Source organism: Thermus composti (assembly GCF_014647535.1).
GTDB classification, from domain to species: domain Bacteria; phylum Deinococcota; class Deinococci; order Deinococcales; family Thermaceae; genus Thermus; species Thermus composti.
In genome coordinates this window covers 1-53,562 of sequence record NZ_BMPJ01000009.1, presented here as the reverse complement: position 1 = coordinate 53,562, position 53,562 = coordinate 1, and the positions used below count along the sequence as shown (strand labels likewise).

Below are 53,562 nucleotides of genomic sequence, written 5' to 3'. Positions count from 1 at the left end.
AAAAGGACGTGGTCCCCTTCCTGGAGCCGCCCCGTGTCCACCGCCTCCTTGAGGGCCAAGGGGATGGAGGCGGTGGAGGTGTTGCCGTACCGGTCCACGTTCACCGCCACCCGTTCCCAGGGAAGGCCAAGGCGCTCCCGGGCGGCGTCAATGATCCTGAGGTTGGCCTGGTGGGGGATGAAGAGGCGGATGTCCTCGGGGGTGAGGCCCGCTTTCTCTATGGCCTCGAGGGTGGCGGTGTTCATCACCCGCACGGCGAACTTGAAGACCTCCCGCCCGTTCATGTAGAGGCGGTTTTTCATGGAGGTGCCGTCGGGAAGCCTGGGGGCCACGCAGGCGTGGTAGAGCTCCTTGGCCCCCGTGCCGTCCGCCCCTAAGACGAAGGAGCGGAAGCCGAAGCCCGGGCGCACCTTCCCCACCACCGCCGCCCCGCCTCCGTCCCCGAAGAGGACGGCGGTGGCCCGGTCGTTCCAGTCCAGGATCTTGGAGAGGGCCTCGGCCCCCACCACCAGGACCTTCTGTGCCAGGCCCGCCTCCACCAGGGCGTGGGCCTGGGCCAGGGCGTAGATCCAGCCCGGGCAGCCCGCCAGGAGATCGTAGGCGAAGGCGTTTAGGCCGAAGCGGGCCTGCACCAAGGCGGCGGTGTCGGGGAAGAGGGCGTCGGGGGTGTTGGTGGCCACGATCACCCCGTCCACGCCCTCGAGGGCCCCAGGGTGGCGGGCGAGGAGGTCCTCCACCGCCTTGAAGGCCAGGTCCGAGGTGTACTCGTCCTCGGCGGCGATGCGCCGTTCTCGGATCCCGGTGCGGGTCACGATCCACTCGTCGGAGGTGTCCAGGTAGGCCTCAAAGTCCTTGTTGGTCATGACCCTTTGGGGCACGTAGGCCCCCAGGGCCAGGATGCCGCTCATGCCCGACCTCCCGTCATGGGGACTACTATATCCTTTTCGGGATAAAAAAGTTTAGGCCCCAGGGACCTGGGGCTAGGGGGAAGGCAAGGGGCTACACCTCCAGGACCTTGCGCCCGTTGTAGTAGCCGCACTCGGGGCAGACGGTGTGGGGCGGCCTCATCGCCTTGCACTCGGGGCAGGGGACCAGGGTCGGGGGGGTCAGGGCGTGGTGGCTCCGGCGGGCGTCGCGCCGGGCCTTGGAGGTTTTCTTCTTGGGTACAGGGTGCTTCGCCATTTCTTCCTCCCTCGGGGGCTTCGCCCCCAAAACCCTTGCCAGTATAGCAGACGGGCTAGAGCTCGGGAAGGAGGTCCTTGAGGGAGGCGAAGGGGTGGCGCACCGCCACCTCGTGTCCGCAGTCCACCAGGTTGCGGTCTGCCCCGCACACCGGGCAAAGCCCCTTGCACCCCTCTTCGCACAAGACGGTGTAGGGCATCTCCGTCACGAAGGCCTCGGTGAGGAAGGGGAGGAGGTCTAGGTCGGGCAGGCCGAAGGCGTAGTACTCGTCCTCCGCTTCCTCGTGGAAGGTGACGGCCTCGAGGCCGGGCTCGTAGCGCAGGAGGTGCTGGAAGTGGGCGCGCACCGGGGTGGGGGTGGGCTTGAGGCAGCGGCGGCACTCCATGAGGGCCACCCCCTCCACCTCCCCCGAAAGCCAGTACTCCTCCCCCCCCACGGCGGTGACGACCACCTTCCAGGTGGCCTCCCCCACCAGGGGAAAGCGCTCCGCCCCCACGGAGAAGGCCTCCCGCACCACGCCGGCGGCGCGGGCCGTGCCCCCTTCCTTGAGAAGGCGGGACAGGTTAATGTTGGTCACCTCGGAGCACTCCATCTTTTCAAGTATAGCGCGGAAGGGGCCCTTTTCCTAGGGCATAAACTTCCCGGGCAACGCATAGGGCTTTCTGTTACCATGCCCCCCATGGAACGGGTGGCGGTGATCGGCGTGCCCATGGACCTGGGGGCGGGAAGGCGCGGCGTGGACATGGGGCCTTCCGCCCTCCGCTACGCCCGGCTTTTGGAGGAGCTGGAAGCCTTGGGGTTTTCGGTGGAGGACCTGGGCGACCTGAGGGTGCCCCTGGCCGAGACCTTGAGAAAGCGGAAAGGGTCCTACCTGGAGGAGATCCGCCAGGTGGCCTTGGAGCTTCAGGAAAGGCTTAGGGCCTTGCCCGAGGGGGTCTTCCCCATCGTGCTGGGGGGGGACCATTCCCTTTCCATGGGCTCGGTCTCGGGCGTGGCCCGGGGGCGGATCGGGGTCATCTGGGTGGACGCCCACGCCGACTTCAACACCCCGGAGACGAGCCCCTCCGGCAACATCCACGGCATGCCCCTGGCGGTGCTGGCAGGCCTAGGGGACGAGCGGCTCACCCAGGCCTTCCAGGCGGTGGACCCCAAGGACGTGGTCCTGGTGGGGGTGCGGAGCCTGGACCCCGGGGAGAAGCGGCTTTTAAAGGAGATGGGGGTCCTGGTCTACACCATGCACGAGGTGGACCGCTTAGGCATCGCCCGCATCGCCGAGGAGGCCTTGGAGCGCCTCGAGGGGCTTCCCCTTCACGTTTCCCTAGACGCCGACGTCCTGGACCCCACCCTGGCCCCCGGGGTGGGGACCCCGGTGCCCGGGGGGCTCACCTACCGGGAGGCCCACCTTCTCATGGAGATCCTGGCCCAGTCGGGAAGGGTTCAAAGCCTGGACCTGGTGGAGGTGAACCCTATCCTGGACGAGAAAAACCGCACCGCCGAGATGATGGTGGGCCTGGCGCTAAGCCTTCTCGGAAAGCGGATCCTCTAGGGTTGCCGCGCCCTCAAGGCCTGGCCCAGGCGGCTGCCCTCGGCGAAGGCCTGGCGGAGCCTGGGGTAGGGGGGCTTTCGCTTGCGGTAGAGGAGGGGTTCTAGGGCCTTCCGGGCCCACTCGCTCACCAGGAGGGGGAAGTCTAGCCCCGTTTCCAGGAAGTAAGCTTCCGATTCCCGCCAGGCCCCCTCGAGGCGGCGGAAGAAGGCGGAAAGGTCCATTGGGGGTGGGGCCTCGGGCCAGAGGAAGCCGCTCGCCACCCCCAAAAGCCAGGCCCCCCGCACCCCTAGAGGGAGGGCTTCCGCTTTTCGGCGGACGTAGCCCAGGGGGTCTTTCTGCCAAGGCTCCGGGTGGGCCCAGGGGTCCTCCACGCTTGGCTCCACTTTAGGGGAAGGGCCTTTGGGGAGGCAAGGGGGCCTAAAAAGGGTCATAGGCCAAAACCAGGAGTCGTCAGTGGGGCTTAGTAAAAGGCCTTGGGAGGGCGCTAAAGCGCCCTCCCCGAAGGCTTAGGGTCCCTTAGCTTCCGGCCGCCAGGGCGGGGAGGAGGCTTCCCGGGAAGAGGCCGAGGAGGAGGAGGAGAAGGGCCACGAGAAGGGCCACGTTCCTGGCCCAAGGCCGGGGAAGGGCCTCTGCCTCGCCCTTCTGGAAGACCGCAAGGCCTAGGCCCAGGTAGTAGTAGGCGCTCACGGCGCTGGTGAGGAGGGCGAGGACTAGAAGCCCCCACTGCCCTGCCTTGGCCGCCTCGAGGAAGACCAGGTACTTCCCCCAAAAGCCCGCCAAGGGGGGAAGGCCGAGAAGGGAGAGGGAGGCCAGGAAGAGGGCGAGGCCCAAAAGGGGGTCCTTGCGGAAGAGGCCCCTTAGGCTTTCCAGGGGCACCCGGTCCGGCGAGACCTCGGACAAAACGGCGAAGGCGAGCCCCGTGGCCAGCACGTAGGTGAGGAGGTAGAAGCCCAGGGCCTGGGCGTTTCCGGTGTAGAGGGCGAGGGCCATGTACCCGGCGTGGGCGATGGAAGAGTAGGCGAGAAGCCGCTTGGCCTCCTTCTGGCCCAAAGCGGCCAGGTTCCCCAGGAGGACGGAGAGGACGATGAGGAGGGAGAGGGCGTCGGGCACCCCGGGGGAGGCCACCCGGAGGAGGGCGGCGAAGGCGGCGGCCTTCACCGAGGTGGCCATGAAGAGGACCACCGGGGTGGGGCTACCCTGGTAGACGTCGGGGGTCCAGAAGTGGAAGGGGGCCAGGGCCACCTTGAAGCCGAGGCCCACCAGGAGGAGGCCCAAGGCCAGGGCGTAGAGGGGGCCTTGGCCGGGGGTTCCCACCAGGAAGCTTCCCGTGGCCCCGTAGAAGAGGGCGGTGCCGTAGAGGAAGAAGGCAGCGGCCAAGGCCCCCAGGAGGAAGTACTTGAGGGCCGCCTCGAGGCCCTGCCCCCGGCGCCAGGTGGCGAGGGCGTAGAGGGGGAGGGAGAGGGCCTCGAGGGCCACGAGCATCAGGAGAAGGTGCCGGGTGGAGGCGAGGAGGTGCATGCCCAAGGCGGCGTAGAGGACGAGGAGGTAGAACTCAAACCGCCTCGAGCGCACGAGGCCCACGGTCCACAAGGCTCCCAGGAGGGCGAGAAGGGTGAAGACCTGGGAGACGCCGTCCACCGTGTAGGGCCCGAAGGCGAAGGGCTTCCCCCAGGTGAGGAGGAGGCTTAGGAGGGCCAAGGCCAGGCCCAGGAGCGTGGCCCGTTTCACGCCCTGGGGCGGGAGGACGAAGCCGAGCAGGGTCAAGGCCACGGAGAAGACCGCGAGGATCGCCAAGGTCATGCGCCACCTCCAAGAAGCTTGACGAAGGCCTCCGCCAGGGGATGGAGCCCCCGGGCGAAGTAGCCGGGAAAGACCCCCATGAGGAGGAGGGCGAGGACGCTAAGCAGGGCGAAGCCCCACTCCGCCCCCGCGAGGTCCTTCACCCCAGACCCCCCCTCCTCCCAGAAGGTCTTCTGGAAGGCGGTGAGGGCGTAGGCCGCGGAGGCGATGACGGAGAGGAAGGCCAAGGCGGCAAGCCAGGGGCTTGCCTTGTAGGCCCCAAGGAGGGTGAGGAGCTCCCCGGGGAAGCCGGAAAGCCCGGGAAGGCCCACCATGGCGAGGAAGAGGATGAGGGCCAGGGCGGCGAGGCCCGGGGCGCTCTGCGCCAGGCCCCGGTAGCGCCCGATCTCCAGGGTGCCCGTCCGCTCGTAAAGCCTCCCCGCGAGGAGGAAAAGCCCCCCGGTGTAGACCCCGCTCGCCGCCAGGAGGTAAAGCCCCCCCATGGCCCCCTCCGTCATCCCCGAGAAGACCCCCAAGGCCGCCACCCCCATGTGGGAAACCCCGGCGTAGGCGAGAAGGGTCTTGAAGTCCTTGGCGGCGAAGGCCACCCAGGCCCCGTAGAGGGCGGAAAGGGTGGCGAGGAAGAGGAGAATGCCCTGAACCTGGGCGAAGCCCTCGGGGGCTAAGGGGATGGCGTAGCGGAAGAAGGCGAAGACCCCCACCTTGTAGAGGGTGCCGAGGGCGTCGGCGAGGCCCGAAGGGTGGTTCTCCTGGTGGAAGGGGGGAAGCCAGGCGTGGAGGGGGAAGAGGGGCGTTTTGATGGCGAAGGCCAGGGCGAAGCCCAGGAAGACCCAGAGGGCGGCCTCCCCCCGCACGGGGTGCTGGAGGAGGTCCTGGAGGAGGAAGGTGGGGCTACCCCCTAAGGCCTTCACCGCCAGGATGGCCGCCAGCATGGGCAAGGAGCCCGCCAGGGTGAAGAGGAGAAGGGTGTAAAGGGCCCGCACCCGCCCCTCCCCCCCGTAGAAGAGGAGCATGAGGAGGGCGGGGATGAGGGCCGCTTCAAAGAAGAGGTAAAAGACGAGGAGGTCCTGGGCGGCGAAAAGCCCCAAAAGAAGCCCCTCCATGAGGAGGGCGAGGCCCAGGAAGCGCCCCTCCACCCGGGCCACCAGGGCCCCCAAGAGCACGGTGAGGCCCACCGTGAGGAAGAAGAGGGCGGAAAGCCCGTCTAGGGCGAAGGCCCAGTAGACCCCCGCCTGGGGCAACAGGGGGGCCTGGAAGGCGAAGGCCTCCCCGCCCCTTTGGGCCAGGAAAAGCCCCAGGTTCAGGAGGAAGGAGGCCAAGGCCCCAAAGACCCCCAGGCTTCTTGGGGCGCCCAAAAGCAAAAGGGCGCCAAAGAGAACGGGTAGGAGGATGGCCAGGACTACCACCGCATCACCCCCAGGAGGACCAGCACGCCCAGCACGAAGAGGAGGGCGTAGACCCTAAGGTAGCCGGTCTGCAAGCGGGCGAGGCCCTGCCCCAGGCCCCGCACGCTCCCGCCAAGCCCAAAGTACCCCCTAAGAAGCCCGAAGTCCCCTTGCAGCAGGGCTTCGGCCAGGGCCTTTAGGGGGTTGACGATCAGGGCGTTGTAGATCCGGTCCACATAGAAGCTTTCCCGGCTCGCCGCCTCAAAGGCCAGGTACCAGCCGGGGAAGGCCTTCCGTTGGAAGAAGGTGTACCCCGCCCAAAGCCCCAGGAGGGCCACCAGGGCGGAAAGCCCGATAAGTCCCCACTCGGCCCCCAAGGAGAGGTGGTGGGCCTCCACCTCGGCCAAAGCGGGCTTGAGGAAGGGTTCCAGGAGGTTGGGCAAGGGATGGGGCAGGGCCAGGTATCCCGCGAGGACCGAGCCCAAGGCCAGGAGGTGGTTGGGCCAGAGCATCACGGGCGGGGCCTCGTGGGGGTGGTGGTGCCCCCTTTCCTCCCCCAGGAAGACCAGGACGAACCAGCGCATGGCGTACATGGCGGTGAGGACCGCCACCAAAAGCGCCCCCACGTAGAAGCCCACCCCCCCGAAGGGGTAGGTGAGGGTGGCGGTGAGGATGGCGTCCTTGGACCAGAAGCCGGAAAGCAGGGGAAGCCCGCCCAGGGCTAAGGCCCCGATGAGGCCGTGCCAGCGGGTGTAGGGCAGGTGCCGCCATAGCCCCCCCATCTTGCGCACGTCCTGCTCGCCCCCCAGGGCGTGGATCACGCTCCCCGAGGCCAGGAAGAGGAGGGCCTTGAAGAAGGCGTGGGTGAGGACGTGGAAGAGGGCCACCCAGTAGGCCCCCACCCCCGCCGCCAGGAACATGTACCCCAGCTGGCTGATGGTGGAGTAGGCGACGATTTTCTTGATATCCGTCTGGCCGAAGGCGGAAAGGGCCCCGTAGGCGGCGGTGAGGAGGCCGATGACGGCGATGGTGTAGGAGACCTCGGGCAGGGCGCTATAGAGGAAGGAGCTCCGGGCGATGAGGTAGACTCCGGCCGTCACCATGGTGGCGGCGTGGATCAGGGCCGAGACCGGGGTGGGGCCCGCCATGGCGTCGGGGAGCCAGACCATGAGGGGGATCTGGGCGCTTTTGCCCACGGCCCCCAGGAAGAGGAGAAGCCCCGCCAGGGCCAGAAGGGAGGGGTTTTTCAGGGGGCCTTCCAGGGCCTCCTTGAGCTCGGAGATGGAAAGCGTCCCGTAAAGGGCCCAGAGGATGGCCATCCCCAGGAGGAAGCCCAAATCGCCGATGCGGTTCACGATGAAGGCCTTGCGGGCGCTGTCGGCGTACTGGGCGTTTTGGTACCAGAAGCCGATGAGGAGGAAGCTGGCCAGGCCCACTCCCTCCCAGCCGATGAACATCACCGGGTAGCTGTCGGCGAGGACCAGGGTGAGCATCATGGCGATGAAGAGGTTGAAGTAGGCGAAGAAGCGGCTGTAGCCGGGGTCCTTCGCCATGTAGCCGATGGCGTAGACGTGGATGAGGAAGCCCACCCCGGTGACGATCATGAGCATGAGGCCAGAGAGGTTATCCAGAAGGAGGCTAAAGGGGATGCCAGGAAGCCACTCCGTTTCAAAGCGGGCCCCGCCCGAGAGGAGAAGCCCCACCCCCAGGAGGAAGGAGGCGAGGACGAGCCCCGAGGCGATGACCCCGGGGAGGGGTTCTTGCATCCGCTTGCCGAAGAGACCGAGGAGGGCGAAGCCAAAGAGGGGCAGGAGAATCGTCAAAAGGAGCGCCATAGCTACCCCCGAAGCTCGGAAAGATCGTCCACCGCGGTGCTTTCCCGGTGGCGGAAGATGGCCACGATGAGCCCCAAGCCCACCGCCACCTCGGCGGCGGCGATAGCGATGACCATGAGGGCCGCCACCTGGCCGTCAAGCCCGTGGGCCCGGGCGAAGCCCACCAGGGAGAGGTTGGCGGCGTTCAGCATGAGTTCAATGGAGAGGAAGACCAAAATGGCGGTCCTCCGGGTGAGGACCCCGTAGACCCCGAGGGCGAAGAGGAGGGCGGAGGCGAGGAGGTAGCTCACCGCACCACCTCCTTTTCCTTTTCCTCCCGGGGGAGGGCGTCCAGGGGCCTACTGGGCTGGACCAGGGCCACCGCCACCACCGTGGCCGCCATGAGGAGGAAGCCCACCGCCAAGAGGACAAAAAGCCAGTCCCCGTAGAGGAGGGGCCCCAGGGCCTGGGGAAGCCCGCCCTTCAGGTCCTGGCCCAAGGCGGGCTTAAGCCCCCAGAGCCCCGAAAAGAGCGCCCCCGCCACCCCCAAGGCGAGGAGGGCGGCCAAGGGCTTGGCCCGCACCAGGGGGTCAAAGCCCATCTCCCCCTGGGCGGCGAAGAGGAGCATGATCACGAAGAGGAAGAGGACCACGATGGCCCCGGCGTAGACGATGATCTGGATAAAGCCCAAGAACCTGGCGTCCAGGGCCACGTAAACCCCCGCCAAGACCAGGAAGTTGGCGATGAGGGCCAAGGCGGCGTGGATGGCGTTCCTTAGGGTCACCACCAAAACCCCGGTGACGAGGAGGAGGAGGAGGGCCAAGGCTTCCCAGGGGCTCACCGCTTCCCTCCTTCCGTGGGGGCCTTAAAGCCCTCCAGCTCCGGGCGCACGTAGGGGACCACGTAGCCCACCTTCACCGGCTTGCCGGTCATCTTGGCCTCCCGGCGCTGGGGCTTGGTGCCCACCACGTCCACCAGCATGTCCTCCTTGCCGTAGATGAGGTCGGAGTACTGGTAGTCCGCCATCTCAAAGTCGTACCCCAAGACGATGGCCCCCGTGGGGCAGGCCTCCTCGCAGAGGCCGCAGAAGATGCACCGGAGCATGTTGATCTCGTAGACCTTGGCGTAGCGCTCCCCCGCCGAGACCGGGTTTTCCGGATCGTTCTCCGCCGGCTCCACGTAGATGGCGTAGGCGGGGCAGGCGGCGGCGCACAGGGAGCAGCCGATGCACTTCTCCAGGCCGTTGGGGTGCCGGGTGAGGACGTGCCGCCCGTGGAAGCGGGGCTTCAGGGCCACGGGGGCGTCGGGGTAGGGGACGGTGACCGGCTTGGAGAAGAGGTACTTCAGGGTGATGCCGAGGCTTTGGGCCAGGGCCTTCAGGGTCATGCGCCACCTCCTTTGCGCACGGGCTTGGGGCTATAGAAGAGCCCGCCCAAGAGGGCGAGGAAGCTTAGGGCGGAGAGGTAGAGGAGGTAGGTCCTGGGAAGGTCCAGGGCCACCACGAGGGCGGTGACGAGGAACCAGAGGAGGGCCACCGGGAAGAGGAAGCCCCAGCCGAAGCGCATGATCTGGTCGTAGCGCAGGCGGAACCAGGTGGCCCGGATCCAGATGAAGAAGAAGAGGAAGAAGGCGATCTTCAGGAACATCCAGAGGTAGGGGACCTCGAGGACGGGCATGGTCCAGCCGCCCAGGAAGAGGGTGGGGATGAGGGCGCTGGCGGTGATGAAGTGGATGTACTCCGCCATCTGGAAGAGGGCCCACTTGATGGAGCTGTACTCCGTGTGGTACCCGCCCACCAGCTCCTGCTCCGCCTCGGGGAGGTCAAAGGGGGTGCGGGCGGCCTCGGCCATGCTGGCGATGAGGTAGACCAAAAAGGCGGGGAAGGCGTAGAGGAAGAGCCAGCCGTTTTCCTTCTGCCAGTTGACGATATCGTTCAGGTTGAGGCTGCCCACGAGGAGCACGGGGGCGAGGAGGGCGATGCCCAAGCCGAGCTCGTAGGAGATGAGGCTCGCCGAGGAGCGAAGGGAGCCAAGGAGGCTGTACTTGCTCCCCGAGGCCCACCCGGAGAGGAAGATCCCGTAGACGGCGAGCTCGCTCACGGCGAAGAGGTAGAGGACCCCCAGGTCCAGGTTGATCACCCAAGGCTGGTAGCCGAAGAAGCTCCCCGGCGGACCGAAGGGGATGAGCCCGAAGGCGAGGAGGGCGAAGACCACGGAGATGAGGGGGGCGAGGACGAAGAGGAGCCGGTCCGCCTGGGCCACCACGATGTCTTCCTTGAAGATGCTCTTGATGGCGTCGGCCAGGGGCTGGAGGAGGCCCAAAGGCCCCACCCGGTTGGGCCCCATGCGCACCTGGAAGCGGGCGAGGAGCCTCCTTTCAATGAGGGTCATGAAGGCGAAGGCGGTGAGGAGGCCCACCACCACCAAGAGGGCCTTCAGGGCCACCATCCAGTAGGGGTCTACGGGGTAGGACCAGTTCACGCTTCACCTCCCGCAGGCACCAGGACGCGCCCCTCCACCCGAAGGCCCGCCGCGGGCCCTAGGGCCGAGAGGTAAAGGTGGCCTTTGGGCACGTCCTCCCGGTGGACCACCCGGGCCTCCACCCGGCCGAAGGGGGTTTCCACGGCCACCTGGGCCCCCTCGGGCAGGGCCTCGGCCTGGGCCGTCTCCGGATGGGCCCAAAGCTCCGCCCGGGCCGCCTCTTGGGCCTTGCCCACCGCCTGGTGGGCCTTCCACATGGTGGGCCGGAGGTAGAAGGCGCCCGCCCGCTCCTTGGGCCTCAGCTCCTTGAGGCGGAAGGCGAAGCGGCCCATGGCCTCCGGGACCTTCCTGGCCTTCAGGGCCTTCTGCGCCTCGAGGTGGAGCCGGAAGGGGGGCTTGACCCCTAGGGCCTCGGCGAGGAGGGCCAGGACCTGGAGGGCCCCTTCGGCCTCCCCGTTTTCTATGGGGGCGGGGTTGAGGGGGAGGACCCGGCCTTCCAGGTTCACGAGGTGCCCCCGCTTCTCGTAGAAGGTGGGGGCGGGGAGGACCACGTGGGCGTAGCGCTCCGCCAAGGGGTGGAGGTGGCTTAGGTGCATGACCACGAAGCGCTTGCCCTTAAGGGCCTCCTCCGGGGGCACGAAGCCGTAGTAGGCGTAAAGGGCCCCGGGCTCGTCCCAGGCGGCTCCCTTCGCCCCGGGCAGGACCCCCATGGCCTCGAGGCCCCGGGCGTTGGCCGCCGGGGTCATGGCCAGGACCTTGGCCCCTTTGCCCTCGGCGAGGAGGCGGGCCCTTTCCGCCGCCACGGTGTCCTGGAGGACGCCGGCCCCGAGGATGAGGACCGGGTTCTTGGCTTTCTCCCAGGCCTCCTTGGCCCTTCGCACCGCCTCGCTTCCTTCCTTGTCTCCAAGGAGGGCGAGGAGGATCTCCCGCTCCTCCCCCGGCTTGTGCACCTCGTGGATGGCGGCCCACTTCATGAGGGGGGCGCGGTAGGGGGCGAAAAGGGCCATCTTGTCGGTGCGGCGGGGCATCCTCTCCTTGATCTGCAGGTCGGCGAAGGGGGTGCCGTGGGCGAAGCGCGGGGGGGGCTTGAGGTCCCGCACGAACTCGCTTAGGCGGAGGTGGAGGATGGGGGCCTCCTCCGTGGGGTCGCCGAGGACGAGGGCGAAGTCCGCCTGGAGGAGGTCCTCCAGGGAGGCGGCGGGGAAGAGGCTTGCGGGGGCGGCGGTGCGGCCCTGGAAGTCCAGGTGGGGGGTCTTCAGGGCCTGGGCGAGCTCCGAGGCCAAAAGGCCCTCCTCGAGGGTGGCGTCGTGGGCCAGGTAAAGCCCCACCTCCTCGCCCCTCGCCTCCTTAAGCCCCTCCTTAAGGGCCAGGAAGGCCTCCTCCCAGGTGGCCTTCACGAGCCTTCCCTCTTTCCGCACCAGGGGGGTCTTGAGGCGGTCCTGGTCCGCCCACTCGTGCCCGAAGCGACCCGCGTCGCAGATCCAGATCTCGTTGACCTCGGGCACCTCCCGGGCCCGGATCCTGAGGAGCTCGCCGCTACGGGTATCGGCGGTGATCCCGCACCCCACGGGGCAGAGGGCGCAGGCGGTGGGGGTCTCCTCCATCTCCCAGTTCCGGGCCCGGAAGCGGGCGGTGAGGTCCAGGAGGGCCCCCACGGGGCAGATGTCCGTGATGTTCCCGGAGAAGCCCGAGGGGAGGCCGAAGTCCAGGGTGCCGATGAAGGTGTGCACCCCCCGCTCAATGAAGTCCAAAACCTCGTCCCCGGGGACCTCCTCAAAGTAGCGCACGCACCGCTTGCAGTGGATGCACCGCTCCCGGTCCAGGATCACGAAGGGGGAGAGGGGGTGGTGCTTGTCCACGTGGCGGCGGGTGAACTCAAAGCGGGTGTAGACGGGAAGCTCCAGGGGATCTTTCTGGTAGTACTTCTCGTAAAGCCCGTACTCCACGGTGCGGTCCTGGAGCTCGCAGGCCCCACCCTTGTCGCAGGTGGGGCAGTCTAAGGGGTGGTTGAGGAGGGTGAACTCCACCATCCCCGCCTGGGCTTCCCGCACCACGTCGGAGAGGGTGTCCACCACCATCCCGTCCGCCACCGCCGTCACGCAGCTTGCCGCAAGCTTGGGCTGCCACTGGATCTCGGGCTCCCCTTTCTCGTTCAAGACCGGCTTCCCGTCGGGGCCCTTCTTGGGGAGGCCCACCCGCACCAGGCACATGCGGCAGGCCCCGATGGGGGAGAGGTGCTTTTCCGAGCAGAAAAGGGGCACGTCGTACCCCGCGTGGAAGACGGCGTCCATGACGCTCGTCCCCGGGGGCACCTCCACGATGCGGTCGTTCACCTTAACCCGGACCATCTCACCTCCAGAGGCTAGGCCTGGGCACGGGCCGCTTCTCCCGCGCCAGGACCAGGTACTGGTCCTTGAAGTGCTTCAAGGAACCCTTCACCGGCCACACCGCCGCGTCCGCCAGGGGGCAGAAGCTCCGCCCTTCAATGAGGGGAAGGAGGGCCTCGAGGTTTTCCACGTCCTTTTCCTCCCCCTGGCCGGTGCCGATCTTGGCGAAGAGGTTCACCATGAACCCCGCCACCCCCTCCCGGCAGGGGGTGCACTTGCCGCAGGACTCGTGGGCGTAGAAGCGGGTGAGGTTCCACATGGCGTCCACCATGCTCACCCGCTCGGGGATGAGGATCACCCCCCCCGTCCCCAGCATGGAGCCCTTGGCCTGGAGGTGCTCGTAGCTCATGGGGGTGTCCAGGACTTCCTCGGTGAAGGGCAAGGGCGGGGTGGAGGACCCCCCGGGGATGAGGGCCTGGATGGGCTCCAAGGGCCCTCCCGCCCACTCGTAGATGAGCTCGCGGAAGGTGGTGCCCATGGGAAGCTCGTAGACCCCGGGGCGCTTCACGGGCCCGGAGATCTGGTAGAGCTTCATCCCCTTGGACTGCTCCGTGCCCATCTGGGCGAACCAGTCGGCCCCCCGCTCCATGATGGGCACCACGGAGGCCAGGGTCTCCACGTTGTTGATGGTGGTGGGCTTGCCCCATAGCCCCGCCTGGGCGGGGAAGGGGGGCTTGAGGCGGGGGTTGGCCCTAAGGCCCTCCAGGGAGTTCATGAGGGCGGTCTCCTCCCCGCAGATGTAGGCCCCGGCCCCCCGGTGGACGTGGAGGTCAAAGGAGAAGTCCGTGCCGAAGAGGTTCTTCCCCAAATAGCCCCGGGCCCGGGCCTCCTTGATGGCCTGCTCCAGCCGGTCCGCCGCCCTGCGGTACTCCCCCCGGACGTAGATGTAGCCCACCGTGGCCCGGATGGCGTACCCGGCGAGAATCATCCCCTCAATGAGGAGGTGGGGGACGTCCTCGAGGATGTAGCGGTCCTTGAAGCTCCCGGGCTCGGACTCGTCGGCGTTGCAGATGAGGTAGTGCTGCTTCCCGTCGTCCTTGGGCATGAAGCTCCACTTAAGCCCCGTGGGGAAGCCCGCCCCGCCCCGGCCCCTTAGCCCGGAGCGCTTCACCTCCTCTATGACCTCGTCCGGGGTCTTCTCCTTGAGGACCCGCTTGGCGGTCTCGTACCCCCCGTGCCGGAGGTAGTAGTCCAGGGTCCAGGAACCCTCCTTCCCCACGTGGGCGTAGAGGGTCCTTTCAAACCTGGGGTCCAGTCCGGAGACGATGGAGCCCGTCATACCTCCACCTCGTGCACGTGGTGGCCGCACTTGCCGGGAAGCTCAATCTCCTCAAGCCGCTTCCCCGCCCTAAGGCCCGCAAGAAGGGCCTCAAGCCTCGCCCGGGTCACGCACTCCACGTAGGGCTCGTCGTTCACCTGGACCACGGGGGCGGTGTGGCAGGAGCCCAAGCACTCCACCTTCTGCACGCTAAAGAGCCCGTCCGGGGTCACCTCCCCGGGGCCGATGCCCAGGGTTTCCGTGAGGTAGTCCCAAAGCTCCTCGGCCCCGGCGAGCTTGCAGGAGAGGGTGGCGCAGACCTGGAGGTGGTACTTCCCCGTGGGCACGAACTGGTAGTAGGAGTAAAAGCTCGCCACCCCCATGACCTCCGTGGGGGTGGTGCCCACCAGGCGGGCGATCTCCTCTATCCGCTCGGGCCGGATCCAGCCCTCCTCCTGCTGCACCCGCCTGAGGAGGGGCATGATGGCGGCGCGGCGCCCTTCCGGCGGGTACTTGGCGAAGGTCTCTTCCAGAAAGTCCTGCTTGTCGTCAAAGAACCCCATCTTCCCTCCCTTAGCGGTCCACGTCCCCCATCACGGGGTCCAGGCTGGCGATGATGGCCACCATGTCGGGCACCTGCTCCCCCTTGCAGGCGTAGGGGAGGCTTTGCAGGTTGACGAAGCTCGGGGCCCGCACCTTGACCCTGTAGGGCATGCTCCCCCCGTCGGAGACGATGTAGTAGCCGAGCTCCCCCCGGGCCGACTCCGTGGGCACGTAAACCTCCCCCTTGGGGGGGTGGAAGCCCTCGGTGTAGTGCTTGAAGTGGTAGATGACCGCCTCCATGGAGGTCTCCAGGAGGGGCCTTGGGGGCGGGGTGATCTGGGGGTTGGGGTCGCAGATGGGGCCCGGTTCCAGGCGCTCCAAGGCCTGCTTGATGATCTTCACCGACTCCCGCATCTCCCGGATGCGGATGAGCATCCGGTCAAACACGTCCCCGTGCTCCCCTAGGGGCACGTCAAAGGTGTAGGTCTCGTAGCCCGAGTAGGGGTAGGCCTTGCGCACGTCGTAGTTGACCCCGCTCGCCCTCAAGGACCCTCCGGTGAGGCCGAGGTTGATGGCCACCTCGGGCGGGATCACCCCCACCCCCCTCGCCCTCTCGTAGAAGATGGGGCTTTCGGCGAAGAGGGCCTCGTACTCGTCAATGCGGTGGGGCATGACCTCCAGGAACTTCTTAAGCTCGGGGACGAACTCCTCGGGCAGGTCCTCCTTCACCCCGCCGATGCGGATGTAGTTGTGGTGGAAGCGCTGGCCCGTGACCCACTCAAAGAGGTCCAGGATGGTCTCCCGCTCGCGGAAGGCGTAGAAGAAGGGGGTTAAGGCCCCGAGGTCCAGAAGCCCCGTCCCCAGGAAGACCAGGTGGCTCGCCAGGCGGGAGAGCTCGTTGAGGATGACCCTAATGGTCTCCGCCCGGGGCGGCACCACGGCCCCCACCAGCTTTTCCACCGCCAGGGCGTAGGCCAGGTCGTGGGCGAAGGAGTGGAGGTAGTCCATCCGGGGGGTGTAGGTGATGTTCTGGAGGTAGGTGCGGTGCTCCATGGTCTTCTCAAAGCCCGTGTGGAGGTAGCCGATGTGGGGCACCACCTCCAGGACCTCCTCCCCGGAGAGGGTCACCATGAGGCGGAGCACCCCGTGGGTGGAGGGGTGCTGGGGGCCCACGTTTAGGGTCATCACCTCGGTGCGGAGCTCCTTGGCCTCCTCCGGGGGGGCGTCTAGGGGGATCTCCTCCAGGAATTCTTCCCTCATCCTTTAACCTCCCGGGCCTTTTTCAGGTCGGCCCAAAGGGACCTGTAGCCCTTGCGGCTCCCGCCCTTGTAGGGGGTGAGGCCGGGGTCCTTGCCGGTGAGGGCGGCGCGGAACTCCGCCGGGATGATGTACCGCCCCTCGCGGAAGAGGGTGGGGGTCTCGCCCAAGGGGTAGTCCTTGCGCAAGGGGTGGCCCTCGAGGTCCTCGGGGGTGAGGATCTTCCGCAGGTCGGGGTGGCCTTCAAAGACGATGCCGAAGAGGTCGTAGACCTCCCTTTCCAGGAAGTTGGCGCTTCCCCAAAGGTCGGTCACCGTGGGGAGCCTGGGGTCCTTCTCGGGCACATAGACCCTTACGAAGAAGCGGCTCCCGTCCCCGTCCTTCCACCCCGGGAGGGAGACCAGCTCGTAGACCACGGCGAAGCGCTCGGGCTTCTTCTCCGGGTAGGTCAGGTAGTCCAGGCCCACGATGTCCGCCAGGTAGTTGAAGCCCATGGCCTTGTAGTGGGCCATCTCCTCCTTGAAACGCTCCCTAGGGAGGACCACCCAGAGGTTGCCGAGGCCGTTGTCCTCTATGGGGTAGCCCTTGGTCCGGGCCTCTTCCAGGACGCGCTCAAGCCGCATGCCTCACCCCCTCGTCCGTTGCCAGGCGGCCACGGGGGGAAGCTTCCGCCCCTTTTCGTCGTAGGCCTGGCCCCGGATCTTTTTCTGGAGCTGCATCACCGCGTAGATGAGGGCCTCGGGGCGGGGAGGGCAGCCGGGGACGTAGACGTCCACGGGCACCACCGAGTCCACGTTCTGCACGATGGCGTAGTTGTTGAACATCCCCCCGGAGCTGGCGCAGGCCCCCATGGAGATCACCCACTTGGGGTCGGGCATCTGCTCCCAGACCCGGCGCATCACCGGGGCCATCTTCTTGGAGAGCCTGCCCGCCACGATCATCACGTCCGCCTGGCGGGGGCTTGCCCGGAAGACCTCGCTCCCGAAGCGGGCCAGGTCGTTCCTGGCGTCCGTGGAGGCCATCATCTCTATGGCGCAGCAGGCGAGGCCGAAGGTGGCGGGCCACAGGGAGTTGCTCCGCCCCCAGGCCACCAGCTTTTCCAGGGTGGTGAAGAGGATCCCCTCCCTTTCCAGCTCCTGCACGTCCCGCTCAAACAGGTCCTTCAGTGCCACCGCATCACCCCCTTCCACCACTCGTAGAGGAAGCCCACGAAGAGGAGGAGGGTGAAGGCCAGAACCCCGAGGAAGCCATAGAGGCCAAGCCCGCCCGCGCTCACGGCGTAGGGCCAGAGGAAGGCCACCTCCACGTCAAAGAGGATGAAGAGCATGGCCACTACGTAGAAGTGGACGGGAAAGCGCTTCACCTCCCCGGCGGGGTCGTTCCCCGACTCGTAGGGCATGAGCTTGGCCCGCCCCGGCTTCTTGGGGCCGAGGAGGGCCCCCGCCACAAGGGCCGCCACCCCGATGAAGAGGGCCACCCCCAGGTAGATCAGGACGTTCACGTACTCCGCAACCGGCGCCAAGGTCCCCTCCTTTCGTGCATCTCTTCACGAGGACAGGACCCTAACCCCCAAGGCCCTGCCTCTTTTCCCGCCCATCTTACCACCCCCTTCTCGGGGCAAGGGGAGTGGGCTACACCAAGGGAGGGCCAAACGGTGTAGCGCTCCTTCTTGGGGGCAAGGTTTGGCTACTCAGGTGTGTAAAGAAGCTCCTTGAGCCGGCGGAACTGGGCCAGGGGGAGGGCCTCTCCCCGGACACTTTCCGGGAGGCCCAGGGCGGCCAAGGCCTCCTCCACCTTTTCCCGGGGATACCCGGCGGCCACCAGGGCGTTTTTCAGGGTCTTCCGCCGCTTTCCGAAGGCGGCTTCCACCAGGCGGAAGAGGCCGGGGTCGTCGGGGGCGCCCGTGGGGGTGAGGCGCACCAGGCTGCTCCAGACCTTGGGCGGGGGGAAGAAGGCCCCTGGGGGGAGGTCAAAGAGCCTTTCCGCCCGGGCGTGGTGGGCCACCCTCAAGGAGAGGACCCCGTAGGCGGGGGTGCCGGGCCTTGCGGTCATGCGCTCCGCCACCTCCTTCTGCACCAGGAAGACGAGGCGGGCGAAGCGCCCGGTCTTGAGGAGGCGGGTAATGAGGGGAGTGGCGATGTGGTAGGGGAGGTTGGCCACCAGGAGGCTTCCCTCCGGCACCTCCTCCCAAGGATAGAGGAGGGCGTCTTGGAAGACCAGTTTCAGGGGAAAGCCCGAAAGGGTTTCCTCCAGAACGGGTTTTAGGCGGAGGTCCTTCTCTATGGCCGTCACTTCGGCCCCGGCCTCGAGGAGGGCCCGGGTCAGGACCCCAAGCCCAGGCCCCACCTCAAAGACGGGCCCGGTGAAGGGCCTCGCCGCTTCCACGATGCGCCTCAGGTGGGCCTCGGAGACCAGAAAGTTTTGTCCGAAGCGCTTGTCGGCGAAAAGCCCGTGCCGCTCTAAGAGGGCGCGGACCCCTTGGGGCGAGGTGAGCTTATCCATGGAGGCGCCGCACCTCGGGCCTTGGGGGGTCGGCCTCGAGGTCTAGGACCAAATACTCCCCCAGGTCCAGGGCGTCAATGAGGGCGAAGCGCTCCTTGAGGAGGATCCCCTCCTTCATGGGGGTGTGGCCGTAGACCCCGTAGCGGTAGCCCATCCGCTCCACGTAGTCCGGCGTGCGGAACCACCAGGTCTTGGGCTCCGTCTGGGCGTAGAAGAGGGCGTCGTACTCCTGGAGCCAGGGGACGGGTCCCACGTGGGCGAAATGGACCCCCTGGAGAAGAAGCTCCCGGGGAAAGCCCCGGATCCAGGCCTTCAAGGTCTCAGGAAGAGGCCTTCCCCCCGCCTCGAGGTGGAACTCCAGGTGCTTGAGGTGGCGGGTTCCCAGGATGGGCTCCCCTTTTAGGGCCGCCTCGTCGTGGTTGCCCAGGAGGATGGCGAAGCCCCCCCCCACCTCTTCCTGGAGGGCCTTCAGGCGGAAGAGCTCCCGGATCTCCACCCCCGCCGCCACCCGGAGGTGGGTGGGGTCTTGGGGGTCAAAGGGGCTAAGCCCGGTGAGCCGCTCGTAGTCCCGGAGGGTCTTGGGGTGGACCAGGTCCCCCAGGAGGACCACCCGCACCTCTCCCCTCAGGAGGGGGAGGCTTGGGCGGAAAGCCTCGTCCAAAAGGCCTTCCCGGCGCAAAACCCGCCAGAAGGCGGGGAAGTTGGCGTGAAGGTCTCCGATGGCGACGACCCTCATCCCTTGAGGAGGGCCCGAAGCTCCCCGTAGAGGCGCCGGGTCTCCTCAGGGGTCTTGCCGTAGCCCCCGTATTTGGTGATGATCCGGGCCGCCTCCTTGCCCAGGCCCTTTTCCTTCAGGCGCTCCAGGAGCTGGTCTATGAGGCGGTAGGCCTCGGGCTTTTCCTCCTCTTCCGCCTCGTCCTCGGGCTCGGGGAGCTTGGGCGGGGTGAAGCGCCCCTTCTCCGGGTCGTAGTCCACCCACTGCTTCTCCAGGCGGTAGAGGTACCGCCCCACCCCGAACTTCACCGCCGCCCGCTTGAGGGCGTCGGAGAAGGCGGCCTTTAAGGTGTCCCCCTCGCCCACGTCCTCCTTGGTGACCCCGAGGACCGTGAGGCGGCACTTCACCTCGCAAAGCCTTTCCTTCCGCTCCCCCCGCTCGTCCCTTAAGGTGCGCTCCTGGTCGGAGAGGACCTCGTAGGCGTCGTGCCAACCTTCGGGCCCCACCACCTTGTCCAAGCGGTCCAAGACGGTGCGGGCGTCCACGTAAGGGACCACCAAGGCCCGCTTCTTGTCCCGGGAAAGGGCTTCCACCCGCCACTGGACCTCTCCCGGAGGAAAGGGCTCGGCCAGTTTCCGCCAGACTTCGTCCACCCTTTAAGTCTACTTGAGGAGGCTTTCACCTAAAAGGGGTTGTCTTGGGATACCCTTGGGGCATGCGGCGCTTGATTCTTGCCCTTCCCTTTTTGGCCCTGGCCTGGGCCTTGGAGGTCCGGGTGACGGCGGAGCTTTCCTTGGGTCTTTTCCCCCAGGCGGTGGTGGTGGAGCGGGTGGCGGAGCCCCAGGGGATCCTGGTGGTCTATGGCGCCTCCCGGGCGGAGGCGGTCTTCCGCTACCACGACGAGGACCTGCGCCGCCGGGGTTGGGTGCGCACCAAGTACCAGGTGAAGAAGAAGGAGTGGAAAGCGGAGTACCGCAAGGGCAAGGCCAAGGCCACCCTCTCCGTGAAGGACAAGAAGGGCCGGGTGGAGGTGCGGCTTAAGGAGGGGGGCTAGACAAAGCCCCTCCCCCTCGCGTACCCTAAAGGGCGCGTGGGGCCGTGGCGCAGCTGGGAGCGCGCCTGAATCGCACTCAGGAGGTCACGGGTTCGAGTCCCGTCGGCTCCACCAGAAAGCCCCCCGGGTCCTCCCGGGGGGCAGCCTGTTCCTCACTCCCCAAGCAGCCAGTTCACGAAGGCGTTGACCACGTCGTTTTCGCCCAGGAGGGCGGGGTCTTCCAGGACCGCCTGGAAGAAGGCCCGGACCGCCTCCTCTGGGGGCGCTTGCAGGATCTCCCGGACGCTTTTCCCGGCGTAGGGTCCCTTTTCCAGGGGCTTTCCCAGGCTTCCCGCGGTGGCCAGCGGGGCCGCTTCCTGGAGGGCATGCCGGGTCCTTTGCAAAAGGAGGGTCTCTCCGTTTTCCCCCAGGGCCTCCTTGGGGGTGAGGAGGGGGCGGCCCGAGAGGTCCTTGGCCTCGAGGCCCAAGGCGTAGAGCTTCCGGGCCAGGCTCGGCGGGCCTACCTCCAGCTCCACCCGCAAGGCGGTCTCCCCGTAGGCCACCTCCAGGAGGTAGCGCCCGGGGGCTTCGGGGATCACGGGCGGGGCCACCTCCGAGAGGGCCACGGTGAGGGGGGGGAAGGCGAGGGGCTTTTCCTCCTGGGCAAGGAGGGTGCCTTCCCGGTAAAGGCGGGTGGTGAGGGTGGCCTTGGGGAGGTAGGGCCTTCTTTCCAGGGCCACCTCGGGGAAGATGGCCTCGCCCGCCCGGAAGGGCCTGGCGTCCATGTCCCCGGGGATGAGGGTGAGCTTCCTCAGGGAAAGCTTGGGGGCCTCCGCCTCCCTGGCCAGGGCCCTTCTTGCGGCGAAGGCGGCGGGGTGGCGGGGGTGGGCCTTCAGGAAGGCCTCGTAGAGGGGCTTGGCGGGGAGGCCCACCCGCTCGGAAAGGTAGGCCCGGAAGAAGAGGGCGAGGGGCTCTTCCCGCTCCTCCAAGTCTTTTAGCGCCTCGGGATAGTCCTCCCCCTGGTCCAGCCTCAGGGCCCGGTCGTAGGCGGCCTTGGCCCCCAGGAAGTCCCCGTAGATGGCCCTAAAGAGCCCCAGGTTGTAGTAGGCGGTGGCGTTGGGCTCTAGGGCCACCGCCCTTTCTGAGGCCCGGATGGCCCGGGGGAGGTCCCCGGTGAGGTGGTAGGCCCAGCCCAGGTTGGTCCAGTAGAGCCAGGAGTCCGGGCGGAGGGCGAGGGCCTTGAGGAGGGCTTCTTTGGCCTCTTCTCCCTTCCCCTCTTGGAAGGCGGCGAAGCTCACCTCCTCCCAGGCCAGGGGAAGCTCGGGGAAGGCCTCCGCAAGCCGCCTCGCCGAGGCCTTCCAGCGCTCGTCCTCGAGGATCCTATAGACCAGGTGGGCCGCCGTCCTTTCCAGGACGTCCCCCTCCCCCATGGCCTCCGCCAGGGCCAAGGCCTCCTCCCGCTTCCCCTCGGCGAGGAGCCGGAAGGCCTCGTAGGCCCTGGGAAGCCTCCCCTGCCAGAGGAGAAGAAGCCTCTGGGGAAGAAGCCCCTCAAGAAGCCCGCTACCCCGGCCTTCCTTCAGGTCCAAAGCCGACCGGTGGAGGGGGTCTGGGTCCTCCCCTTGGGCCAGGGCCCGAAGCCTTTCCTCCGGGAGGGAGGGCGTGGGGAGGGGGCTAAAGCGGGGGGCGAGGCCCTCCCCCTGGAGCCATAGCCACCCGAGCTCGGGGGTGGGGAAGAGGCCCTCCTTGACCCCCCCTTTGCGGGCCAGGAAGAGCCTGAGCCCCCCCGCCTCTTCCCGCCCCAGAAGGACCCAGTCCGCCCCCGTGGCCGCCTGGGCGAGCCGGGCCCCCGCCTTGGTGTAGAGCCCCCCGGCAAGCTCGTAGCTTCCCCGCCAGGGGAGGTCGGGGAGGAGAAGGGCGAGGAGGGTGGGGGGCGGGGCCTTCAGGCCTTGGGCGAAGGCCTGGGCCAGGGTGTACCCTTGGGGCCCCTCAAAGGGGAGGACGAGGCCTTGGCCCAGGGCGAGGCCGAGGAGAAAAAGACCTACCCAAAGACGCTTCATGGGGCCATTCTAGCGCCTTTCCCTGAGGACCAGGTAAGCGAAGCGGAAAAGCCTCGGGGCCCGGCGCCAGCGCTTGGGGTCCAGCCCCACCCTTAGGAGCCACTCCAGGCCAAGCCTTTGGGCCCAGAGGGGGGGGCGCCTCGCCTCCCCCGCCAGGACGTCCAGGGTGCCCCCCACCCCCATGGCCACCCGGGCCCCCAGGTGGGCCTTGTGGCGGTGGATGAAGGTCTCCTGCCTTTCCCCCATGCCCACCAGGAGGAGGTCGGGGCGGGCTTCCCGGATGGCCGCCACCACCGGGGCCTCCTCCTGGAAGTAGCCGTGGTGGAAGCCCACCACCACACCTCCCAGGCGCTCCACTTCCCGGGCGGCCCGCTCCGCCACCCCTGGCTTCCCCCCGAGGAGGTAGACCCGGATCCCGGGGAAGCGGCGGAAGAGGGCCAGGGTGAGGTCCACCCCCGTGACCCTTTCTTTAAGGGACAGGCCGTGGAGGCGCCGCACCGCCCAGAGGATCCCCACCCCGTCCGGGGTGATGAGGTCGGCCTCGAGGATGGCCCGCCTCAGGGCCTCGTCCTCCTGGGCCCTTACGGCGATCTCGGGGTTGAGGGTCACCACCTGGCGGGTTCCCTCCCCCTGGAGGAAGCCCCCGATGCGCCTTAGGGCCTCCTCCATGTCCACAGGGTCTAAGGGGAGGCCGAGGAGGGTCAGGCGCTCCATGGCACGTACCTTTGGGCGTAGCGGTCCTGGCTTAGGCCGTGGGCCTCCTTGGGGAAGAAGCGCACCTCGGCGAGCCTGGGCACCACCGGGTCCACCCCGATGAGGCTCGCCCAGGCCAGCTCCTCCGTGCGCCCCTCCTTGTGGAGGGCCTGGCCCTCCGGGCTTTGGAAGAGGGCCTCCTGGGGATCGGGGAAGGCCTTGAGGAGGGCGGTGGTGAGGTTTGGAGGCCCTTCGGGGGCGAGCCTTTTTTGCAAGAAGCCCACGGCCACGGCGGCGGAGAGGAGGGGGTCCGGGGCCCCCGAGGGGCGGAGGGTGAGGTTCTTTAGGCGCTTGGCCAGCTCCAAGACCGCCTTGGCGTTCCGGAGGCTCGCCAAATAGACCTCCTCCTCCCCGGGGAGGAGGCTTTGGTTGAGAAGGGGAGCCACGAGGACCGCCCGCCGGCCCCTAACCTCGGTCCTTTCCAGGTCCAAAAGGGAAAGCCTCCCGTGGAACCCTTCAGGGGGAAACCCCTCCACCTCCCCCAAAAGGAGCGCCTCCCGGCCCAGGGCCTCGGCCAAAAGGCGGGCCACCTTGGGGCCCGGGGCCACCCAGACCTCTTTGGCCCCCAGGGCGAGAAGCCGGGTGAGGACGCTTCCTGCGGGCAGGACCTCCACCAGGATCAGGGGACCTTGGGCCGGCCTCAGGCACAGGTCAACCCGGCACACCCCGCCATGATACCCTAGCCTGGATGTATGCGGCTTAAAGACCTGGGCGAGCGGGCCCTTCTCGCCAAGCTGGCCCCCCTGGGCTACCCCGAGGCCGCCCCCCTGCCCCCGGGGGACGACGCCGGGGGGGTGTGGGCGGAGGGGGTGGCCTGGCTTCTGAAGACCGATGGCTTCCTCTACCGGGAGGTGGCCCTAAGGGGCATGGGGCCCTTTGAGGTGGGGTTTCGGGGGGTGGCGGCCACCGCCTCGGACCTCCTCGTCAAGATGGGGCGGCCCTTGGGCTTCACCTTGGGCCTCTTCCTGCCCGAGGACCTGGAGGAGGGCTTCGTCCTGGAGCTCGTGCGGGGGGCGGCGGAGGCGGCCAAGCGGCTTGGGGCCTTCCTCCTCGGGGGGGACACCAACGCCGGGGTGGAGGTGGCCCTCACGGTGGCGGGCTACGCCTGGGCGGAGGCCCCCTTGCCCCGGAGGGCTTTCCCTGGGGATCTCCTCTACCTGGTGGGGGACCGCTGGGGGCGGACGGGGGCGGCCATCTGGGCCCACTACCAGGGGGTGGACCTGAAGGCCTTTCCCCAGATCCGGGAAGCGGCCTTTTACCCCCTTCCCCGGCTTGGCCTTCTGGCCCTGGCGGGGCTTCCCCGGGGAAGCCTGGACTCCTCCGACGGCCTCGCCGAGACCCTCTGGCAGCTTTCGGAGACGGGGGTCCGGGTGGAGGTGGAGGCCCTTCCCCTTTATCCGGACGTCCTGGCCCTGGCGAAGGGCGAGGCGCAGGCTTTGGAGTGGGTCCTTTACGGCGGGGAGGAGTTTGAGGCGGTCTTGGCGGTGCCTCCCGAGCGGGAGGGCGAGCTTTGGGCGAGGGCCCAGGCGGTGGGGCTTCCCCTCTTCCGGGCGGGGAGGGTTTTGGAGGGGGAAGGGGTGTACTTCCAAGGGCGTCCCGTGGCCCGCAAGGGGTACGACCACTTCCGTCCGTGATGGCCTTCACAAACTTCCCCCCGGCCCTCCTTAATATTTGGCGGGGTATGGAGGCGACCCACCTTCTGGACGCCAAGACCGCGGCCCTTAGGCGCCGCTCCATCCGCCGCTACCGGAAAGCCCCCGTGCCCGAGGGGCTTCTCAAGGAGATCCTCGAGGCCGCCCTAAGGGCTCCTTCCGCCTGGAACCTCCAGCCCTGGCGGATCGTGGTGGTGCGGGACCCCGCCACCAAGCGGGCCCTTAGGGAGGCCGCCTTCGGCCAGGCCCAGGTGGAGGAGGCCCCCGTGGTCCTGGTCCTTTGCGCCGACCTCGAGGACGCCCTAAACCATCTGGACGAGGTCATCCACCCCGGGGTCCAGGGGGAGAAAAGGGAGGCCCAGAAGCAGGCCATCCAGCGGGCCTTCGCCGCCATGGGGCAGGAGGAGAGGGCCTCCTGGGCGGCGGGGCAGAGCTACATCCTCTTGGGCTACCTGCTCCTCCTCCTGGAGGCCTATGGCCTGGGGAGCGTCCCCATGCTGGGCTTTGACCCCGAGAGGGTGAAGGCGATCCTGGGGCTTCCTTCCCACGCCGCCATCCCCGCCCTGGTGGCCTTGGGCTACCCGGCGGAGGAGGGCTACCCTTCCCACCGGCTGCCCTTAGACAGGGTGGTCTCCTGGCGCTAGGGAGGAAGGAGCCAGCGGGTTTCCTCCCGCAGGACCCGGGCCAGGCGGGGGCTTCTTTGGAGCAGGCCGTTCCACTCCTCCAGGGTGTAGACCAAGCCTCCGCGGGCACAGGAAGCTCCTCTAGGGGAAGCCCCAGGGGGCGTTTCCAGGGGGGGAGTGCGCCACCAGGAGGAGAAGGTCCAGATCGCTCCCCACCCCCGCCTCCCCCCGGGCGTAGGAGCCAAAGTAGCCCGCGGCCACGAGCCCAGGGATGGGGTGGCGGGCGAGCCAGGCCTTTAGGGCCTCCTCCACCTCTTCCCGGCTAGGCCATCTGAGCACGGACGAACCCAAGGATCTCACGGGCATGGCCTATGGCCTCCTCGCTCTGCAAGGGCCCGTAGTGCTCCGCCGAAGGCCCCTCGGGAAAGGCGTCGGGGTAGCGGGTAGGGATATAGAGCCCATCCAGATAGCGGGCCTTTTCCACCAGTTCCTGGGGCACCTGAAGGGGAAGCTCCTTCAGAAGCCGGGCCACGAGGTACCCCTAGGCCTCCTGGCCCAAGTGGAGGTGAAGGGCCTTGACTGCCTTCTCGGCCGCTTGCTGGGCGGCGAAACAGGCCCATTCGTGCCTTCCTGCGCCCTTGGCGATCTCGGCCATCTCCAGGTCCTTCTCCGCCTGGAGGAGCCAGTCCCGGGCCCGGTTCATGCCTTGAATTTACCGCTATACTCGGGGCATGCGGGCCTTCAAGGCGCACCTCCGGGGCCTCGCCCCTTACCCCTACAAGAAGGAGGAGGCCCCGGTGAAGCTGGACCAGAACGAAAGCCCCTTGGACCTTCCCGGGGAGCTCAAGGAGGAGGCTTTGGCGCGCCTTAGGGCCATCCCCTGGAACCGCTACCCCGAGATCCACGCCGAGACGCTGCGGAAAAGGCTTGCCGCCCTCTTGGACTTTCCCGAGGAGGGGGTGGTCCTGGCCCCGGGCTCCAACCTCCTGATCCTGGCTTTGGCCCTGGCGGCGGAGGCGGTCTTGGACCTTTCCCCCTCCTTCCCCCACTACGCCCACGCCGCTAAGGTGGCCGGGACCCCCTACCAGGCCGTTCCCCTCGGGGAGGGGTTCTCCCTGGACCTTGGGGCCCTCCTCGAGGCCTTCCGGGGCGGGGTCCTCTTCCTCCCCAACCCCCACGCCCCCACGGGGGCCCTCTTCCCGGAGGAGGCCCTTTGGGCTTTGGCGGAAAGGGCTAAGGAGGTGGGGGGGCTTCTCGTGGTGGACGAGGCCTACCGGGAGTTCGCCGGGACGGACTTCCGCTCCCTCGCCTGGGAAAACCCCCACGTGGCCCTGCTCCGCACCTTCTCCAAGGCTTTCTCCTTGGGGGGGATCCGGGCGGGCTACCTCCTGGCCGCCCCGGAGGTGGCCCGGGTGGTGCGGGAGGTGCTTCCTCCCTTCGTGCTACCCGCCCACACTGGGGCCATCCTGGAGGTGGTCTTGGAAAATCCGGGTTACGTGGAGAAGGTGGTGGAGAAGGTGGTGGCCCAGAGGGAGCGGGTTTACCGGGAGCTCCTCGCCCACCCCATCTGGCGCCCCTACCCGAGCCACACCAACTTCCTCTTGGTGAGGACCCCCGACGCCGAGGCGGCCTTCCGCCACCTCCTTTCCCAGGGCGTCCTGGTGCGGCGGCAGGACCGCTACCCGGGGCTAGAAGGGTGCCTCCGGGTGACCATAGGCCTCAAGGAGGAGATGGACGCCTTTTTAAGGGCGGCCTTCGGGGTGGCCTATGCGTGAGGCCTTGGTGGAACGGGCCACGGCGGAGACCTGGGTCCGCCTCCGCCTGGGCCTGGACGGGCCCATCGGGGGCAAGGTGGCCACGGGCCTTCCCTTCTTGGACCACATGCTCCTTCAGCTCCAGCGCCACGGCCGCTTCCTCCTGGAGGTGGAGGCCAAGGGGGATTTAGAGGTGGACGTCCACCACCTGGTGGAGGACGTGGGCATCGCCTTGGGGATGGCCTTGAAGGAGGCCTTGGGGGAAGGGAAGGGCATAGAGCGCTACGGGGAGGCCTTTGCCCCCATGGACGAGACCCTGGTCCTTTGCGTGGTGGACCTCTCGGGCAGGCCCCACCTGGAGTACCGGCCCGAGGAATGGCCCGTGGTGGGGGCGGCGGGGGGGGTGAACCACTACCACCTGCGGGAGTTCCTTAGGGGCCTGGTGAACCACGGCCGGCTCACCCTCCACCTAAGGCTTCTTTCGGGCCGGGAGGCGCACCACGTGGTGGAGGCGGGCTTCAAGGCCTTGGCCCGGGCCCTCCACCGGGCCACCCGCCTCACGGGGGAGGGGCTTCCCAGCACCAAGGGGGTGCTATGAGGGCCCTCCTCATAGACTACGGCTCGGGGAACCTGCGCAGCGCCGCCAAGGCCCTCGAGGCCGCGGGCTTCTCCGTGGCGGTGGCCCAGGACCCCAAGGCCCACAAGGAGGCGGACCTTCTGGTCCTCCCGGGCCAGGGGCACTTCGGCCAGGTGATGGAGGCCTTCCGGAAAAGCGGCTTCCTGGAAAGGGTCCTGGACCACCTGGAAAAGGGCCTTCCCTTCCTGGGGATCTGCGTGGGGATGCAGGTCCTTTACGAGGGGAGCGAGGAGGCACCGGAGGTGAGGGGGCTTGGCCTCGTTCCCGGGAAGGTGCGGCGCTTCTCTGCAGGCCGGGTCCCCCAGATGGGCTGGAACCCCCTAGCGTTCGGCGGGGCCTTCGCCCCCCTCACGGGGCGCCACTTTTACTTCGCCAACTCCTACTACGGCCCCCTCACCCCCTACTCCCTGGGGAAGGGGGAGTACGAGGGCACCCCCTTCACCGCCCTCCTCGCCAAGGAAAACCTCCTCGCCCCCCAGTTCCACCCCGAGAAGAGCGGCCGGGCGGGCCTTGCGTTTCTGGCCCTAGCCCGCCGCTACTTCCAGGTCCTCTAGCCGGATGAGCCGCCCCTGGGCCCCAAGCCCCGTGGCCGCCAAAGCCCCCGCCAGGTTGGCGAGCCGGCCCGCCTCTATGGGGCTTTTCCCCTCCAGGATGGCGTGGGCGAAGACGGCGGTGTAGGCGTCCCCCGCCCCGGTGGAGTCCACGATGTCCTCTATGGGGAAGGGCTCTAGAAGCTCCTCCCCTTCCGGGGTGACCACGATGGAGCCCATGGCCCCCACCTTGATGGCCAGGTGGCTAAACCCCTCGGCGCGAAGCCGGGCCACCCCTTGGGAGAGGGAGGTGGCCCCGGTGAGGGCGAGGAGTTCCGCCTGGTTCATTAAAAGCCAGCTCACGCCCCGCAGGTACTTGAGAAGCTCCGCCCCCGCCGCCCGCACCGCCCCCGTGCCCAGGTCGGCGAAGATGGGAAGCTCCCGCTTCCTGGCGGCCTCCAGCACCGCCACGGCGTAGCTCCGGGAGGGCCCTCCCACCAGGGCGTAGGCGGAGAGGACCACGGCGTCGGCCTGGTCCAGGAAGCGGGGCTTGAAGAGGCTGGGGTCTAAGTGGCGGCTCGCCCCCTCGGCGCTCACCATGGCCCTCTCCCCCCCGGGCACCACCAGGATGAGGACCGAGCTTGTGGTGTGGTCGGGGTCTTCCTGGAGGTACCGGAGGTCCACCCCCACCTCCCGCACCCGGCTTAGGGCCAGCTCGGCGAAGGGGTCCTTCCCCACCCGGCCCGCCAGGAAGACCCGGTGGCCGAGGCTGGCCAGCTGGGCCGCCAGCGTCCCCCCCGCCCCTCCCGGCTTCATCAGGGCCCGCCTCGAGGGCACCTCCTCCCCGGGCTCGGGGATGCGTTCCAAGAAGAAAAGCAAGTCCACGGAAATGTCTCCCAGCACGAAGAACCGCATGCCGCCTCCTTCCCTAAAGGCGCGGGTTTGCCCTCACTATACCCCAAGGAGGGCCTTGTCCGTGAGGCGGAGTATAGCCCGTGGAAATGAGAAAAGAATAACAAACGGCCAACGCCCGGGGCGCTCCCGCCCTCTTTCGGCACCTGCCCTAGGCCGTGGGCATACCCTTTTGGGGTCCTTTAAAAGCGGCGGTCCACCAGGAAGCCCCCTTCCAGGTTCTCCACCAGCTCGGCCTCGTCCACCCGGAGCCCCGTGGCCTTCTGGATGGCCTCAAAGAGCCCCGGGGGGACCCTTTCCGCCTTGAGGCGGAGGATGAGCTTGTCGGTCCCTTCCAGCTTCCTTTCCACCACCACCTGGAAGCCCTTGGGGTCCAGGCCGAAGCCCGCCAGGATGGGGGCGAGCTCCGTGGGGTAGAGCTTCACCCCCTTCACCTTCACCATCTGGTCCGTGCGGCCGAAGACCCCCCGGGGAAGCACCATGCGCCCTTCCCGCCTCTCGGCGATGGCCAGATCCCCGGTGCGGAAGCGGACCATGGGCATGAGGGTGCGGCTTAGGGCGGTGACCACCAGCTCCCCCTTCTCCCCGTCCGCCACGGGCCTTAGGGTCTCGGGGTCCAAGACCTCGAGGACCGCCATCTCCGGGATTTCCCAAAGCCCGTCCTTTTCCATGCGCTCCCCGGCCACGATGCCGAGCTCGCTGGTACCGTAGGCGTCCAGGGCCACGCCCCCAAGAAGGGCCTCCACCTTCTCCCGGAAGCCGGGCACCGAGGTAAAAGGCTCCCCCCCGGCGAGGAGCAAGGGAAACCGCCCTCCCGCCTGGCCCACCTTGAGGGCGAAGGAGGGGTTGGTCACCAGGACGTCAAAGCCGTAGCGCTGCCCGAGTTCGGCGATGCGGGCCGCCTCCCCGGGCCCGTGGGGCAAGACCAGGTTCCCCGCCCGCCAAAGGGCCTGGTGGAAGAGCCACCCCCCGGCGAAGACGTGGTAGCTGAAGGCCACCAGCACCTTCTTCCCCACGATCCCAAGCCTTCGGTAGTAGGCCGCCAGGGCCTCCGCCTGGTAGTGGAGGTCCTCCTGGGAGAGGTACTCGGGCATCCAGCCCAAAAGGGGGCTTGGGGTGAGGTGCATGAGGCTCGCCCCCTCAGGGGGAAGGGGGTTTTCCTTGAGGTAGGCCACCCACTCCTCCCGGGTGGTGGGGGGGAGGGAGGGGAGGTCCTCGAGGGTGAGCTTTTCCGGGTCCACCCCCCGGAGCTTTTCCCGGTAGACGGGGTGGTCCTTGGCCTTTCGCACCACTTCCTGGAATCGGGCAAGCCGGTCCATGGCGGTCCTCCCTTGGGTTTGGGGAGGATTATACCCTCAAAGGGGGGCCACCCGCTTCAGGACCTCCTCCAGGGGGGCGGTGAAGACCCCCATGGCATAGTCCCCCACGCCCCCCACGAAGACCAGGGTCTCCCCGTGGAGAAGGAGGCCGTTGCCGTAGAGGGTGAGGGGGCGGTCCCCGTAGCACTCCGCCAGGCCCTGGGGAGCGAGGAGGTAGTGGGAAAGCCCCAAAGGCCGCCCTTCCGGGCTTAGGCGCATGAAGCCGTGGCGGTAGGAGAGGTCGTGGCGGAGGATCCCGTGGTAGGCCACGAGGTAGGTGCCGTCGGGAAGCCTTAGGGCGTTGGTGGACCAGCCCACCTTGTACTCAAAGGCCTCGGGGGCCAGGATGGGCTTGAGCTCGTAGGCCTTGAGGGTCTTGAGGTTCAGCCTTCCCCGCCAGCAGAGGTCGGGAAGGCCGGTGAGGCTCGGCCTTAAGAGGATGTGGTCCCCCTCGAGGAAGGTGGCGTTCTTGGTGGGCAGGTAGAGGGTAAACCCCGTCTCCTCCCCAGAAAGCCCGATGCGGATGGGGGCCTTCCGCTTGAGCTGGAAGGCCTCGTCAAACTCCGCCAGGGAGAGGAGGGCGGTGAAGACGTCTTTGCTGTCGGTGTTGCGGGCGTCCCCCAGCTTCCCCACTCCCGTGTAGAAGAAGGCGTAGCCCCCCTCCCGGCGGTGGGCCCGGGCATCCTCGCACCCCCGCACCGCCTCAAAGAGCTCGGTGGGGTAGAGGAGGATGCGCACGGGGAGGGGCTTAGGGATCCGCCCCGAAAGGAGGTCCTCTAGGGGCAGCGTGGCGTGGCCGATGGCCGAGGCGTAGCTGTAGTAGTCAAAGACGAGGCGGGGGAAGAGGTGGACCACCTCTCCCTCCACGACCGCCCCTGGGTTGAAGGCCGCCAGGGGGCGGCGGCGGGGGTAGTTTTCCACGTAGACGTCCTCGGGGGCGATGTAGGCCCTTCGGGCGAAGAGGTCCTCGGTGTGGGGGGGGCGTAGCCCCCGCGCCCGGTTCAGGAAAAGCCGGGCCTCCTCCTTTAGGGTCTCCTCCAGCTCGGAGATGATCATCGTCGCACCTCCAAGGAAAGCCCGGGTACCCGGGAAAGCGCTTCTAGCCCCTCCTGCAAGGCCTCAGGGGTGTCCCGCCTCAGGGTGATGTGCCCCACCTTGCGCCCGGGGCGCACCGCCTTGCCATACCAGTGGAGGTGGGCCCCTTCCACCTTGAGGACCTCGGGGAAGGGGGGCTTAAGGCCGATGAGGTTCACCATGGCGCTATGCCCCCTGGGGGCGGTGCTCCCCAAGGGCAGGCCCAGAAGGGCCCTTAGGTGGTTTTCAAACTGGCTGGTCTCCGCCCCTTCTATCGTCCAGTGGCCGGAGTTGTGCACCCGGGGGGCCATCTCGTTGAAGAGGAGTTCCTCCCCTACCTGGAAGAACTCCAAGGCCAAGACGCCCACGTAGTCCAAGGCCTCCAGGGCCCTTCGGGCGTAGCCCTCCGCTTTCTTCTGGAGTTCTGGGGAAGCCCCGGGGGCCGGGGCCAGGGAAAGCCTCAGGATCCCTTCCCGGTGGCGGTTTTCCACCAGGGGGTAGAAGGCCACCTCCCCCGCCCGCCCCCGCACCGCCAGGAGGGAGACCTCCCGGTCAAAGGGGACGAAGCCCTCGAGGATAAGCCCCTTTCCCCCAAGGGCCCTCAGGGCCTTTTCCGCCTCCTCGGGCGTGCGCACCAGGGCTTGCCCCTTGCCGTCGTATCCGCCCCGCCGCGTCTTCAGGAGGGCGGGAAGGCCCACCCGCCCTAGGGCCTCCTCCAGGTCCCTAAGGCCGTCCACGGGGTAAAAGGGAGGGGTGGGGACGCCAAGGCCCTGGAAGAAGGCCTTTTCCCGCAGGCGGTCCTGGGCCACCTCTAGGGCCAGGGGCGGGGGGTAGACGGGAAGCCTTTCCGCAAGGAGGCGGGCCGCCTCCACGGGGACGTTCTCAAACTCGTAGGTGATGAGGTCTAGCCCCTCGGCGAAGCGGGAAAGGGCTTTCTCGTCCAGGAAGCCCCCCACCAAAAGCGCCCCCACCTGCCCGGCGCAGGCCTCGGGGGAGGGGTCCAGGAAGCGGAAGGAAAGCCCCAGGGGGTAGCCCGCCAGGGCCAGCATCCGCCCAAGCTGCCCGCCGCCTAGGATGCCGATCACGCCTCCTCCCGGGGGTCGGGGTGGGCCAGGACCGCCTCGGTCTGGGCCTTGCGGTAGGCCTTGAGGCGCTCCTGGATCTCGGGGTACTTAAGGCCCAGGATGCTGGCGGCGAGGAGGGCGGCGTTCACCGCCCCCGCCTTCCCGATGGCCAGGGTGCCCACGGGGATGCCCGCCGGCATCTGCACGATGGAAAGGAGGGAGTCCAGGCCCCTTAGGGCCTGGCTTTCCACCGGTACCCCGAGGACGGGGAGGGGGGTGTGGGCGGCGGTCATGCCGGGGAGGTGGGCCGCCCCCCCGGCCCCGGCGATGATCACCTGGATGCCCCGCTCCAGGGCGGTTTTGGCGTACTCCGCCATGAGGTCCGGGGTGCGGTGGGCGGAGACCACCCGCGCCTCGTAGGGGATGCCCAGGGCCTCGAGGGTCTCCGCCGCGTGGCGCAGGGTCTCCCAGTCGGAACGGGAACCCATGATGAGGCCTACCAACGGCGCCATCGTACCGGATTGTAAAAGCCCTTCCCCATGGTAGTAAAGAGCAAGAGGTATGGACGCCTTGGAGCTTCTCCGGTTAAACCTCCTTTCCCCCATGGTCCTCGCCTACTTCCTGGGGATCGCGGCCAGGCTTTTAAAGAGCGACCTCGCCTTCCCCGAGGCCCTCTACACCGCCCTTTCCATCTACCTCCTCTTCGCCATCGGGTTTAAGGGCGGGGTGGAGCTTGCCCACACCCCCCTTTCTGTGGTCCTCCTCCCCGCCCTCACCACCTTGGCCCTGGGGCTTTTTAGGCCTCTTCCCGCCTACTTCCTGGCCCGGCGCTTCCTCAAGGTAAGCCGGGAGGACGCCGCCGCCCTCGCCGCCCACTACGGCTCCGTCTCGGCGGTGACCTTCCTCGCCGCCCTTTCCTTCGTCCAGGGGGTGGGGCACGCCGCCCAAGGGTTTTTGCCCACCCTGGTGGCCCTTTTGGAGGTGCCGGGGATTGTGGTAGCCCTCCTTCTGGGCAAACGGCATAACGGGAGGCTTTCCGAGGCCCTCCACGAGGTCTTGGCCGGGAAGAGCGTGGTCCTCCTCCTCGGGGGGCTTTTGATCGGTGTCCTCTCGGGGGAAGCGGGGATGGAGCGGGTCAAGCCCTTCTTCGTGGACCCCTTCTACGGGGCCCTCACCCTCTTCCTCCTGGACCTGGGGATGGTGGCGGCCTCGAGGCTTTCCGTCCTCCGCCAGGTGGGCTTTAGGCTCATCCTTTTCGGCGTGGGCCTGGCCCTCTTCCACGGGGCCCTTGGGGTCTACCTAGGCCTCAAGGCGGGGCTTGGCGTGGGGGGGGCGGCGGTCCTTGGGGCCATGAGCGCCAGCGCTTCCTACATCGCCGCCCCGGCCGCCGTCCGCATCGCCCTCCCCCAGGCGAACCCCAGTTTGTACCTCACGGCAAGCCTCGCCGTCACCTTCCCCTTTAACCTGGTCTTGGGGATCCCCCTCTACCACGCCCTGGCGGTCCTTTGGGGAGGTTAGGGATGGAGCTTAAGCGGCTCAAGCTGGTGACCATCGTGGCGGAAAGCCTTCTGGAGAAAAGGCTCGTGGAGGAGATCAAGCGCCTGGGGGCCAAGGGCTACACCATCACCCCGGCTCGGGGGGAGGGCTCCCGGGGGATAAGGAGCGTGGACTGGGAGGGGCAGAACATCCGCCTGGAGACCATCGTGAGCGAGGAGGTGGCCCTGAAGATTCTGCAAAAACTCCAGGAGGAATACTTCCCCCACTACGCCGTCATCGCCTACGTGGAGAACGTGGAGGTGGTCCGGGGCGAGAAGTACGTGTGACCCCACCCCATCCCGGCGCAAGCCGGGATGGGGACCCCAGAAATTCCTTGAACAGGTCTTCTTGACCTCAGGTGCGGGAGGGGCGCCTGGAGAAAAAGAGCCCCAAGGCCCCGAGGAGCAAAAGCCCCCCCAGGATGGCCCAAAGAGGGAGGTGCCGCCCCAGGAGGTAGCCGAGGAGGAAAAGCCCCTGGGTCCAAAGGAGGCTTCCCAAGGCCACCAGGGGGAGAAAGCGACCCAAAGGAAAGCCCAGGGCCCCGAAGAGGAAGGGGACGAGGGTGCGCACCCCCCCGAGGAAGGGGGCGAGGAGGAGGGCCAGGGGGCCGAAGCGGAGGAGAAGCCTTTCCCCCTTTTGCCAGAGGTCATCGGGAAACCGCTTCCTCAAGGCCTTTCCCCCGTAGCGCCCCAGGGCGTAGCCCAAAAGGTGGCCGAGGAAGCTCCCCAGGAAGAGGAGGGGGAGGAGGGGAAAGGCCCTAAGGCCTCCTTCCGCCGCCCAAGCCCCCAGGGCGAGGAGAAGGGTGTCCCCCCCGGGGACGAAGAGGCCGATGGGAAGCCCCGTCTCCAGGAAGAGGGAGAGGGGGGCGAGGAAGAGAAGGCCCTCTGTCAGGCGGTCTTCGGCACCCGCGTGGCCCATAGGCTCCCCAAGAGGAGGACGAGGAGGATAAGGAGGCTAAAGGCCTCCTTGTCTAGGCCGAGAGCGATCTCGGGGCGGTGGAGGACCTCCTTCGCAAACTTGTCCCAGCCCCCTACGGCGAGCTTCACCCCGGCGAGGCCCACCACCAAGTAGGCCAGGTGGGAAAAGCGGGGGTAGCGGTCCAGGAGGGAGACCACCAGGCTTGCCAGCATCCTCAGGGCCAGAATCCCCAGGAAGACCCCGGTGTAGATCACCCAGAGCTTGTCGGAAAGGGCCACGGCCACCAGGACCGAGTCCACGGCGAAGGCCAGGTCCATGAGCTCTACCTGGGCCACCACCTTCCAGAACTGGGCGGCGGAGACCTCCAGGGGTGGGGGGGCGTGGGCCTCCTCGGGCTTCAGGAAGTGCTTTAGGGCGATGTAAAGGAGGTAGGCCGCCCCCAGGGCCTGGGCCCACCAGAGCTGGATGACGAGGCTTGCGAAGAAGAGGGCGAGGCCCCGAAGCACGTAGGCTCCCAGGATCCCGTAGAAGAGGGCCTTCCGCCTCAGGTGGACGGGAAGCTTTTGCACCATGACCCCGAGGATGAGGGCGTTGTCCGCGGAGAGGATGACCTCGAGGACGATCAGGGCCAGGATGGCCGAAAGGGCGCCGCTTAGCTCCATCTTCCACCTCCAAAGAAAAGGACCACCGCTTCGCGCGGTGGTCTCGCCCGGGCTTTCCGCCCCCGGCTTCCCGGGGCCCTAGGGCCCGTCCTGACGGGAAGCCGGTTTGGGGCTACTCCCCAACCGGGTCCCAGTATACAAAAGTGAGGCCGTGGGGGGAAGGGGTGGAGGCCTTGGGGCTATACTCAAAGCCATGGACGAGGCCCGGAAGGAGCTTCCCACCAAGGAGGAAATCCTCGAGGCCCTAAAGGTGGTCTACGACCCGGAGATCCCGGTGAACATCGTGGACCTGGGCCTGGTTTACGACGTGGAGGTCCACGAGAACGGGGTGGTGGACATCACCATGACCCTCACCGCCATCGGTTGCCCCGCCCAGGACGTGGTGAAGGCGGACGCCGAGATGGCGGTGATGCGCCTTCCCGGGGTCCAGGGGGTGAACGTGGAGTTCGTCTGGACCCCGCCCTGGACCCCCGCCCGCATGACGGAAGAGGGCAAGCGCATGATGCGCATGTTCGGCTTCAACGTCTAGACCCCGGGCCGGGCTTTGGGTGTGGGAGAATAGGCCCATGCCGGTTAGCCGCTACTACGACGTCAAGCGGGACGAGAAGGGCGAGCGCTACCTGGAACCCTACGTTACCGGGTTCTTGCTCCTCAGGCTTCCCCTCCTCAACAAGGGCACGGCCTTCACCGAGGAGGAGAGACGGGCTTTGGGTTTGGAAGGGCTCCTCCCTCCCCATGTGAACACCCTGGAGGAGCAGAAAGAGCGGGTCCACCGCCGCTACCGCCTGATCCAAAGCCCCCTGGACAAGCACATCTACCTGCGCCACCTCCAGGACCGGAACGAGGTCCTCTTCTACGCCCTTTTGGTGGACCACCTAGAGGAGATGCTCCCCATCCTCTACACCCCCACGGTGGGGGAGGCGGTGCGGGAGTTTTCCCGCATCTACCGCTACCCCCGGGGCTTCACCGCCAGCACCCGGAACATTGACCGTATAGAGGAAGCCCTCCAGAACGTCCCCCTCGAGGAGGTGCGCCTCATCGTGGCTACGGACTCTTCCGCCATTCTGGGCATCGGGGACCAGGGTTATGGGGGGATGGCCATCAGCATCGGCAAGCTCACCCTCTACACCGCCGTGGGCGGGGTGGGCCCCGACAAGACCCTCCCCGTGGAGCTGGACGTGGGCACGGACCGGGAGGACCTGCTCCAGGACCCCCTCTACCTGGGGGTGCGGCACCGGCGCTTGAGGGGCGAGGCCTACTTCCGGTTTCTGGACCGCTTCGTGGAAGCCGTTAAAAAACGCTATCCCAAGGCCCTCGTCCAGTGGGAGGACTTCGCCAAGGAGACGGCCTTCCAGGTCCTGGAGCGCTACCGCAAGGTGATCCCCTCCTTCAACGACGATATCCAGGGCACGGGGGCCGTGGCCTTAGCCGGGGTCCTTTCCGCCTGCCGCCTGAAAGGGGAAAGGCTTTCCGAGCAGGTGGTGGTGGTCTACGGGGCGGGAGCGGGCGGCATCGGCGTGGCCTGGGCCCTGGTGGAGGGGATGAAGCGGGAAGGCCTAAGCGAGGAGGAGGCCAAGGCCCGGGTCCTCGTCCTGGACTCCCGGGGGCTTCTCGTGGAGGGGCGGAGCATGGAGGCCTATAAAAGGCCCTTCGCCCAAAGACCCGAGCGCCTAGGGGGCTGGCGCTTTGCGGGGGAGTTTCCGAACCTCCTGGAGACCATCCAAAACGCCCGGGCCACGGTGCTTTTGGGCCTTTCCGGCCAGGGGGGAAGCTTCACCGAGCCCGTGGTGCGGGCCATGCTGGAAAACACCTCCCGTCCCGTGATCTTCCCCCTCTCCAACCCCACCTCCGCCAGCGAGGCCCTGCCCGATGACCTCATCTATTGGACCGAGGGGAGGGCTTTGGTGGCGGCGGGAAGCCCCTTTCCCCCCGTGGGGTTTAAGGGCCGGGTCATCCCCATAGGGCAGGGGAACAACGCCTTCATCTTCCCGGGGCTTGGCCTGGGGGCGGTTTTGGCCCGGGCCCGGGAGGTGACGGACGGGATGGTCCTCGAGGCCGCCTACGCCCTTTACGACTACACCCGCCAGCACTTCCCCGAACGCCTCTACCCCCCGGTGGGCGCCTTGCGGGAGGTCTCCCCCTACGTGGCCGCCCGGGTGATGCAAAAGGCCCTGGAGGAAGGGGTGGCGGAGGAGGAGAGGATCCAGGGGCTTTCCCCGGAGGAGCTTTTGGCCTTCGTCAAAAGCCGCTTCTGGGAGCCAAAGTACCTCCCCTACCGCCCGGCCCCGGTAATCTAGGGGCATGGCCTGGCGCCTCTTGCGCCTCGAGCCCATGGGGCTTCAGGAAGGGTTCGCTTCCCTCCCGGAGCCCGAGGCCTTCCGGCCCCTGGAGGAGCCCTGGGAGGCGAGGCGGGGGGGTAAGGCCCCCTGGCCCGAGCCCCTCTACTTCGTGGACGGGAAGGAGCGGGCCGAGGCCCTGGTGGCGGAGGGGCCCCGCCTGGCCCTCCTAGGCTGCGTGGCCGCGGGGGCGGTGGCCCTGAAGGGGGGAAGGGTGGAGGTGTTGGGCCTGAGGGTGCGCCGCGTGGGGGTGGGGCTGGAGGAGGCCCTTCAGGTGGGGGAGCTTGTCTACGCGCCCGCCCCCCCTTTGGGCGAGGGGCTTGAGGGGCTAATGGCGGGGCTTCGCGCCGCCCGGGAGGCCTTGGAGAAGGAGGTGGCCGAGGGGCTTTCCGGGGGGCTTCTCGTGGTGGACGGCCCCGTGCGCCTTCTCCGGGAAGGCCCCCTCCTGGGCTACATCAAGACCCACTGGGTCCGCTACCTGCCCAAGGAGCGGGAGACCCTCCTCGAGGCCCTGGCCCCAGGGGAGCGCACCCCCGCTTTCCGCATCCACCGGAAGGGGCTGGAACTCGCGAGCTGGTATGTGCGCCTGCCTCTGCCCCCGGAGGGGCTTCGCCCCCCCTTGGCGGGGCTTTTGCGGGTGGAGACGCCCCTTTCCGGCCCCTTCCTGGAGCTCGCCGACCTCTCCTTGGGGCTTTTCCCCGCCTTGGCCTCCCACCCGGTGAAGGACCCCAGGGCCCCCCAGAACCTCCTGCCCGTGGGGGGGCTTGAGCGGGAGCTTTCCCGCAGGATGGGCAGGCCCGAGGTGGTGGGCCGCATGCTGGCGAGGTACTTGGGAGGTGCGAGGTGAAGCGCATCGGCGTGGTCTTGGGCCGGCGGGAGGCCACCCCCTTGGAGTTCTGGGTGGGGGTGGAAGGGGACGGGCTTTTGCGCCTGGACGACCTGGTGGCGGTGGAGGGCTACCACCCGAAGGTGGGGAAGGTGCGCTACTTCGGCATGGTGGACCACGTGGCCAAGGTCCACGAGGGGGAGAGCTTTGACACCGACACCTTTCTCGCGGTGGAGGGGAAGATCCCCGTGAGCCTGGCCTACGTGGCCCACGTGAGCGTGACCCGGATCTTCCCCGAGGAGTTTTTCCCCCCGGACCCCGGCTCCTCCGTGTACTTGGCCCAGGAAGAGGACCTGGAGCTCGCCCTCTACTACGACGCCATGAAGAACCAAAGGGGGAGCACCAAGCTCCCCGCCGGCCTCCTCCAAAACGGGGAGGTGGCCTACCTTAACCTGGAGTTCTTAAACGGGGTCAAGGGCGGGCACGTGAACATCTCCGGCATCAGCGGCGTGGCCGCCAAGACCAGCTACGCCACCTTTCTCCTGAAAAGCCTCCTGGAAAGCGGGGTGCTGGAGGACGCCCACCAGGCCAAGGTCCTCCTCTTCAACGTCAAGGGGGAGGACCTCTTCTTCCTGGACAAGCCCAACGCCCGCCTCACCGAGGAGGCCCGGCGGGAGTACCAAAGGCTTGGCCTTTCCCCCACACCCTTTAAAAGCGTGGCCTTCCTGGCCCCGCCCAAGAAGGAGGGGTACGTCCCCGACCTGGACACCCGCCTCGAGGGGGTCCGGGCCTACCACTTTGACCTGGTGCAGTTCTGCCAGAAGGGGCTCCTTCCCTTCCTCTTCGCCGACCGGGGCTTCCTCACCAACCTGGGCTTTTTGGTCCAGCACCTCACGGAGAAGCTCAGGCGCCTCGCCCAGGGCCAGAAGGGCCCTCACCTCCTGGTGGAGGACTGGCCCAGGGAGGAGCTTTCCGAGGAGATCTCCTTTGACGCCCTGGGCAAGGTGCGCCTCAAAAGCTTTGGGGATCTGGTCCGCTACCTGGAGTACAAGCTTCTGGGCCCCGAAACCGGGGAAGGGGAGGGGGACAAGACCTGGACCGCAAGGCAGGCCCGGGGGACCCTGGAGGCCTTCGTCCGCCGCCTCAAGGCCAGCGTGGAGAACGTGGGCCACCTGATCCGGGGGGACCGCCCGGGAAACCCCCCAGACCCCCTTTCCGGGGAGCAGGTCCACGTGGTGGACCTGGCCAAGCTCTCCCCCCAGGCCCAGATGTTCGTGGTGGGCAGCCTCCTCAAGGACATCTTTGAAAGGAAGGAGCGGGGGCAGTACAGGGGCCGGGTCTTCATCGTCTTGGACGAGCTCAACAAGTACGCCCCCCGGGACGAGGAGGGCCCCATCAAGGACGTCCTTCTGGACATCGCCGAAAGGGGCCGCTCCCTTGGGGTGATCCTCATCGGGGCCCAGCAGACGGCCAGCGAGGTGGAGCGCCGGGTGGTAGCCAACGCCGCCATCCGGGTGGTGGGCCGTCTGGACGCCGCCGAGGCGGAAAGGCCCGAGTACCGCTACCTCCCCACCTCCTTCCGCCAACGGGCCCTGATCCTCCCCCAGGGGGCGGTGATCCTTCACCAGCCCGAGATCCCCGTTCCCCTCCTGGTGCGCTTCCCCTTCCCCGCCTGGGCCACCAAGAGGGAAGAGGTCCTGGAGGACAACTCCGCCGAGGCCCTAAGGCGGGAGCTTTTTTAGTAGGATGGCCTTGCCATGAAGAAGACCCCGCTTTACGAGGCCCACCTGCGCCTGGGAGGGCGGATGGTGGCCTTCGCCGGCTACCTCCTCCCCCTCCAGTACACCTCCATCGTGGAGGAGCACCTGGCCGTGCGGAAGGAGGCCGGGGTTTTTGACGTGAGCCACATGGGGGAGTTTCTGGTACGGGGAGAGGAGGCCCTGGCCTTCTTGCAGTGGGCCACGGCGAACGACGTGGGCAGGCTCAAGGTGGGAAGGGCCCAGTACTCCATGCTCCCTAGCGAGAAGGGCGGGGTGGTGGACGACATCTACCTCTACCGCCTGGGGGAAAGGGAGTACCTCATGGTGGTGAACGCCGCCAACATCGCCAAGGACCTGGCCCACCTGAAGGCCCTGGCCCGGGGGTTTCGCGTGGAGGTGGAGGACGCTTCCGAGGAAACCGCCCTCCTCGCCCTCCAAGGTCCCAAGGCGGCCTCCCTCCTCCAGGGGCTTACCGAGGAGGACCTTTCCCAGAAGCGGAAGAACGATGTCTTCCCCGCCCGGGTGGCGGGCCGCCCCGCCCGCCTCGCCCGCACGGGCTACACGGGGGAGGACGGGTTTGAGCTCTTCCTCGCCCCCGAGGACGCCGAGGCCGTCTTCCTAGCCTTGGTGGAGGCGGGGGCTAAGCCTGCGGGCCTTGGGGCCCGGGACACTTTAAGGCTCGAGGCGGGCTTTCCCCTCTACGGCCACGAGCTGACCGAGGAGACCAATCCCCTATGCACCCCCTGGGCCTGGGTGGTGAAGAGGGAAAAAGACTTTTGGGGCAAGGAGGCCATGCTTTCCGGGGCCTGCCGGGAGCGCCTCGTGGGCCTCGTCCTCGAGGCCGGCATCCCCCGGGAGGGCTACCGGGTCCTTTCCGGCGGGCGCCCCGTGGGCCGGGTGACGAGCGGGGGCTACTCGCCCCTTTTGGAGAAGGGGATCGCCTTGGCCTACGTGGAGGAGGGGGCCGAGGGGCCCTTCCAGGTGGAGGTCCGGGGCCGGGCGATCCCCGCCGCCCTTAGCCCCTTGCCCTTTGTGCCGCTAAAATAGCGGGGGTTGGGAGGCGCTATGGATATCCCCAAGGATCGCTTTTACACCAAAACCCACGAGTGGGCCCTGCCCGAAGGGGACACGGTGTTGGTGGGCATCACCGACTACGCCCAGGATGCCTTGGGCGACGTGGTCTACGTGGAGCTACCCGAGGTGGGCCGGGCGGTGGAGAAGGGCGAGGCGGTGGCGGTGGTGGAAAGCGTCAAGACCGCTTCCGATATCTACGCCCCCGTGGCCGGGGAGATCGTGGAGGTCAACCTGGCCCTGGAGAAGACCCCCGAGCTCGTCAACCAGGACCCTTATGGGGAGGGCTGGATCTTCCGCCTGAAGCCCAGGGACATGGGGGACCTGGACGAGCTCTTGGACGCCGGGGGCTACCAGGAGGTCCTGGAAAGCGAGGCTTAGGGGGATGCGTCCCAAAGCCCCTTCCCTCGCCCGCCCCTTAGGGCGGGAAGGGCGCTTTGTGGCCCCGGGGCAGATGGCCCTGGGGTTTTGCCCGAGGATGGAGACATGGACTACACGCCCCACACGGAGGAGGAGATCCGGGAGATGCTTAAGCGGGTGGGGGTGGCGTCCCTGGAGGACCTCTTCGCCCACCTGCCCAAGGAGGTCCTGAACCCCCCCATAGACCTCCCCGAGCCCCTGCCCGAGTGGAAGGTCCTGGAGGAGCTCAGGCGGCTTGCCCGGAAGAACCTCCCCGCCCACAAGGCCTTCCTGGGGGGCGGGATCCGGAGCCACCACGTGCCCCCCGTGGTCCAGGCCCTGGCCGCCCGGGGGGAGTTCCTCACCGCCTACACCCCCTACCAGCCCGAGGTGAGCCAGGGGGTGTTGCAGGCCACCTTTGAGTACCAGACCATGGTGGCCGAGCTCACGGGGCTGGAGATCGCAAACGCCTCCCTCTACGACGGGGCCACGGCCCTGGCCGAGGGGGTGCTCCTCGCCCTCAGGGAGACGGGGAGGATGGGGGTCCTCGTCTCCCAGGGGGTCCACCCCGAGTACCGGGCGGTGCTTCGGGCCTACCTCGAGGCGGTGGGGGCGGAGCTCAAAACCCTCCCCCTGGAAGGGGGAAGGACCCCTGCGCCCGAGGTAGGGGAGGGGGTGGGGGCGGTGGTGGCCCAGAACCCCAACTACCTGGGGGCCCTGGAGGACCTTGGGCCCCTTGCCGAGGCCGCCCACCGGGCGGGGGCCCTTTTCGTGGCGGTGGCCGACCCCCTCTCCTTGGGGGTCCTCAAGCCCCCCGGGGCCTACGGGGCGGACATCGCCGTGGGGGATGGGCAGAGCCTGGGCCTCCCCATGGGCTTTGGCGGGCCCCACTTCGGGTTTTTGGCTACCAAAAAGGCCTTCGTGCGCCAGCTTCCCGGGAGGCTCGTCTCCGAGACCGTGGACGCCGAAGGAAAAAGGGGCTACATCCTCACCCTCCAGGCCCGGGAGCAGTACATCCGGCGGGCCAAGGCCAAGAGCAACATCACCACCAACGCCCAGCTCATCGCCCTCATGGGGGCCATGTACCTGGCCGCTTTGGGGCCCGAGGGGCTTAAGGAGGTGGCCCTGAAGGGCGTGGCCCTGGCCCAGAGGCTTCACGATCTCCTTTTGGAAATCCCCGGGGTGGAGCCCTTCACCCCGAGGCCTTTCTTCAACGAGTTCGCCCTGAGGCTTCCCAAGCCCCCAGTGGCGGTGCGGGAGGCCCTGGTCCAAAGGGGCTTCCACGCCGCCACCCCTGTGCCCGAGGAGTACGGGGAGAACCTGGCCCTTTTCGCCACCACCGAGCTCCACGAGGAGGAAGACCTCCTCGCCCTCAAGAAGGCCTTGGCGGAGGTTTTGGCATGAGCTACCCCCTCATCTTTGAACGGAGCCGCAAGGGAAGGCGCGGCCTTAAGCTGGTCAAGGAGGTACCCGAGGCGGAGGCGCTTCTTCCCAAGGAGTACCTGCGGGAGGCCCCGCCTCGGCTGCCCGAGGTGGACGAGCTCACCCTGGTGCGGCACTACACCGGGCTTTCCCGCCGCCAGGTGGGGGTGGACACCACCTTCTACCCCTTGGGCAGCTGCACCATGAAGTACAACCCCAAGCTCCACGAGGAGGCGGCAAGGCTTTTCGCCGACCTCCACCCCTACCAGGACCCCAAGACGGCCCAGGGGGCCTTGGCGCTCATGTGGGAGCTCGGGGAGTACCTGAAGGCCCTCACCGGCATGGACGCCATCACCCTGGAGCCCGCCGCCGGGGCCCACGGGGAGCTCACGGGGATCTTGGTCATCCGGGCCTACCACGAGGACCGGGGGGAGGGGAGGACGAGGCGGGTGGTCCTGGTACCCGACTCGGCCCACGGCTCCAACCCCGCCACCGCCAGCATGGCGGGCTACCAGGTGAAGGAGGTGCCCTCGGGGCCCGACGGGGAGGTGGACCTGGAGGCCCTCAAGCGCGAGCTCGGCCCCCACGTGGCCGCCCTCATGCTCACCAACCCCAACACCTTAGGCCTCTTTGAGCGGCGCATCCTGGAGATCTCCCGGCTTTGCAAGGAGGCGGGGGTGCAGCTCTACTACGACGGGGCCAACCTGAACGCCATCATGGGCTGGGCCCGGCCCGGGGACATGGGCTTTGACGTGGTCCACCTGAACCTCCACAAGACCTTCACCGTGCCCCACGGAGGGGGCGGGCCCGGCTCGGGCCCCGTGGGGGTGAAGGCCCACCTCGCCCCCTACCTCCCCGTGCCCCTGGTGGCAAAGGGAGAGGAAGGCTTCTACCTGGACTTTGACCGGCCCAAGAGCATCGGTAGGGTGCGGAGCTTCTACGGGAACTTCCTGGCCTTGGTGCGGGCCTGGGCCTATATCCGCACCCTGGGGCTTCCGGGGCTTAAGAAGGCGGCTGCCCTCGCCGTCCTCAACGCCCGCTACCTGAAGGAGCTCCTCAAGGAAAAGGGCTACCGGATTCCCTACGACGGGCCTTGCATGCACGAGTTCGTGGCCCAGCCCCCCCAGGGGTTCCGCGCCCTGGACCTGGCCAAGGGGCTTTTAGAGCTCGGCTTCCACCCGCCCACGGTCTACTTCCCCTTGATCGTCAAGGAGGCCCTCATGGTGGAGCCCACGGAGACCGAGAGCAAGGAGACCCTCGAGGCCTTCGCCGAGGCCATGGGGGAGCTTTTAAGGAAGCCCAAGGAGTGGCTGGAAAACGCCCCCTACACCACCCCGGTCCGCCGCCTGGACGAGCTTCGGGCCAACAAGCGCCCCAAGCTCACCTACTTTGACGAGGGCTAAAGTCCGAAGTAGGCCCGGGCCGTCTCCACGTCCTCGGCGATCTGGTCCTTTAGGGCCTGGAGGCTGGGGAAGCGCCTCTCCTCCCGGAGGCGCTTGAGGAAGCGCACCCGCACCTCCTCTCCGTAAAGCTCCCCGGCGAAGCCCAGGAGGTGGACCTCAAACCGCCTCTCTTCCCCCCCCAGGGTGGGCCTCGTCCCCACGTTGGCCACCCCCTTGTACCGCCCGAAGGCCCCTTCCGCCTCCACGGCGTAAACCCCGGGGGGAAGGACCTTCAAGGGGTGGACGGCCAGGTTGGCGGTGGGGAAGCCAAGCCTCTGCCCCAGGTGGTCCCCCTCCACCACCACCCCGTAGGCCCCGTAGGGGCGGCCCAGGAGGTGGCGGGCCTCCTCCACCCGGCCCTCCTGGAGGAGGGCCCGGATGCGGCTGGACTTCACCGGCTCGCCCCCAAGGCTTAGGAGGGGGACGGTGCGGGTGGGGGCCACCCGGGCTAGCTCCTCTGGCCCCCCCGCCCGCCCCCGCCCGAAGCGGAAGTCCTCCCCCACGTAGATCCGGCTCGCCTCCAAGGCCTTTAGGTCCTCCAGGAACTCCTCCGCGGGCCTCTTGGCGAAGGTCTCGTTGAAGGGCACCGCCAGGATGAGCTCCACCCCCACCTCCCTTAAGGCCTCCACCTTCTCCGTGAGGTCCATGAGGAAGCCCTCCCCCCGGGTGAAGACCTTGGTGGGGGGGTCAAAGGTGTAGACGAGGAGGGGTTCTTTGCGGGCCTTGGCCTCGGCCAGGGCCTGGCGCAGGAGGTGCTGGTGGCCTAGGTGCACCCCGTCAAAGGAGCCCACGGCCACCACCTTGGGGCCTTTGGGGACGTCAGCGACCTCGGAGAAAAGCATGGTAGTAGAGCACCCCCACAAGCCCCGTGGCCGAGAACTCCGCCTCGCCCCTTTGGTGCATCTCCAAGGCCCTTTCCGGCTCCAGCCAGACCACCTCAATGGCCTCGTCCTCGTCGGGCTTGGCCTCCACCTCCCTTAGCTCCTCCGCCAGGAAGACATGGGTCTTCTCGTCGGTGAACCCGGGGGAGACGTAGTAGCTGAAGAGGTAGGTGAGCCTCCCCCCAAGCCCCGTCTCCTCCGCCAGCTCCCGCAGGGCGGCCTCGAGGGGGTCCTCCCCCGGCTCTATGAGCCCCGCCGGGATCTCCAGGGGGGCGAGGCCCACGGCGGGGCGCATCTGGCGGACGAAGAGCATCTTCCCCTCCCTCAGGGCGATCACCGCCACCGCCGGCTTGTGCTCCACGATCTCGTAGCGGCCCTCCAGGGCCAGGTTCAGGATCCTTCCCCGGTATAAGTAGGTGCGGCCCACGCCCCCCATCCTACCGGGTAAGCTTGGGGTATGGAGAAGCCCCGCATCCTCCTCCTCGCGGGCGGCAGGAGCCAGGAGCACGAGGTCTCCTTGTGGTCGGCCGAAGGGGTGCTGGCCCACATGCCCTTTCCCACGGACCTGGCGGTGATCGCTAAGGACGGCCGCTGGCTTTTGGGGGAGCGGGCCCAAGAGGCCCTCCGGGCCAAGGAGGCCCCCACGGGGGACCACCCCTTCCCCCCGCCCTTGGACTGGGACCGCTACCAGGTGGTCTTCCCCCTTCTTCACGGCCCCTTCGGGGAGGACGGGACGGTCCAGGGGTTCTTGGAGCTTCTGGGCAAGCCTTATGTGGGGGCGGGGGTGGCGGCGAGCGCCCTTTGCCTGGACAAGGACCTCTCCAAGCGGGTTCTGGCCCAGGCGGGGATCCCTGTGGTGCCCTGGGTGGCCCTTTACCGGGGGGAGAGGCCCTTTATCCCCTTTGACCCCCCTTACTTCGTCAAGCCCGCCAACACCGGCTCCAGCATCGGCGTCGCCCGGGTGGAGGATTACGCCCATCTGGAAGCGGCCCTGGCCGAGGCCTTCCGTTATGACCCAAAGGCGGTGGTGGAAAAGGCCCTTCTAGGGGTGCGGGAGCTGGAGGTGGGGGTTTTGGGCAACGTGCGGGGGGAGGCGAGCCCCGTGGGGGAGGTGCGCTACCAGGCCCCCTTCTACGATTACGAGACCAAGTACACCCCGGGCCGGGCGGAGCTTTTGATCCCGGCCCCCCTGGACCCCGGCACCCAGGAGACCGTGCAGGAGCTGGCCCTAAAGGCCTATCGGGTCCTGGGCATCCGGGGCATGGCCCGGGTGGATTTTTTCCTGGTGGGGGAGGAGATCTACCTGAACGAGATCAACACCATCCCCGGGTTCACCCCCACCAGCATGTACCCCCGTCTCTTCGCGGCGGCGGGGGTGCCTTACCCTGAGCTTCTCCGGCGCTTGGTGGAGCTGGCCCTCTCCCCGGTCTAAAGGCCGGGCCAAAAAGGAAGCGAAGGACGAGGCATTGGGGGCCGAAGCCGATACCCTCCAGCACCTCACCTGGCCTCCTTCTTGGCTCCGGTCTAGCACGCCTTCCCGGGGCAAGGGGCCTCTGGAGAAAGAAAGCGTAGGCGGGCATGGCGCGGGCTGGCTTACCCCTCCTCCGAGGCCCTTTGCACCGCCTGGGTCTCCTTCAGGATGGCCCGAACCCTTTCCCCGGGGATGGTCTCCTCCCGGAGGAGCTCCTCGGCGATCCGGTGCATGGCCTCGGCGTGCTCCAGAAGCACCTTGCGGGCCCGCTCGTAGGCCTCGTTCAGGATCTTTTGGATGTCCTGGTCAATGAGGCGGGCGGTTTCCTCGGAGTGGTCCTTCTTCTTGGCGATCTCCTCTCCCAGGAAGATGGGTCCTGAGTCCGAGCCCCAGGCGATGTTCTTGAAGTGCTCCCCCATGCCCCAGTCCAGGACCATCCGCTTGGCGATCCCCGTGGCCCGCTTGAAGTCGTCCTGGGCCCCGGTGGTGACGGTGCCGGTGAAGAGCTCCTCCGCCACCCGCCCCGCCATGAGGACGGAAAGCTCGTCCATGAGGTGTTCCCGGGAGACCAGAACCCTTTCTTCCGGCTTGCTCCAGCGGGCTCCCAGGGCCATTCCCCGGGGGACGATGGAAACCTTCTCCGTCTTGTCGGCGTGGGGCAGGACCTCCCCCACCACGGCGTGGCCCGCCTCGTGGTAGGCCACGGCCCGCCTTTCTTCGGGGGAGAGCTTGAGGGTGGGGCGCTCCAGGCCCAGGACGATCTTGTCCAGGGCCTTTAGGAAGTGGTCCTTGCGGATCCTCTTTTCCCCTTCCCGGGCGGCCAGGAGGGCGGCCTCGTTCACCAGGTTTCTTAGGTCGGCCCCCGAGAACCCCGGGGTGAGGTGGGCCAGCTCCAGGGCGTCCACGTCCTCGGCGATGGGTTTGCCCCGCATGTGCACGAGAAGGATCTCCTTCCTTTCCTCCAGGGAGGGAAGGCCCACCACCACCTGCCGGTCAAAGCGCCCGGGGCGAAGCAGGGCGGGGTCCAGGATATCCGGGCGGTTGGTGGCGGCCAGGACGATGACGGAGGTGTCCTTCTCAAACCCGTCCATCTCCGAGAGGATCTGGTTTAGGGTCTGCTCCCTTTCGTCGTGGCCGCCTCCGATGCCCGCTCCCCGCTTGCGGCCGATGGAGTCCAGCTCGTCTATGAAGATGATGCTGGGGGCGTTCCTGCGGGCGTCCTCAAAGAGGCTCCGCACCCGGCTCGCCCCCACCCCCACGAACATCTCCATGAACTCGCTGGCGGACACGGAGAAGAAGGGCACCCCAGCTTCTCCCGCCACCGCCCGGGCCAAGAGGGTCTTGCCGGTCCCGGGGGGGCCCACCAGGAGGACACCTTTAGGGATCTCGGCCCCCAGTTCCAGGTACTTCTTGGGGTTTTTGAGGAAGTCCACCACCTCCATGAGCTCCCGCTTGGCCTCCTCGTGCCCGGCCACGTCCTTGAAGGTGGTGTTCACCTTCCGTTCCTTCCCGTAAAGCTTGGCCCGGCTTTGGCCGAACTGCATCACCTGGCCCGCTCCGCCCTGGGCCCGCATGAAGAAGAACCAGAAGAAGGCGATGAGGAGGAGGGTGGGGCCTAGGTAGAGGAGGAGCTGGGGCCAGAAGGAAGGGGGTTTGGTGACGATCCTGACCCCGTTTTCCTCCAGGAAGCGGAGAAGGTCGGGGTCTTGGACCTGGGCGGGGGGCAAGGGCACCTGGAAGCGCTGCGCCACCCGGGTCCCCCCTTGGGGGGTGGGGAAGCGCTGGGGTGCCTTGAGGAGGCCCAGGATCCGGTTCTCCTCCAGGGTCACCTCGGCCACCTGCCCCTGACGCACCCACTCCCGAAACTCCGTGTAGGAGAGGGTGGGGGCGGGTGGCCCCACGAAGGCGGTGTAGGCCAGGTAGCCGATGAGGAGCAAGAGAATTAGGGGAAAAGGGTTAAACCGCTGCGGCAAGGTCTACCTCCCTGGGCTTATGGTAGCGCCTTTTCCCGGGGCGGATGGAGGGCTATGGTATGCTCAGGCGGCGATGAGGGGGGTCCTCGAGGCCCTGCACCAAGGGGACTACGACACCGCCATAGAGTTCCTCACCCGGAAGGCCCTCTTCGGCTCCGGGGAGGAGGCCAAGGAGGCCCTTTTGCTCCTGGCCGAGGTCTATAGCCTTTACGGCGAGGAAGGGCTTGAGCGGGCCCACCGGGCCTTGGAGGAGGCCTACGAGCTAGGCCCCATAGAGCACGATCCCCGCTACCGGGCCCTTCTCGCCGAGCTCCTCGCCCTGGAGGGGCGGTCCGAGCGGGAGGTCCTGCCCCTCCTTGCCCCCACGGAGGACCCCCGGGCCCGCTATCACCAGGCCCAGGCCCTCTTCTATCTAGGCCGCCTCGAGGAGGCCCTGAAGACCCTCAAGGAGGGCCTCCCCGCCTTTCTGGCCTGGCGGGCGGAGGGGCTTAAGGGGAGGATCTGGGAGCGGCTTGGCCACCCCCGGGAGGCCGCCAGCGCCTACGAGCGGGGGGCGGGGCTCGCCCTGGGGCTTGAGCGGTACTGGCTCCTTCTAGACGCCGCCGCCATGTGGGTGGAGGCGGGGGAGGGGGAGCGGGCCCTAGAGGCCTTGGCGCGGGCCGAGGCCGAGGTGGGAGAGGGGGAAAGCGCCGAGGACGCCGCCACCCGCCACTACCTCCTGGCCCGGGCCCACCTGGCCTTGGGCAACCCCAACCGCGCCCTGGAGGAGGTACACAAGGCCCTGGAAAAGGAGGAGGAAAGCGGCCACAAGGCCTACGGCACCCCCCTCCTTCAGGGGCAGATCCTCTTGCAGCTTGGCCGCTACCCGGAGGCGGTGGCCGCCTTCCGGGAGGCCCTGGCCCGGGCCGGGGAGGGGGAGCGGGCCTACGCGCTCCACGAGCTCGGGGTGGCGGCCCTGGACCACGGGGCTTACCTCGAGGCCGAGGAACACCTTAGGGCCCTTCTCCAAGAGGAGGGCTACCCCTATAGGGCCGAGGCCCTAGCCGACCTGGCCGAGGCCCTCTACCGCCAGGGGCGCTACGCCGAGGCGGAGGATCTGGCCCGGGAGGCCATCCGGGAGGGGGCCTTGGCGGCGGGGGAGCTTATTCTGGGGCACATCGCCTACGACCTCATGAACCTCGAGGAGGCCTTGGCCCACTACCGCCGGGCGGCCGAGGCGGCGGAGGAGGGGAGCCGGGAGTGGGTGGGGGCCCAGGAGATGGTGGTGGACACCCTGGCCCAGCTGGGCTACCGCTTCCCCGAGGAGATCGTGGCCCGGGCGGAGGCGGTCTTGCCCCACGTCCACCCCTCGGACGAGTGGCGGGGGGCGCTCCTCGCCTACAAGGAGCGGGCCGAGGCCCTGCTTAAGGGGGGCCGCCGCCCCAACTAAGTACCCCACCGCGGCCCCAAAAGGAGCTTCCCAAGCCCCCTTTCGGGTACCCCATGCTGCGAGACCACCGTGCGGCCCCTTAGCTCCCCGGGCGCAAGGGGCTGAGGAGGCGCAGGACCTCCTGGGCCCTTAGGGGCTTGGGGAGGTGGAGGACCCGCAAAGGGCGGAAGAGGAGGCCCGGGGGGGTCTCGCTCACCAGGTAGAGGGAGGCGAGCCTGCCCTCGGGGTGGGCCCGGATCCTCCGGGCCATCTCCAGGGCCTTTCCCCCTTGGAGGATGATGCCCTTGGGCCTTTCCTTGAGGAGCCTTAGGGCCATCTCCAGGTCCTTGGCCAGCTGGACCCGGAAGCGGTGCGCCTCGAGGAGGTAAAGGAGAAGCCGCCGCACCACCCCGCTTTCCGCCAGGACCAGGACCAGGGGGTCCTCGGCGAGGAGGGTGGAGGGGCGGAGGAGGCCCCGGCTTTTCATCTCGTGGAGGAGGTGGTAGACCTCCTCCTCGGAGAGGCCCGAGAGGAGGGCCACGCTTCTGGCCCGCCGCACCCCGTCCAGGTGCTCCAAAACCGCCCAGGCCTCGGGGGAGAGGGGGTGGCGGGTGGGGTCTTCCACCAGGTGGAGGACCTCCTCGGGGTCCACCTGGCCCCGCCGCCACTCGTCCAGGCGGCGGGCGGCCTCCATGAGGAGGGCCTCGGTGTCCAGGGTCTGGGGCAGGGCCACCTGGCTTCCCTCCGCCAGGGGCTCGGCCAGAAAGCTTCCCTCCCTTTCCCCCAGGAGGGTGGCCAGGGCCTCGAGGACCTGGGCGGTGAGGGCCTCCTTAAGCTCCTCCTCTCCGATGAGGCCGAGCTCCAGGGCCAAGGCCCCCAAAGGGGTCCCGGGGTTTTCCCGCCCCTGGCGCTCCACAAGCTCCTGGACTTCCTCCAGGGAGAGGTGGCCGAGGCGCACCAGGTACTCCCCCAGATGGGGCCCGGGCTCGGTGCGGGCGTAGAGGATCCGCCCCCCCAGGAGGTGGACCCGGCCGTAGATCCGGCCCTGGAAGGTCACCACGGCATCCTTCCGGGCGGCGGCCAGAGCCCTTAAGAGCTCCCCCAGTTCCAGCTCCGCCAGGCTTCCCCGGATCATAGGAGGGGCTCGGCCGGGGGTGGGTAGCCCAGGTGGCGGTAGGCCCGCTCCGTGGCCACCCTTCCCCTGGGGGTGCGCTTGAGGAGGCCCTGCTGGATCAGGTAGGGCTCGTAGACCTCTTCCAGGGTGCCCGGGTCCTCGGAGAGGGCGGTGGCCAGGGTGGTGAGGCCCACGGGCCCCCCGCCGAAGCGGCCGATGAGGACCTCCAGGATCTCCCGGTCCCTTTTTTCCAGGCCCAGCTCGTCCAGGCCCAAAGCCTCCAGGGCCTCCCGGGCCCGGGCCTCGGTGATGGCCTCCTCCCCCGCCACCTGGGCGAAGTCCCGCACCCGGCGGAAAAGCCTTTTGGCGATGCGCATGGTGCCCCGGCTCCTCTTGGCGATCTCCAAGGCCGCCTCCTCGGCGATCCGCACCCCGAGGATCCGGGCGTCCCGGAGGATGCCCTGGGCGAGCTCTTCCAGGGAGTAGTACTCCAGCTGCTCCACGATGCCGAAGCGGCTCCGCAAGGGGGCGCTGATGAGGCCGGGGCGGGTGGTGGCCCCGATGAGGGTGAAGCGGGGTAGCTCCAGCCGGATGCTCCTCGCCGCCGGCCCCTGGCCGATGACGATGTCCATAACGAAGTCCTCCATGGCCGGGTAGAGGTGCTCCTCCGCCTGGCGGCTTAGGCGGTGGATCTCGTCAATGAAGAGGATGTCCCCCTCCTCCAAGGAGTTGGCCAGGATGGCGGCCAAATCCCCCGGTTTCTCTATGGCCGGCCCAGAGGTGGCCCGGAGGTTCACCCCGAGCTCATAGGCGATCACGTGGGCCAGGGTGGTCTTGCCGAGGCCCGGGGGGCCGAAAAGGAGGAGGTGCTCTAGGGGCTCCCCCCTGGCCTTGGCGGCCTCGAGGTAAACCCTGAGCTTCCGCTTCAGGCGCTCCTGGCCGATGTACTCGTCCAGGGTCCTGGGCCTTAGGCTTAAGTCCAGCTGCACGTCCACGCCCTTTCATGATAGCCTTTCCCCGTGCGGAAGACGGTCAAGGACTTCCGAAACGCCAAGGGGCAGAGGCTCGTCTACCTTACCGCCTACGACTACCCCACGGCCAGGCTCGCCGAGGCCGCCGGGGTGGACGCCATCCTGGTGGGGGACTCCTTGGGCATGGTGGTCCTGGGCTACCCCTCCACGGTGCCCGTGATCCTAGAGGAGATCCTCCACCACACCAAGGCCGCCCGGAGGGGCGCCCCCAACACCTTCTTGGTGGCCGACCTCCCCTACCTCTCCTACGCCACCTTGGACCGGGCCCTTTCGTCCGCCGAGCGCCTTCTTAAGGAGGGCGGGGCCGATGCGGTGAAGCTGGAGGGCGGCGAGGAGGTGGCGGAGATCGTGGCCGGCCTCACCCGGGCCGGGGTCCCGGTCCTGGGGCACGTGGGCCTCACCCCCCAGACGGCAAGCCAGCTTGGGGGCTACAAGCTCCAGGGCAAACGCCCGGAGGAGGCGGAAAGGATCCTCAAGGGGGCCTTGGCCCTGGAGGCGGCCGGGGCCTACGGGGTGGTCTTGGAGATGGTTCCCACCGCCTTGGCCAAGGAGATCACGGAAAGGCTTTCCATCCACACCGTGGGGATCGGGGCCGGCCCCCACACCGACGCCCAGGTTCTGGTTTTCCACGACGTGGTGGGGCTTTACGGGGAGTTCAAACCCCGTTTCGTGAAGCGCTACCTGGAGGGGGGCAGGCTCATCCAAGAGGCCTTGACCCGCTACGCCGAGGAGGTGCGCCAGGGGGTTTTCCCGGGGGAGGAGCACAGCTTTTGAGTGCCCCACCGCGGCTAAAGCCGCGGTGGGGGCCCCAAAGGGAGCTTCCCAAGCTCATTTCGGGCGTTCCATGTCGCGAAACCATCGTGCGGCCACTTAAGTATCTCGCCGCGGCTTTCGCCAGGGCAGGGGCCCCGAAGGGGGTTCGTGTATGCAGGACTTTACCCACATCTCCGTTTCGTGGTAAATCTCCCCTTGCGGGCGCAGCCCGTATCTGGTACC

56 protein-coding genes, 1 tRNA gene and 2 pseudogenes (1 of these 59 only partly in view) are annotated in these 53,562 nt (G+C 67.9%); 21 read left to right on the top strand and 38 right to left on the bottom strand.

Annotated features, from left to right (window positions below; all coding sequences use genetic code 11):
- From IEX93_RS04955 to IEX93_RS04945, 3 genes are all read right to left on the bottom strand, one after another.
- Positions 1 to 908, bottom strand: the 5' portion of a protein-coding gene (locus tag IEX93_RS04955; RefSeq protein ID WP_188847123.1) for a beta-ketoacyl-ACP synthase III. Its footprint begins 61 nt before the window's first position; 908 of the gene's 969 nt are visible here — the first part of the coding sequence; the start codon lies at positions 906 to 908; its stop codon lies off the left edge, out of view.
- A gap of 91 nt (positions 909 to 999) precedes the next feature.
- On the bottom strand, positions 1,000 to 1,182 hold the full coding sequence (gene rpmF / locus IEX93_RS04950; protein ID WP_188847121.1) for a 50S ribosomal protein L32: 183 nt from the start codon (positions 1,180 to 1,182) through the stop codon (positions 1,000 to 1,002).
- Between the two features lie 55 nt (positions 1,183 to 1,237).
- Positions 1,238 to 1,774, bottom strand: coding sequence for a YceD family protein (locus IEX93_RS04945; RefSeq protein ID WP_188847119.1), 537 nt, complete (start codon positions 1,772 to 1,774; stop codon positions 1,238 to 1,240).
- A gap of 78 nt (positions 1,775 to 1,852) precedes the next feature.
- Between IEX93_RS04945 and rocF the strand changes: the two genes are divergently transcribed.
- Positions 1,853 to 2,728 carry an arginase gene (gene rocF, locus IEX93_RS04940; RefSeq protein ID WP_188847117.1) on the top strand — a complete coding sequence of 292 codons (876 nt, stop codon included), beginning with the start codon at positions 1,853 to 1,855 and terminating at the stop codon, positions 2,726 to 2,728.
- On the opposite strand, the gene IEX93_RS04935 is transcribed toward rocF, so the two are convergent.
- From IEX93_RS04935 to IEX93_RS04850, 18 genes are all read right to left on the bottom strand, one after another.
- The gene (locus IEX93_RS04935; RefSeq protein ID WP_188847116.1) at positions 2,725 to 3,099 is read right to left on the bottom strand and encodes a hypothetical protein; all 375 of its coding nucleotides are present in this window, start codon (positions 3,097 to 3,099) and stop codon (positions 2,725 to 2,727) included. The genes rocF and IEX93_RS04935 overlap by 4 nt on opposite strands.
- 145 nt (positions 3,100 to 3,244) lie before the next feature.
- Complete coding sequence (locus IEX93_RS04930; RefSeq protein ID WP_188847114.1) at positions 3,245 to 4,528, bottom strand: NADH-quinone oxidoreductase subunit N; 1,284 nt, start codon at positions 4,526 to 4,528, stop codon at positions 3,245 to 3,247.
- On the bottom strand, positions 4,525 to 5,934 hold the full coding sequence (locus tag IEX93_RS04925) for a complex I subunit 4 family protein (protein ID WP_188847112.1): 1,410 nt from the start codon (positions 5,932 to 5,934) through the stop codon (positions 4,525 to 4,527). The genes IEX93_RS04930 and IEX93_RS04925 overlap by 4 nt, the downstream gene beginning before the upstream one ends.
- The gene (nuoL, locus tag IEX93_RS04920; RefSeq protein ID WP_188847110.1) at positions 5,928 to 7,748 is read right to left on the bottom strand and encodes an NADH-quinone oxidoreductase subunit L; all 1,821 of its coding nucleotides are present in this window, start codon (positions 7,746 to 7,748) and stop codon (positions 5,928 to 5,930) included. The genes IEX93_RS04925 and nuoL overlap by 7 nt, the downstream gene beginning before the upstream one ends.
- Positions 7,749 to 7,750: 2 nt before the next feature.
- On the bottom strand, positions 7,751 to 8,038 hold the full coding sequence (gene nuoK, locus IEX93_RS04915; RefSeq protein WP_188847108.1) for an NADH-quinone oxidoreductase subunit NuoK: 288 nt from the start codon (positions 8,036 to 8,038) through the stop codon (positions 7,751 to 7,753).
- Positions 8,035 to 8,568, bottom strand: a complete 534-nt coding sequence (locus IEX93_RS04910; RefSeq protein ID WP_188847106.1) for an NADH-quinone oxidoreductase subunit J family protein — start codon at positions 8,566 to 8,568, stop codon at positions 8,035 to 8,037. Before IEX93_RS04910 ends, nuoK begins: the two co-directional genes overlap by 4 nt.
- Positions 8,565 to 9,113, bottom strand: a complete 549-nt coding sequence (gene nuoI, locus IEX93_RS04905) for an NADH-quinone oxidoreductase subunit NuoI (RefSeq protein WP_188847104.1) — start codon at positions 9,111 to 9,113, stop codon at positions 8,565 to 8,567. Before nuoI ends, IEX93_RS04910 begins: the two co-directional genes overlap by 4 nt.
- The gene (nuoH, locus tag IEX93_RS04900; protein ID WP_188847103.1) at positions 9,110 to 10,207 is read right to left on the bottom strand and encodes an NADH-quinone oxidoreductase subunit NuoH; all 1,098 of its coding nucleotides are present in this window, start codon (positions 10,205 to 10,207) and stop codon (positions 9,110 to 9,112) included. The genes nuoI and nuoH overlap by 4 nt, the downstream gene beginning before the upstream one ends.
- Complete coding sequence (gene nuoG, locus IEX93_RS04895; protein WP_188847101.1) at positions 10,204 to 12,555, bottom strand: NADH-quinone oxidoreductase subunit NuoG; 2,352 nt, start codon at positions 12,553 to 12,555, stop codon at positions 10,204 to 10,206. The genes nuoH and nuoG overlap by 4 nt, the downstream gene beginning before the upstream one ends.
- A 1-nt stretch (position 12,556) precedes the next feature.
- Positions 12,557 to 13,873 (bottom strand): NADH-quinone oxidoreductase subunit NuoF, encoded by a 1,317-nt coding sequence (gene nuoF / locus IEX93_RS04890; protein ID WP_188847099.1) that lies wholly within the window; start codon positions 13,871 to 13,873, stop codon positions 12,557 to 12,559.
- On the bottom strand, positions 13,870 to 14,415 hold the full coding sequence (nuoE, locus tag IEX93_RS04885; RefSeq protein WP_188847097.1) for an NADH-quinone oxidoreductase subunit NuoE: 546 nt from the start codon (positions 14,413 to 14,415) through the stop codon (positions 13,870 to 13,872). The genes nuoF and nuoE overlap by 4 nt, the downstream gene beginning before the upstream one ends.
- Positions 14,416 to 14,425: 10 nt before the next feature.
- Positions 14,426 to 15,655 carry an NADH dehydrogenase (quinone) subunit D gene (nuoD, locus tag IEX93_RS04880; RefSeq protein WP_188847095.1) on the bottom strand — a complete coding sequence of 410 codons (1,230 nt, stop codon included), beginning with the start codon at positions 15,653 to 15,655 and terminating at the stop codon, positions 14,426 to 14,428.
- Positions 15,652 to 16,275, bottom strand: coding sequence for an NADH-quinone oxidoreductase subunit C (locus tag IEX93_RS04875; RefSeq protein ID WP_188847093.1), 624 nt, complete (start codon positions 16,273 to 16,275; stop codon positions 15,652 to 15,654). Before IEX93_RS04875 ends, nuoD begins: the two co-directional genes overlap by 4 nt.
- Before the next feature lie 3 nt (positions 16,276 to 16,278).
- Positions 16,279 to 16,824: a NuoB/complex I 20 kDa subunit family protein gene (locus tag IEX93_RS04870; protein WP_188847091.1), complete on the bottom strand. Its 546-nt coding sequence runs from the start codon at positions 16,822 to 16,824 to the stop codon at positions 16,279 to 16,281.
- Positions 16,815 to 17,174 (bottom strand): NADH-quinone oxidoreductase subunit A, encoded by a 360-nt coding sequence (locus IEX93_RS04865; RefSeq protein ID WP_188847089.1) that lies wholly within the window; start codon positions 17,172 to 17,174, stop codon positions 16,815 to 16,817. Before IEX93_RS04865 ends, IEX93_RS04870 begins: the two co-directional genes overlap by 10 nt.
- Before the next feature lie 164 nt (positions 17,175 to 17,338).
- The gene (gene rsmA, locus IEX93_RS04860) at positions 17,339 to 18,154 is read right to left on the bottom strand and encodes a 16S rRNA (adenine(1518)-N(6)/adenine(1519)-N(6))-dimethyltransferase RsmA (protein ID WP_188847087.1); all 816 of its coding nucleotides are present in this window, start codon (positions 18,152 to 18,154) and stop codon (positions 17,339 to 17,341) included.
- Complete coding sequence (locus tag IEX93_RS04855) at positions 18,147 to 18,890, bottom strand: metallophosphoesterase (RefSeq protein ID WP_188847085.1); 744 nt, start codon at positions 18,888 to 18,890, stop codon at positions 18,147 to 18,149. The genes rsmA and IEX93_RS04855 overlap by 8 nt, the downstream gene beginning before the upstream one ends.
- Entirely contained in the window at positions 18,887 to 19,522 is a 636-nt protein-coding gene (locus tag IEX93_RS04850; RefSeq protein WP_188847083.1) for a Rad52/Rad22 family DNA repair protein, read from the bottom strand. Before IEX93_RS04850 ends, IEX93_RS04855 begins: the two co-directional genes overlap by 4 nt.
- A 62-nt stretch (positions 19,523 to 19,584) precedes the next feature.
- Between IEX93_RS04850 and IEX93_RS04845 the strand changes: the two genes are divergently transcribed.
- Positions 19,585 to 19,923 (top strand): hypothetical protein, encoded by a 339-nt coding sequence (locus tag IEX93_RS04845; protein WP_188847081.1) that lies wholly within the window; start codon positions 19,585 to 19,587, stop codon positions 19,921 to 19,923.
- 38 nt (positions 19,924 to 19,961) lie between these two features.
- Positions 19,962 to 20,037 (top strand) — tRNA-Ala (locus IEX93_RS04840).
- Positions 20,038 to 20,075: 38 nt separating this feature from the next.
- Here the strand turns inward: IEX93_RS04840 and IEX93_RS04835 are convergent.
- The 3 genes from IEX93_RS04835 to IEX93_RS04825 are packed head-to-tail and all read right to left on the bottom strand — an operon-like array spanning position 20,076 to position 23,377.
- Complete coding sequence (locus tag IEX93_RS04835) at positions 20,076 to 21,959, bottom strand: tetratricopeptide repeat protein (protein WP_188847080.1); 1,884 nt, start codon at positions 21,957 to 21,959, stop codon at positions 20,076 to 20,078.
- Positions 21,960 to 21,968: 9 nt separating this feature from the next.
- Positions 21,969 to 22,673 carry a WecB/TagA/CpsF family glycosyltransferase gene (locus IEX93_RS04830; protein ID WP_188847077.1) on the bottom strand — a complete coding sequence of 235 codons (705 nt, stop codon included), beginning with the start codon at positions 22,671 to 22,673 and terminating at the stop codon, positions 21,969 to 21,971.
- A complete protein-coding gene (locus IEX93_RS04825) occupies positions 22,661 to 23,377 on the bottom strand; it encodes a 2-phosphosulfolactate phosphatase (RefSeq protein WP_188847075.1) in 717 nt (238 codons plus the stop codon). Before IEX93_RS04825 ends, IEX93_RS04830 begins: the two co-directional genes overlap by 13 nt.
- A gap of 27 nt (positions 23,378 to 23,404) precedes the next feature.
- Between IEX93_RS04825 and IEX93_RS04820 the strand changes: the two genes are divergently transcribed.
- A complete protein-coding gene (locus IEX93_RS04820) occupies positions 23,405 to 24,346 on the top strand; it encodes a thiamine-phosphate kinase (protein WP_188847073.1) in 942 nt (313 codons plus the stop codon).
- Between the two features lie 47 nt (positions 24,347 to 24,393).
- Entirely contained in the window at positions 24,394 to 25,008 is a 615-nt protein-coding gene (locus tag IEX93_RS04815) for a nitroreductase family protein (RefSeq protein ID WP_188847071.1), read from the top strand.
- Here the strand turns inward: IEX93_RS04815 and IEX93_RS04810 are convergent.
- Together IEX93_RS04810 and IEX93_RS04805 are read right to left on the bottom strand one after the other, a co-directional pair.
- Positions 25,005 to 25,353, bottom strand: a pseudogene (locus tag IEX93_RS04810) (nucleotidyltransferase domain-containing protein). The gene IEX93_RS04815 and the pseudogene IEX93_RS04810 sit on opposite strands and share 4 nt — an antisense overlap.
- Positions 25,310 to 25,690: pseudogene (locus IEX93_RS04805) on the bottom strand (HEPN domain-containing protein). The pseudogenes IEX93_RS04810 and IEX93_RS04805 overlap by 44 nt, the downstream one beginning before the upstream one ends.
- A 28-nt stretch (positions 25,691 to 25,718) precedes the next feature.
- Between IEX93_RS04805 and IEX93_RS04800 the strand changes: the two are divergent.
- From IEX93_RS04800 to hisH, 3 genes are read left to right on the top strand one after another with little or no spacing between them, the layout of a single operon-like run.
- On the top strand, positions 25,719 to 26,762 hold the full coding sequence (locus tag IEX93_RS04800; RefSeq protein WP_188847069.1) for a pyridoxal phosphate-dependent aminotransferase: 1,044 nt from the start codon (positions 25,719 to 25,721) through the stop codon (positions 26,760 to 26,762).
- Positions 26,755 to 27,339 carry an imidazoleglycerol-phosphate dehydratase HisB gene (gene hisB, locus IEX93_RS04795; protein ID WP_188847067.1) on the top strand — a complete coding sequence of 195 codons (585 nt, stop codon included), beginning with the start codon at positions 26,755 to 26,757 and terminating at the stop codon, positions 27,337 to 27,339. The genes IEX93_RS04800 and hisB overlap by 8 nt, the downstream gene beginning before the upstream one ends.
- Positions 27,336 to 27,932 (top strand): imidazole glycerol phosphate synthase subunit HisH, encoded by a 597-nt coding sequence (gene hisH, locus IEX93_RS04790; RefSeq protein ID WP_188847065.1) that lies wholly within the window; start codon positions 27,336 to 27,338, stop codon positions 27,930 to 27,932. The genes hisB and hisH overlap by 4 nt, the downstream gene beginning before the upstream one ends.
- Here hisH and IEX93_RS04785 read toward each other — a convergent pair.
- From IEX93_RS04785 to purE, 5 genes are all read right to left on the bottom strand, one after another.
- Positions 27,903 to 28,823: a carbohydrate kinase family protein gene (locus IEX93_RS04785; RefSeq protein WP_188847064.1), complete on the bottom strand. Its 921-nt coding sequence runs from the start codon at positions 28,821 to 28,823 to the stop codon at positions 27,903 to 27,905. The genes hisH and IEX93_RS04785 overlap by 30 nt on opposite strands.
- A 179-nt stretch (positions 28,824 to 29,002) precedes the next feature.
- Complete coding sequence (locus IEX93_RS04780; RefSeq protein ID WP_188847062.1) at positions 29,003 to 30,139, bottom strand: phenylacetate--CoA ligase family protein; 1,137 nt, start codon at positions 30,137 to 30,139, stop codon at positions 29,003 to 29,005.
- Positions 30,140 to 30,175: 36 nt separating this feature from the next.
- On the bottom strand, positions 30,176 to 31,234 hold the full coding sequence (locus IEX93_RS04775; RefSeq protein ID WP_188847060.1) for a glycoside hydrolase family 130 protein: 1,059 nt from the start codon (positions 31,232 to 31,234) through the stop codon (positions 30,176 to 30,178).
- Positions 31,231 to 32,337 (bottom strand): 5-(carboxyamino)imidazole ribonucleotide synthase, encoded by a 1,107-nt coding sequence (locus tag IEX93_RS04770; RefSeq protein ID WP_188847058.1) that lies wholly within the window; start codon positions 32,335 to 32,337, stop codon positions 31,231 to 31,233. The genes IEX93_RS04775 and IEX93_RS04770 overlap by 4 nt, the downstream gene beginning before the upstream one ends.
- Positions 32,334 to 32,828 carry a 5-(carboxyamino)imidazole ribonucleotide mutase gene (gene purE / locus IEX93_RS04765; protein ID WP_188847056.1) on the bottom strand — a complete coding sequence of 165 codons (495 nt, stop codon included), beginning with the start codon at positions 32,826 to 32,828 and terminating at the stop codon, positions 32,334 to 32,336. Before purE ends, IEX93_RS04770 begins: the two co-directional genes overlap by 4 nt.
- Positions 32,829 to 32,877: 49 nt before the next feature.
- On the opposite strand from purE, the gene IEX93_RS04760 reads away from it, so the two are divergent.
- Entirely contained in the window at positions 32,878 to 33,834 is a 957-nt protein-coding gene (locus IEX93_RS04760; protein WP_188847053.1) for a sodium-dependent bicarbonate transport family permease, read from the top strand.
- Positions 33,835 to 33,836: 2 nt separating this feature from the next.
- Positions 33,837 to 34,139: a P-II family nitrogen regulator gene (locus tag IEX93_RS04755; RefSeq protein WP_188847052.1), complete on the top strand. Its 303-nt coding sequence runs from the start codon at positions 33,837 to 33,839 to the stop codon at positions 34,137 to 34,139.
- 67 nt (positions 34,140 to 34,206) lie between these two features.
- On the opposite strand, the gene IEX93_RS04750 is transcribed toward IEX93_RS04755, so the two are convergent.
- On the bottom strand, positions 34,207 to 34,770 hold the full coding sequence (locus IEX93_RS04750) for a DedA family protein (protein ID WP_188847049.1): 564 nt from the start codon (positions 34,768 to 34,770) through the stop codon (positions 34,207 to 34,209).
- On the bottom strand, positions 34,740 to 35,432 hold the full coding sequence (locus IEX93_RS04745) for a TerC family protein (RefSeq protein ID WP_188847047.1): 693 nt from the start codon (positions 35,430 to 35,432) through the stop codon (positions 34,740 to 34,742). The genes IEX93_RS04750 and IEX93_RS04745 overlap by 31 nt, the downstream gene beginning before the upstream one ends.
- A 193-nt stretch (positions 35,433 to 35,625) precedes the next feature.
- On the opposite strand from IEX93_RS04745, the gene IEX93_RS04740 reads away from it, so the two are divergent.
- The 8 genes from IEX93_RS04740 to gcvPB all read left to right on the top strand — a co-directional run bounded on the left by IEX93_RS04740 (position 35,626) and on the right by gcvPB (position 44,649).
- Positions 35,626 to 35,961: a metal-sulfur cluster assembly factor gene (locus IEX93_RS04740; protein ID WP_188847044.1), complete on the top strand. Its 336-nt coding sequence runs from the start codon at positions 35,626 to 35,628 to the stop codon at positions 35,959 to 35,961.
- Positions 35,962 to 35,998: 37 nt separating this feature from the next.
- Entirely contained in the window at positions 35,999 to 37,729 is a 1,731-nt protein-coding gene (locus IEX93_RS04735) for an NAD-dependent malic enzyme (RefSeq protein WP_188847038.1), read from the top strand.
- 4 nt (positions 37,730 to 37,733) lie between these two features.
- The gene (locus tag IEX93_RS04730) at positions 37,734 to 38,615 is read left to right on the top strand and encodes a DNA double-strand break repair nuclease NurA (protein ID WP_188847036.1); all 882 of its coding nucleotides are present in this window, start codon (positions 37,734 to 37,736) and stop codon (positions 38,613 to 38,615) included.
- On the top strand, positions 38,612 to 40,336 hold the full coding sequence (locus IEX93_RS04725) for an ATP-binding protein (RefSeq protein WP_188847035.1): 1,725 nt from the start codon (positions 38,612 to 38,614) through the stop codon (positions 40,334 to 40,336). Before IEX93_RS04730 ends, IEX93_RS04725 begins: the two co-directional genes overlap by 4 nt.
- Positions 40,337 to 40,351: 15 nt before the next feature.
- Positions 40,352 to 41,401 (top strand): glycine cleavage system aminomethyltransferase GcvT, encoded by a 1,050-nt coding sequence (gcvT, locus tag IEX93_RS04720; protein WP_188847032.1) that lies wholly within the window; start codon positions 40,352 to 40,354, stop codon positions 41,399 to 41,401.
- 18 nt (positions 41,402 to 41,419) lie between these two features.
- Entirely contained in the window at positions 41,420 to 41,806 is a 387-nt protein-coding gene (gene gcvH, locus IEX93_RS04715; RefSeq protein ID WP_060384663.1) for a glycine cleavage system protein GcvH, read from the top strand.
- A 105-nt stretch (positions 41,807 to 41,911) separates the two neighbouring features.
- Complete coding sequence (gene gcvPA / locus IEX93_RS04710) at positions 41,912 to 43,228, top strand: aminomethyl-transferring glycine dehydrogenase subunit GcvPA (RefSeq protein WP_188847030.1); 1,317 nt, start codon at positions 41,912 to 41,914, stop codon at positions 43,226 to 43,228.
- Positions 43,225 to 44,649, top strand: coding sequence for an aminomethyl-transferring glycine dehydrogenase subunit GcvPB (gene gcvPB / locus IEX93_RS04705; protein WP_188847028.1), 1,425 nt, complete (start codon positions 43,225 to 43,227; stop codon positions 44,647 to 44,649). The genes gcvPA and gcvPB overlap by 4 nt, the downstream gene beginning before the upstream one ends.
- Here gcvPB and ribF read toward each other — a convergent pair.
- On the bottom strand, positions 44,646 to 45,530 hold the full coding sequence (gene ribF, locus IEX93_RS04700) for a riboflavin biosynthesis protein RibF (protein WP_188847026.1): 885 nt from the start codon (positions 45,528 to 45,530) through the stop codon (positions 44,646 to 44,648). The genes gcvPB and ribF overlap by 4 nt on opposite strands.
- Positions 45,508 to 46,005 (bottom strand): NUDIX domain-containing protein, encoded by a 498-nt coding sequence (locus tag IEX93_RS04695; RefSeq protein WP_229906095.1) that lies wholly within the window; start codon positions 46,003 to 46,005, stop codon positions 45,508 to 45,510. The genes ribF and IEX93_RS04695 overlap by 23 nt, the downstream gene beginning before the upstream one ends.
- 21 nt (positions 46,006 to 46,026) lie before the next feature.
- Here IEX93_RS04695 and ddl point away from each other — a divergent pair, with 21 nt between their 5' ends.
- Entirely contained in the window at positions 46,027 to 47,001 is a 975-nt protein-coding gene (gene ddl, locus IEX93_RS04690) for a D-alanine--D-alanine ligase (protein WP_188847022.1), read from the top strand.
- 161 nt (positions 47,002 to 47,162) lie between these two features.
- Here the strand turns inward: ddl and ftsH are convergent, their stop codons facing one another.
- Positions 47,163 to 49,013, bottom strand: a complete 1,851-nt coding sequence (gene ftsH / locus IEX93_RS04685; RefSeq protein ID WP_188847020.1) for an ATP-dependent zinc metalloprotease FtsH — start codon at positions 49,011 to 49,013, stop codon at positions 47,163 to 47,165.
- Positions 49,014 to 49,086: 73 nt separating this feature from the next.
- Between ftsH and IEX93_RS04680 the strand changes: the two genes are divergently transcribed.
- Positions 49,087 to 50,442 carry a tetratricopeptide repeat protein gene (locus IEX93_RS04680; protein WP_188847018.1) on the top strand — a complete coding sequence of 452 codons (1,356 nt, stop codon included), beginning with the start codon at positions 49,087 to 49,089 and terminating at the stop codon, positions 50,440 to 50,442.
- A 79-nt stretch (positions 50,443 to 50,521) separates the two neighbouring features.
- Here the strand turns inward: IEX93_RS04680 and IEX93_RS04675 are convergent, their stop codons facing one another.
- Entirely contained in the window at positions 50,522 to 51,556 is a 1,035-nt protein-coding gene (locus IEX93_RS04675; protein WP_188847016.1) for a DUF4388 domain-containing protein, read from the bottom strand.
- The gene (ruvB, locus tag IEX93_RS04670) at positions 51,553 to 52,524 is read right to left on the bottom strand and encodes a Holliday junction branch migration DNA helicase RuvB (RefSeq protein WP_188847167.1); all 972 of its coding nucleotides are present in this window, start codon (positions 52,522 to 52,524) and stop codon (positions 51,553 to 51,555) included. Before ruvB ends, IEX93_RS04675 begins: the two co-directional genes overlap by 4 nt.
- A 30-nt stretch (positions 52,525 to 52,554) precedes the next feature.
- On the opposite strand from ruvB, the gene panB reads away from it, so the two are divergent.
- The gene (panB, locus tag IEX93_RS04665) at positions 52,555 to 53,340 is read left to right on the top strand and encodes a 3-methyl-2-oxobutanoate hydroxymethyltransferase (protein ID WP_188847015.1); all 786 of its coding nucleotides are present in this window, start codon (positions 52,555 to 52,557) and stop codon (positions 53,338 to 53,340) included.
- The last annotated feature ends 222 nt before the right edge of the window (positions 53,341 to 53,562 follow it).

Coding starts and splice junctions, on each gene's coding strand:
- rpmF (WP_188847121.1), bottom strand. CDS start 1,182: ATGGCGAAGCACCCTGTACCCAAGAAGAAAACCTCCAAGGCCCGGCGC.
- IEX93_RS04945 (WP_188847119.1), bottom strand. CDS start 1,774: ATGGAGTGCTCCGAGGTGACCAACATTAACCTGTCCCGCCTTCTCAAG.
- rocF (WP_188847117.1), top strand. CDS start 1,853: ATGCCCCCCATGGAACGGGTGGCGGTGATCGGCGTGCCCATGGACCTG.
- IEX93_RS04930 (WP_188847114.1), bottom strand. CDS start 4,528: ATGACCTTGGCGATCCTCGCGGTCTTCTCCGTGGCCTTGACCCTGCTC.
- nuoL (WP_188847110.1), bottom strand. CDS start 7,748: ATGGCGCTCCTTTTGACGATTCTCCTGCCCCTCTTTGGCTTCGCCCTC.
- nuoI (WP_188847104.1), bottom strand. CDS start 9,113: ATGACCCTGAAGGCCCTGGCCCAAAGCCTCGGCATCACCCTGAAGTAC.
- nuoG (WP_188847101.1), bottom strand. CDS start 12,555: ATGGTCCGGGTTAAGGTGAACGACCGCATCGTGGAGGTGCCCCCGGGG.
- nuoF (WP_188847099.1), bottom strand. CDS start 13,873: ATGACGGGCTCCATCGTCTCCGGACTGGACCCCAGGTTTGAAAGGACC.
- nuoE (WP_188847097.1), bottom strand. CDS start 14,415: ATGGGGTTCTTTGACGACAAGCAGGACTTTCTGGAAGAGACCTTCGCC.
- nuoD (WP_188847095.1), bottom strand. CDS start 15,655: ATGAGGGAAGAATTCCTGGAGGAGATCCCCCTAGACGCCCCCCCGGAG.
- IEX93_RS04875 (WP_188847093.1), bottom strand. CDS start 16,275: ATGCGGCTTGAGCGCGTCCTGGAAGAGGCCCGGACCAAGGGCTACCCC.
- rsmA (WP_188847087.1), bottom strand. CDS start 18,154: ATGGATAAGCTCACCTCGCCCCAAGGGGTCCGCGCCCTCTTAGAGCGG.
- IEX93_RS04855 (WP_188847085.1), bottom strand. CDS start 18,890: ATGAGGGTCGTCGCCATCGGAGACCTTCACGCCAACTTCCCCGCCTTC.
- IEX93_RS04845 (WP_188847081.1), top strand. CDS start 19,585: ATGCGGCGCTTGATTCTTGCCCTTCCCTTTTTGGCCCTGGCCTGGGCC.
- IEX93_RS04835 (WP_188847080.1), bottom strand. CDS start 21,959: ATGAAGCGTCTTTGGGTAGGTCTTTTTCTCCTCGGCCTCGCCCTGGGC.
- IEX93_RS04830 (WP_188847077.1), bottom strand. CDS start 22,673: ATGGAGCGCCTGACCCTCCTCGGCCTCCCCTTAGACCCTGTGGACATG.
- IEX93_RS04820 (WP_188847073.1), top strand. CDS start 23,405: ATGCGGCTTAAAGACCTGGGCGAGCGGGCCCTTCTCGCCAAGCTGGCC.
- IEX93_RS04815 (WP_188847071.1), top strand. CDS start 24,394: ATGGAGGCGACCCACCTTCTGGACGCCAAGACCGCGGCCCTTAGGCGC.
- IEX93_RS04800 (WP_188847069.1), top strand. CDS start 25,719: ATGCGGGCCTTCAAGGCGCACCTCCGGGGCCTCGCCCCTTACCCCTAC.
- hisB (WP_188847067.1), top strand. CDS start 26,755: ATGCGTGAGGCCTTGGTGGAACGGGCCACGGCGGAGACCTGGGTCCGC.
- hisH (WP_188847065.1), top strand. CDS start 27,336: ATGAGGGCCCTCCTCATAGACTACGGCTCGGGGAACCTGCGCAGCGCC.
- IEX93_RS04785 (WP_188847064.1), bottom strand. CDS start 28,823: ATGCGGTTCTTCGTGCTGGGAGACATTTCCGTGGACTTGCTTTTCTTC.
- IEX93_RS04780 (WP_188847062.1), bottom strand. CDS start 30,139: ATGGACCGGCTTGCCCGATTCCAGGAAGTGGTGCGAAAGGCCAAGGAC.
- IEX93_RS04775 (WP_188847060.1), bottom strand. CDS start 31,234: ATGATCATCTCCGAGCTGGAGGAGACCCTAAAGGAGGAGGCCCGGCTT.
- purE (WP_188847056.1), bottom strand. CDS start 32,828: ATGGCGCCGTTGGTAGGCCTCATCATGGGTTCCCGTTCCGACTGGGAG.
- IEX93_RS04760 (WP_188847053.1), top strand. CDS start 32,878: ATGGACGCCTTGGAGCTTCTCCGGTTAAACCTCCTTTCCCCCATGGTC.
- IEX93_RS04755 (WP_188847052.1), top strand. CDS start 33,837: ATGGAGCTTAAGCGGCTCAAGCTGGTGACCATCGTGGCGGAAAGCCTT.
- IEX93_RS04750 (WP_188847049.1), bottom strand. CDS start 34,770: ATGGGCCACGCGGGTGCCGAAGACCGCCTGACAGAGGGCCTTCTCTTC.
- IEX93_RS04745 (WP_188847047.1), bottom strand. CDS start 35,432: ATGGAGCTAAGCGGCGCCCTTTCGGCCATCCTGGCCCTGATCGTCCTC.
- IEX93_RS04740 (WP_188847044.1), top strand. CDS start 35,626: ATGGACGAGGCCCGGAAGGAGCTTCCCACCAAGGAGGAAATCCTCGAG.
- IEX93_RS04735 (WP_188847038.1), top strand. CDS start 35,999: ATGCCGGTTAGCCGCTACTACGACGTCAAGCGGGACGAGAAGGGCGAG.
- IEX93_RS04730 (WP_188847036.1), top strand. CDS start 37,734: ATGGCCTGGCGCCTCTTGCGCCTCGAGCCCATGGGGCTTCAGGAAGGG.
- gcvT (WP_188847032.1), top strand. CDS start 40,352: ATGAAGAAGACCCCGCTTTACGAGGCCCACCTGCGCCTGGGAGGGCGG.
- gcvH (WP_060384663.1), top strand. CDS start 41,420: ATGGATATCCCCAAGGATCGCTTTTACACCAAAACCCACGAGTGGGCC.
- gcvPA (WP_188847030.1), top strand. CDS start 41,912: ATGGACTACACGCCCCACACGGAGGAGGAGATCCGGGAGATGCTTAAG.
- gcvPB (WP_188847028.1), top strand. CDS start 43,225: ATGAGCTACCCCCTCATCTTTGAACGGAGCCGCAAGGGAAGGCGCGGC.
- ribF (WP_188847026.1), bottom strand. CDS start 45,530: ATGCTTTTCTCCGAGGTCGCTGACGTCCCCAAAGGCCCCAAGGTGGTG.
- IEX93_RS04695 (WP_229906095.1), bottom strand. CDS start 46,005: ATGGGGGGCGTGGGCCGCACCTACTTATACCGGGGAAGGATCCTGAAC.
- ddl (WP_188847022.1), top strand. CDS start 46,027: ATGGAGAAGCCCCGCATCCTCCTCCTCGCGGGCGGCAGGAGCCAGGAG.
- IEX93_RS04680 (WP_188847018.1), top strand. CDS start 49,087: ATGAGGGGGGTCCTCGAGGCCCTGCACCAAGGGGACTACGACACCGCC.
- IEX93_RS04675 (WP_188847016.1), bottom strand. CDS start 51,556: ATGATCCGGGGAAGCCTGGCGGAGCTGGAACTGGGGGAGCTCTTAAGG.